This is a genomic window from Candidatus Neomarinimicrobiota bacterium (genome assembly GCA_016784545.1).
In the GTDB taxonomy this organism is placed as follows: Bacteria; Fidelibacterota; UBA8477; order UBA8477; family JABMPR01; genus JABMPR01.
The window spans coordinates 1-51,530 of sequence record JADHUM010000023.1 but is presented as its reverse complement, the minus strand read 5'-3'; the positions used below and the strand labels follow the sequence as shown (position 1 = coordinate 51,530).

Genomic DNA, 51,530 nt, shown 5'->3' with positions numbered 1-51,530 from the left:
CCTCAGTTCGGAAATTTGTCTTAAGCTTCCTTCAGATTCGCAGTCACCCACGACACCCTTGCTCTCGACTAGTGGTTGGAAACTACAATCCTCCACAGTGGACTTGCACCACCTAGTTATTAACCATGCACGGCACACGCAAAAAAAGAGGCCACCCCTCAGGATGGCCTCTTAAAAACAAACAGTGAATCATTTATCTCATAGAGATTCCAAAACCAGCAGTAACAACACTGTTGGTTGGTGTTTGGCTCACATGAACATTGAAGTAGGTCAATGGGATCAATTTCAGGTGTAAACCTGCACCAAATCTCATACCTGGATCGGGTTCCATGTCAAACTGAATACGATTGTCCTCAATACCAAATTCTGGATCCACATCATAACCAATACTCAACGAGCTCATCTCGTAAGCAGCATCAGCATAAATGCCAACACCAAAGATGAGGAGGTTTATTGATTTTCCTACCTGGAGACCGATAGAAGTATTTGAAGACTCTATCAGATCACCAATACTCATCTGTGAATAGAAAGCTCCAGCAGTAATGTCTACAGGGAAAAGTGGGATTGGAATAAACTGATCAACATTGACGCGGAGACCACCACCATACATGCTGAAAGTACCAATATCTTCAAGTTCCGCTTCTGGAAAGCCACGGACTGTCAATTCGATACCCATGGGGAGACCCAGGGCAATCTGCGGCATGACCAAGGGAAGGGCAGGCAAGCCAATTCCAGGAGGCAGTGGAAGATCTAGATTCATATTAGCTACTTCGGTATCCAGATTTGCATCAACAATTGCCTGGTTAACCAAACCAGGGATGAGTGCAGCATTTACACCCTGGTTTGTAAGCAGGGTTGTCATCTCTGTTCTCAGGTGATCTTCAAACAAACCTGCAAGGTGAACCGTGTTAGTTACCAGGAGGCCAGCACTATCAGCAGGACCAAAAAATGTTGGAGTCCGCGTATCAGTTCCATAGTAAATATCATCAAATGAAAGTAATAGTGGATTGACATCTTCACCGATAATACCATCCAGATCAAATTCCATGTTGGTCTGACTCAGAGCAAAGTTAAAAAACTCACTCTCCTCGGGAACAGCAGAAACCATTGCTTTTACACTAATATCAAAACCAAGCATTTTGTGAACCCTTGATCTGTGATACCATCCAGAGTTCATTGATGCACCAAATGCATCTCCCAGTGGCATCAAATACATCTCAGCATTATCACTAAGCATGGTGCCCAGATTCTCTTCCAACGACTGGCCAAAAGCACCGACAGCCAGTGAGAGAGCTAAAATCGAAACAAGTAACCTTTTAATCATAAATTCCTCCTTAAGAATATTATTGTGATTGAATATCGTTTAATATATGGATCAATATAACACAGTTCAAAGCTTGATTAACCCCCTGTGAGCCATGTCAATTCGTGAAAAAGTAAGCCCCCACTTAAAAATTGCTAGTATTAATTATTGTTAGGGGTCTCACCAACATTATTTGTATTTACTCAGTCAGGGTTGATGTTTCACATCCCATTGACGTCTCAATTCATAGAGCATGATTCCAAAAGCCACGGCTACATTCATGGAGCTTTTCATGCCGTTCTGAGGGAGTTCGACTGCAAAATCACATTCTTTTAAAATCTCGTCCTGAACACCCACCCCTTCATTCCCCACCACGAAAACCAGGGGGAATTTATACTCCACACTGGTGTAGGATTGGCTCCTTGTGGTGTGTTCAAGTGCGATTGCTGTATAGCCTCTCTGCTTCAAAGCGCGAATGGCATCAACGGGGTCAGGAATACTTCTCCAGGGAACTGAATACTCTGCTCCCAAAGCTGTCTTGGCGATTTCTTTTCGAGGAGGTGAGGCGGTATAGCCAGTGATAATAATCTCTTCCAGCCAGGCTCCATCGGCTGTCCGAAACATGGAACCCACATTGAACATACTACGGATATTGTCTAGGAGAGCCACCACTGGCATTCTGGGTCTGCGCTCTAATTCATCGTAATCAGGATTGTTATCCCTGAACACATTATGGGGGATTGTTCGAAGGGGTTCCTCGTAAATATTGATATCACCTTTAGCTTTTGTCATTTTATCCTTGAGGATTTTCTTCTGCAGCTCCTCGCAAAGCACACAGAGACACAGACTATCTGATAACTCTTCAAGTCTTTTACTCTAAAAAACTTTGCGTTCTTCGCGTTCTCTGCGGTTCAGCATTTATTCTCATGAAAACAGCTTCTCGCAAAGCGCGCAGAAACGCAGCCCTAGCTGATAACTCTTCCAGTCTTTTACTCTAAAAACTTTGCGTTCTTCGCGTTCTCTGCGGTTCAGCGTTTTTTGTCATGAAATCTGGTATTCCTTGATCAAGACTTTACGCAATGAATATCCAGCATAACCAGCCACCAGGGCAACCAGAAAGCCCACCAAACCCGTGGCCAGGGCCAGCACAAAACCTGATCCCACCCCCATGACTTCAGCAATTCGGGTGACAATGATTTCCCCACCACTCTTCCATTGGTATACTGCCATTCCAAACCAGAGCAGGAAAACGCCCAGTCCAGTACCCACAGAGGCTTTTAATGCTGAATCTTTTTCAAAGAACCCCAAAACCAGGGGCACCACAATAATCCACCACCAGGAATAGAAGATGAGTTGTAGGAGAAATACAATTACGAGAGGGACAAAAATATTGATCATTGATAATTCCTTAAGCGAGTCAATGAGAGTTTTGAATTAGAGTCTATAACAGGGGAGTCCAGAAAATGAATATCATAATATTTACCTGCAACCCAGTCATTCACTGCATTGTCATAATAAGGGGATCCAGGGTTCCCTGACTGGCCTCCAGGGAATATTCCTTTGGCTGTGGGGTGATCACCTATTTCCACCAACATGCGCCAGGAAGGACCGTGGTCTTTCTTGGTGGCATTCACAATTCCAACGCCACCGCCTGTGTAAAGCCCGGTTCGTCCCAGACCTTTGACAGAGAGGAGGTGATTGATATCCGTTCCTCTGGCTCTACCCAGTTCCCAGGCTTCGCCATAAGGTCCCAACGCCTCTGTCAGTTCCACTATGGTTTGTTTAAAGGCGTGATTGATGATCTCGGCTCGACTCTCCTTCTCAGGCGTATTGATGTCATCATAGTAAACCAATCTTGCCCTGTTTAAAAGGAGTCTGGCCGTCACCGACCGGGTGGGGATTTTTCTAATCTCACCCAAAATATTCAATTCATCGTTCCAGATAGCTTTTTCTAAACGCAACCACCATTGCTTGTAAACCCAGGCTGATTTTTCATGAGGGGCTGAGACATAATTCCAACTTTGAAGATCTTTTAAGATGATCTTCATATCACCAGAAAGATTTTTCTGGTCAATCTGTTTGAGTAGAAATGGCAACATAAGCTCAGCCTGCTTATTAAAATTGTCCATATGCAGATCCTGCATGTCTCCGAATTTGATTTTGCTCAATGCCTTAAGGCGATCATTGATGCGAGAACCCCGCTCGTAATCATCGTAATCCCAACCCAGGTAGTAAGGATACTTTTTGCCAACTGGATTCTGGTTGGCGGAACTGACATAGCCACTCCAGGGGTTTGAAATAGCAGGGAGTTGCTCGTAGGGAATCCAATCCTGCCACTCACCAATGGTATCCCGTCCGGCCCTGACAAACTTGCCTTGATCCTGACCACGCAATGGATATTTGCCATTGTGGCGGATGGAAATATCGCCACCCCTGGCTATCATGGCGAAATTTTGTCCTGGTGCTTCAAAATCTTCGATGGCTGTATAAAAAGTCTCTCTATCTGTGGCCAGATTCATGTTTCGAACGGCAAGCATTTCATTAGAGGGATCATGGGCAGACCAACGCATGGCCAGGCCAGTGGGATGCCCATTTTCCAGCACGCTTTCACCGAAATAAACCAGCGGTCCAAAGCGAGTAATGGCAAAACTATCCAGAACCGTATCCTCATCCCTGATAAAGATTTCTTCAATTCGCATATCTGATTTTATCCATTCACCCATGTAGAGATATTCAGAATACGTACTATCTTTAAATTCAATTTCAAACCAATCCAGAACGTCGCTTGCTGCATTGGTGACACCCCAGGCAACATCCCTGTTAAATCCGACGATAACAGCAGGAGCACCTGGCATGGAAACACCATAAACATTCATGTCAGGCGTGGTCAGTTGGATCTCGTACCATATGGATGGCAGCTTTAATCCAAGATGTGGGTCATTGGCTAACATGGGAAATCCTGAAGCAGTTTTATCACCTGAAACCGCCCAGTTATTGCTCCCATTGTCTTCGTCTGGCTCACCTTTTCGAAGATCCTTAACAAACTGCGGTACAAAGGCGGGTGGTAGGGAATCTGGCTCCATGGCTTCAAAGCGCCACGGTTTGCCTGCTGGAATCACTGGATCAGTGCGAGGGGTGTGCCGGGGATAATAGGTGTTCACAAATTCCTCACCCAATGTCGCCTGAATAATGCTCATGTCCATTTCTGAATTGCGTCCGGTTAAATCCCAGGCCATGAACTTCAAGAGCAGGGCTGTTTTCAGGGTTGACCACACCTCAGGCTCATAGTTTAGAAGCTTGTATTCCAGGGGCAGTGTTGCTGGAGAGAGAGACTCAATCCAGGCATTGACACCATTGGCATAGGCCTGCAGAATAAGATGTGTTTCAGCATCTTCATCCATGTGCTGTATGGTGTTTTCGGCAGCCATTAACAAACCACGACGACGCTGCATTCTATCGAATTCCAGCGCTTTGTCACCTATGATTTCTGAAACGCGTCCTGCTGCCACGTGGGTTTGGAATTCCATTTGCCACAGGCGATGCCGAGCTGTTAAAAAACCCTGTGCGAAATAAATATCATAAGTGTTTTCAGCGAAAATATGCGGGACTTGACGCTCATCCCAAACCACCTGTACTTCATCCCGCAACCCCTTTACATCAAGCACTTCATCTATCTGGTCCAGATTCTCACCATTCTGCCAGAATCCTGCGAAGGGATTTAAAAATTTTCCCAGAGGTGGTATACTGCCCTGACTATTGTTCAATAGGTTGAAGAGGATGAGCAGGAGTACAAAGGCCAGGATGGTTTTAGAAAGTCTCATAGCAAATACTCCAATTCTGGAAAACGTTGACTCACTTCTTTACCAAAGCTGGAATAATCCACATAATGGATAATATGAATGCCCTGGTCCTGTGCCGCTTGAACATTTTCCTCTAAATCATCAATAAACAAGATTTCTTCTGGTCGAAAACCGCTTTTTCGAATGGCTATTTCATAGATCAGTGGATCCGGCTTCATACTGCCTACCATAAAACTATAGGTCCCCCCATCCACCCATTTCATAAAGGGAAAGTCCTGCATGAGCAGGTCATAATGAAAATCATTGGTGTTACTCAGGAGCCAGACAGGGAAATCTTCAGTCGCTCGCTTGAGAAAAGCTACACTATCTTCACAGGGGAAGAGAACATCCAACCAGTAGCCCTTGAAAATCTCCATATTCATGGTCTTGCTGCTACCGTAATTAATGAGGAGTTGTTCATAAAACTGGTTTGAAGTCAAAAGCCCCTTTTCATACTCATTAAGTAGGTCCCTGGTCATCCCTCGGCGAATTTTTTCAGGGCTCACCTCTAATTTCTGGGACAGCTTTTCGATGGACTCACTGGAGTCAACCTTTACCAGTACGCCACCAATATCAAAGAAAATGGCTTTTATTTTTCCATGGGAATTCATTACGAAACCAAAAATCCTAGAGTGTTTCTCGGGAAGCCGTGCGCTGCCCTTTAAAAAGAAGTAGGACCAGCAAGCGGGGAATGAGTGAGAGATAAAGTAAAATGCCCACAATGAAGTTCAGGGGCTGCTGATACATGTGGGTAAAATGTTTTTCAAAATATCTGAAAAATGAAATATGGGAACTTATGGTCATCTTCATCTTGACCTGTTTGACGCTGGCTCCTCCCAAATGTTGAATGGTGTATTCCGGCAAATACCAGATGGTATAACCTTTATCCCTGATGCGCTTGCAAAGATCAACATCATTAAAGAACATGGGGAAGTTTTCATCAAAACCGTTCAGGGATCTTAAAAGATCACCACGTACCATCAAGGCGGCTCCAGCAGGTTGATCAACCTTTTGAGCCGATTTATGATCGAAATCGCCCATCTTCCAGCCATTGAATCGACGACTCTCAGGAAAAAGAGCAGCCAGACCAAAGACATTGTAAATCACATCCATATGGGTGGGAAAGCGTCGGCAGGTTTTCTGGAGGCGGCCATCGGGGAACTGTAATTGGGGCGCAACAGCACCCGTTTTTTCATCCTTCTCAAGCTCTCTGAGCAAATTCTTCAGGATGCCATTCTGGAGAATGGTATCGGGGTTCAGGATGAGGATATGTTGACCTCGAGCCATTTCAAGTGCCTGGTTATTGCCAACTGCGAACCCTCGGTTTGTGCGATTTAATTTTACCTTGAGTTTAGAATTTTGAGCCAAAAGTTCGTCTAGAATTGAAATTGTATTATCGGTAGATTGATTATCTACAACAATAACCTCTCCCTCAGTTGATGTCAGCTCTTGAAAAACACTCTCCAGACACACTCTGATTGTTGAACTGGAATGATAGGTCACGATGAGGATTGATAGTTGAATCGGGGGTTCCATATCCGCGAGAGCTTCCCCCGGTTGAGATTCAGGCATTATTTTTTGTAGCTAACCTATTTATTACCGTTTCCAGCCAGGAGTTCTCGAATTTCTTTTTCCTCCTGGTCGATACGTTCTGTATCACTGGATTTCTCACGGAGAAACGTCAGGACTTCCAGGGCATTCTCATACATCCCCTGATCTTTAAAAATCTCCATCAGGGTAAAGGTTGCCATGGAACGATTAATATTGTGCTTGATTGCCGGCTTTTTAGGGGGCGGGGGTGTTTCCCTGGGTGCCGCCGCTGCCTGTGGTGGTGGCTGTGGAGCCGGCGGGACCACTGGTTCAGGTGGTGGCTGTGGAGCTGGCTGAGCTACTGGCTCAGGGGCAGGCGCTGGTGCTGCCTGTTGTGGTGGAGCTTGTTCCTGAAGAGGCGCTTGTGTCTGGACAGGTTCCGCCTCTGGCATGGGCATTTCATCAAAGTCTGTCATGGAATCAGTCTGTTTAATCACCTCTTCCAATGTGGGAGTAGTTATGGGAATTTCGTATTCAGGGACAGGCGGATCAGACTTGGTGCCCAATTCAGGGTCAATAACATATTCACCCTCTGGTACTTGATCAGATACAGGTGCCTGAGTTGGGGCCTGTGGTGCAGTCTGTTGCGCTGGTGCCGGTGGCACATATTCCATCTCAGGTGGTACTGAATCAGGCAGAGCCAATGGATTTTCCTCATCCTCATCAAGAGGCATGGTCTCTATCAATGCTGAACGCTCCAGTCCCAGGGCTAGATCTTCCAGAAACTGGTATTCACCAGGTTGTACGACATAGTTACGGGAGTTTGGAAATTTTTTGTAAAATTGAATTGCATCGGGATGTCCGGGAAGCGCTTTATTGAGAAGATAAATTAAAAATGCCACCTGTTGGGGTTCCATGGTGTCCCCCAGATTTTTGATCACTTCAATGATGACGCCAGGGAAGGGTTCTTTGGTCAAGATACATTCAATCATCTGCTTCATGGAGTTTGTAACTTCACCTTTAGCCAGATAAATCTCACCCATGAGTTTATGTAAGACGCCCCGGCTTTCAGCATTCTGAAGCCCGAGCAGACAAATACTCAAGGCACGGTTGAGCTCTCCAGCCTCCATATTCTGTCTTGCATACCAGGCGAATAGTGTCGACTGGGGGTTCTTTAGCAAGTAGGCTTCCAGGCTTTCCTGCTTTTTTAATAACTCATCACGATTTCTTGTATCCACTTGAAACCCTTCTCCCTGATTTATAGCGGGATATTTCCGTGTTTTTTTTGTGGGTTTGAATCAACTTTATTTTCAAGCATTTCAAAAGCCCTGATCACCTTTAAGCGTGTCTGGTTTGGTTCAATCACTTCATCCACATACCCACGTTCAGCCGCAGAATAGGGATTGGCAAATCGCTCAGAAAATTCATTTGTGAGGCGCTCCAGAACTTCCTCTGGATTATCCGCTTTGGCAATTTCTTTTCTGAAGATGATTTCAGTCGCCCCCTTGGCACCCATGACAGCAATTTCAGCACAAGGCCAGGCAAAGTTGATATCACCTCGAATGTGTTTGGAATTCATCACATCATAGGCACCGCCATAGGCTTTGCGCGTAATCACAGTAACCCTGGGGACTGTCGCTTCTGCGAAAGCATAAAGGAGTTTTGCGCCGTGACGGATAATGCCACCCCACTCTTGATCAGTCCCAGGCAGAAAACCAGGGACATCCTCAAAAGTCAGTAGTGGAATATTGAAAGCATCGCAGAAGCGTACAAACCTGGCGCCTTTAACTGCAGAATCAATATCCAGAACTCCAGCGAGGTGGGCAGGTTGATTTGCAATCACCCCAACTGACTTCCCGTTCAGACGCACAAATCCAACCACCATATTCATGGCAAACTCATCATGAACTTCGAAGAATTCACCATTATCCACAACGCTATGTATGACATCTTTCATGTCATAAGGCTTGTTGGGGTTCTCTGGTACAATCGTATCCAGCATTTCATCTGATCTGTCAATGGGGTCATCACATCGAATGGCTGGAGGATCCTCAAGATTATTTTGAGGGATAAAGCTTAACAGTCTTTTGATGCCTTCGATGACTTCAATTTCATTGTTACAGGTAAAGTGACTGACACCCGATTTACTACCATGGGCTGTAGCACCACCCAGATCCTCTTTGGTGACTTCTTCATGGGTAACCGTCTTGACTACCTCAGGACCTGTGACAAACATGTAGCTTGTGCCCTTGGTCATGAAAATAAAATCTGTGATGGCAGGAGAATAGACCGCACCGCCTGCACAAGGTCCCAGGATTGCTGATATTTGGGGTACTACACCGCTCATGAGTGTATTTCTCAGAAAAATGTCGGCGTAACCAGCCAGACTGACCACACCTTCCTGAATTCGTGCCCCACCACTATCATTCAAACCAATAACAGGGGCGCCAACTTTGGCAGCCAGATCCATGACTTTAACAATTTTTTCTGCGTATGCTTCAGAAAGGGAGCCGCCCATCACCGTGAAATCCTGACTGAAAACGAAGACGATACGACCATCGATAGTTCCGTGACCCGTGACGACCCCATCTCCTAAAAATTTTTGCTTTTCCAGACCAAAGTTGGTGGAGCGATGGGTTACTAACATGCCCATTTCTTCAAACGAACCGGGATCCAGAAGCAGGTCTAGTCTTTCTCTTGCTGATAATTTTTGTTTGGCGTGTTGGGCATCCAGTCGATCCTGTCCTCCGCCGAGGAGGGCTTCTGCTTTCAGCTTATTGAGCTGTTCCAGGCGATCATGACGATTCATTTAACGGTTTTCCTGAACCCAATTGGTGATATAGTCATTGATTTCCATGAGGCTGGCACCGGGACCAAACAGGCGTCCCACACCCAATTTCTGCAGTTCTTCCATATCTGAATCTGGTATTATTCCACCACCAGTAAGTAGTACATCATTTATCCCTTCAGCTTTCATCAGTTCCATTACTCGGGGAAATATGGTCATATGGGCACCTGATAAAATGCTCAATGCCACAATATCGGCATCTTCCTGAACTGCAGCTGCTACAATCATTTCAGGGGTTTGTCTGAGACCGAGATAGATGACTTCCATGCCAGCGTCCCTGAAAGAATTCGCCAGAACTTTGGCTCCGCGATCATGGCCATCCAAACCAGGTTTTGCCAGAATGACTCTTATTTTCCGTTCCATAGGGTATTTCCTTCACACAGTCCAATATAGATAATTTGTGTAGCGTTTAATCTAATCTGAAAGATTGGTGACAAAACACGGTTTTTGACCCCTCTCCCATATCAGATTGTGAGTCGATATGCTTTTTGAAGGCAACCATTACCCAAAAATGTTTTCAATCTCATCCAGTTCTGTTGGGGTAAAATCCAAATTGTTCAGAGCGCCTGCAGCATCCTCAATCTGGGCAACTTTTGAAGCACCGATCAACGCTGAAGTCACCTCCTCCTTACGTAACACCCAGGCAATGGCTAATTGAGCCACATTCTGACCACGATTATCCGCGATCTTTTTCAGGGCATGCACCTTGTCGAGTTGTTCTTCCTTGATAAAATCAGGCTTCAGATAGCGACCATCCCGAACTGCTCGTGAATCTTCAGGGAATCCAGACAGATAGCGGTCCGTTAAAACACCTTGTGCCAGGGGCGAGAATACTATGGAACCCATTCCATTCTTCTTCAGCTCTTCAAACAGACCTTGTTCTGGCTGACGGTAAAACATATTGTATTTGGGCTGATGGATGAGGCAAGGGGTTCCGAGATCTCTTAATATTTTTGCAGCTTGCCTTGTTTGCTCTGGATTGTAGGACGAGATGCCCACATAGAGTGCTTTTCCTGATCGTACAATCTGATCCAAAGCCCCCATGCTCTCTTCCAGGGGCGTTTGTGTATCGGGACGATGGTGATAGAAAATATCCACATAGTCCAGGCCCATGCGTTTGAGACTCTGATCAAGACTGGCAATTAAATACTTCCTGCTCCCATGATCTCCATATGGACCTGGCCACATATCCCAACCAGCTTTGGTGGAAATAAGCAGCTCGTCACGATATCCAGCAAAGTCTTCTTTGAATATTTTTCCAAAGGTGGTCTCGGCCGCTCCATAGGGTGGACCATAATTATTGGCTAAATCAAAATGGGTGATACCCAGATCGAAGGCCCTTCGGAGCATGGCACGGGCTGTTTCATAATCATCGGGTTCACCAAAGTTGTGCCATAACCCAAGGGATATCCTGGGCAGAAGAATGCCACTGGCTCCACATCTCTGATAACTCATTTTATCATATCGTGTCTCTGCAGCTTGATACATATTTTAGATTCTCCCATTCAACCTATAAAGCATATAATCCACCAGTAACCTCCATCCATTCAGCAATTTCATCCGCCTGAGCTCCAATTGTTTTTGAAGTGATATCCAACTCATAAACTGGAAGGATTGACTCCTTTGCAAGTTGAATATATTGATCCTGTTCAGTGTGAAAAACATCAAGATTATCGTACTGGGAAGGATTCCCAGAAATTTTAAGACGCTCCTCCCTGGCAGCCTCGAAGGATTCAATGGAACGGAGACACAGGACAAGATGAAACCCCAGCTCTTGTAATCCTTCCTCAAGCCATCCAAAATCATAAGTTCGACCGAATACTTCTCTCTGGTAAAGCTGGGTTGAGAGATGAAACCGGTCGATCATCCATGAATAGTATCTTTGAAGCTGAAATAGCTTAAGCCATGTACGATAGGTCTCCAGAGCTTGTTCCTCCTCATGGGCTTCAAAATTGATGGGACCTCTACCCCAGGGGACATTGGTAAATGAACACCATTCTACTGATATCAGGGGCGAATGGTAGCGATAATTCCTTGGTCCAACCAATTGGGGGTGCTCATTCAAAGCAAAGGCCAGATCCGTCTTTCCCGTTAGACGCGTACCTTCCAATATAATTTTAGGGCAGAGCTTATCTCCCAACTGGCATTTCCTTCTTTATTCCAGGTTGTGATTACTATCGATCAATAGTTTATACAAAAAACCCCATGCAGCAACACGGGGTTTTAATAATTGGTGGTAAAAATAATTACCAGTCCAGGGGTTTACCATCCTTGAAGAATCCACCGGTAGGTCCATCTGGTGGAAGTTTGGCGGCCCAGAGAATACCTTCGATACCCTCTTCAATGGAGCGATCTGCATTGGGACCACCCATATCCGTTCTCACCCAACCTGGATCTACAGAATTGACCTTGATCCGGGTGTCTACCAATTCTTTTGCCAGAATGGCAGTCAGTGCATTCAGTGCAGCTTTGGACATGCGGTAGGCTGGCCACCCAGCTTCCATGTGGTTCAAAGAGCCCATGCCACTGGAAACATTTACGATACGTGGTTGTCGTGCCTTTTTCAGCAGATCATAAAAAGCCTGGACCAAACGAAGAGCGCCAACAGTGTTAACTGAATAGGCTTCTTCAACAAGCTCAGGATTAATAGTGAAACAGGTCACCTGACTCTCCAGGCCACCGGGTTCAATGATCACACCAGCATTATTAATGAGGAGATCCAGGTGGTCAAACTGTGACTGGACATATGATGACAGAGCTGTAACGTGACGCGCTTTACTTACATCTGCTTCAAAACCCTCAATATCCAGACCGGCTTCTTGTAGTTTGGCAGAGGCATTGTCGATTTCAATCTTATTGCGTCCTACCATAAACACTTTATAATCATCTTCGGCCAAAGCTTTGGTCAAGGCATGACCCAAACCCCTGTTTGCTCCGGTTACGATGGCTACTTTTCTATACATATCTCGAGACTTCTCCTCGTTTATTCTTCAAAAATCAGCAAAAAATTATTCCATGCTGTTTCGCGCTTTCTATAACAGAAAGAATGGACTTACACAAGTAATTTACGTGTTTTTTGTCATTGTTATAAATTTGGTCAAATTGGCCATGGCCTGCTTGCGGATGTTTACCTTTACAATTGAATTCCAACCCATGATGAAACCCAGTGGCCCTAAAGCCATCCTACTCCAGCTCCAGAAATCAAAATTGTCAGTATGTTTTATTATTTTTCCATCCTCGAATGTGAATTCTGCATGGATTTTATTGTGAACCTTTCGTTTAGCTCTACCAAAGGTGTATTTTGCCGACCAGTCGGCTCGTCCCCTTTTGTCATCAGCCTGGACATTCTCATAGGCAATCTCAAGTGATGCCGATTGGAGACACAACATGGTCCACATCATACCTATCTCTGAACCATGGAGCTTTTGAAATACTGGATCACTAAAATCAGCTTCCGCATGATAGCTATCCACCATTGTCTGGCTGTCCTTTTCAGAAAAAGCCTTATAAAACTTATTTATCAGTAATTCGTTTGACTGTGTCATTTTCCCGGTCTTGCGCTGTTAGGTTCAGTGTGGGCTCAAATAAATCTAAATCAATGTCTTTCGCCACAAAAAAGTGGATTGGAATATTCTTAAGCAGACCTCGCCATTTAGAGGGAAAAGTGAAAATGGCTGGGGTATTTATTTAGAGGGTCTCTTGAAACCGTTCCGGACATAAGTCAAGAGGGGCAACTCAACATACTGATACGCCAGTAGCGCAAAGAGAATGCACAATCCAAGCATTCCAGTTATTAATATGAAATTGGAGAGCAGCTCATTTAATCCGATTGCTTGATACAATTTTCCTGAAGCGGAGATTACCAGTATATGTGAAAGATATAGCGTATAGGAAGCATCACCTATCCTGATAAACAGATCAGGATAAGCTATTTCATATTTCATATCCAAACTGACGATACCAAGCACTAGTAGAAACGCTGGTATACCAAAATTCACCAATCTCTCAAAATGATTCCCCGCGGGAATTATCTGAGTGAGTTCAAATCCTGTTTGGTAAAGAATAAACAGTAAAATCGCAACTGGAATGGCCAACAAAGAACCTGGTATTTGCCTGGACATCAAAACATGTCCAAGTAGAACGCCTGCAGAAAATTCCAGTAGAAGTGTATGGGTTAGTCGTTCCAGAAGGAGTGATTCAGGTTGGTATATCGCCCCGACAAGCACAAGTGCGATGAAGGTGCCAACTAAAAGAGGCGCCAGATGTTGACGAGAAATCCACAGAAAGAGGGTGAATACCAGATAAAAAAAGATTTCAAACTCCAAAGTCCACGCTACTGAAATAACAGGAGGACCAGAAGAAGGAAATAGCAGGAAGGAATTCAGAAAGTCAGGTGTTCCCGGCAGAGAGCTATTCACCCAACCTGGTTGGACCAACCATACCAGAACAACAAGAAGAAAATAAAACCAATAGTTGGGATAAATGCGGGAAAGTCTGTTTTTCAGAAACAATACTGGGCTGGGCTGTTTGTTTTTTACAACCAGCATCATAACGAATCCACTGATGACAAAAAAGATATCTACACCAGCTGCCCCAACCCGGAAGCCTTCCAGGAATCGCCATCCGTCAGATCCATACCTTGCTTCAGCAACCCCGAGGTGGAGAAACACAATCATAAGTGCTGCCAGTCCTCGCAGCAGTTGAAGACCCGGGCTATAGGAAAAGCCCTCAGAACTGATTGGTTTAACTTTCAACATGATGACCTTGGATTTCCAAAATAACTCATGAATAAAATAAAAAGCGCCGGCACTCACTTTGAGACCGGCGCTTTAATTGATTTCTTAGATAAGAATCAAACAGGAGTAACGTTATCTGCCTGTGGACCTTTTTCGCCCTGAGAAACGCTAAAAGTGACGCTTTGTCCTTCTTTTAAAGAACGACGTCCCTCTGAGTTAATTGCACGGTAGTGAACGAACACATCCGGACCATCTTCCTGCTGAATAAATCCGTAACCCTTTTCGTCATTGAACCACTTTACCACACCGTTGACTAATTCTTCAGCCATTTGTACATATACCTCATTCTTAAAACATACCGCCTGAGGCGGCTTCCTACTCGTCAGGCTCTTACACGGTTTCCTGTGTTTAGCACTTTTGTTCCAATTGGACTTTCCTGACTATTGCGTGGAATATTGGACCATCAAATCTAAAAGCAAACAATCATTTTCTGCTGTATCTCAACTTTTTCCCCACCTCGTTTCATTGAATTCTGCCTGAGCTTCACCGAATAATCCAACCATTTCTGTCAGGGGCCCCCGCAGGCATCACTTCGATGGGTCTTTGGTTCGCAAGTTTGCGAAGGCGGATAAAATCAAAGGCAACATCCACTTTTTCAAAAGCAATAATCCCAATGTTTTGGTCTATTGCTTTCAGTTGAATTCACTTAGTTTAAGCGCTGATGAAAAAAGCAGTCTATATATTACTCTCTATTCTCATTTCCTTTTGTGTGTCCTATGGTCAGACTGAAGATCTTGATCAAAGCATTAACTCTCAGTCCAAAAAACTCAAAGAGATTCGTAAAGAAATCGATCGTCTGAATTCAAAAATAAATAAAACCCAAAAAGATGAAAAGGCGACGCTGAAGCAAATTCAAAACCTGGATAAGCAAATCGCCATGGTTACTCAGTTAAAACGAGAGCTGCAAAAAGAACGACGACTCAAAGAGGATCAAATAAGTCTTCTCAACGAGACCATTCAAACTACTGATCAAAAAATCAAGGTAATGAAAGAGCGTGCAGCCAGGAGAGCTGTCCGAGCGTATAAATTAGGGCAAAATCGTGATATCGACCTCTTGTTAACCTCTGGAGATATTCATCAGGCGCTGCGACGCTCTACTTATCTGTCTGCTATCAATGATGCTGAAAAAATCACGTTAAGTGAGCTCCAGATTATGATTAGAACCAACAGAATTGATCAGAATAATCTTGAACGTCGACTGGGAGAGGTCAAACGCAACATTCGTGAGGAAGACCAGGCAAGTCGCCAAATCTCCGCTCAACAAAAGAAAAAAGAATCCAAGCTCAACACCTTGAAGCGCGATCGTAAAAGCATGCAGCAGCAGGTAAAAACCAAGCGGGCTGCGGCCAAACAGGTTGAGGGCATGATCCAGGATTTTGAGAAGCAAAAACAACAAATACTTCGTGATTTAGCCAATAGCTTGGGAATAACCCCAGAGCGGGCAGCCAGGCTATTCGCAGAGGCCAAAGGCAAGCTAAGCTGGCCCGTCCAGGGAAAACTCGTGGGTCGTTTTGGACCCCATAAAAATGAAAAACTGGGAACCGTTACAACCAATCCTGGCATAGATATACAGGCTCCCAAGGGGACCAATGTCAAAGCGGTTATGCCTGGTAAAGTGATAGCTATAACCTGGATTCCAGGCTATGGTAACACGATTATTGTTGGGCATGGCTCCAGTTACTATACTGTTTATGCTCACATAGATAATATTCTGGTTAATATGAACGGATATGTGCTCCGGGATCAGGTCATTGCCCAGGTCAGCGACACGGGTAGTCTTGATGGAGCACGGTTGCATTTTGAAGTCTGGCGCGGAAAAGATAAGGTAGATCCCCTGAAGTGGCTGAAACGCTAAATCTATACCATCTAATAGGACAGGACCAGACGCTCAGGTATTGGGAGTCTCTTATACGCTCTGGTCGTTTGGGTCATGCCCACATTCTTAGTGGACATTCTGGCGTTGGCAAAGACGCCATGGCCATGACCATTGCCACCACCCTCAATTGCAAGGCAGAAAACAATAAACCCTGTGGCGTATGTTCAGCCTGTCGCCAGATGCAGAACTTTGAGCATCCCGCTTTATATCTCATCTTTGCCCTGCCACGACGTTCCCCCAGCCACACCGACCCCTTTTCCGGTATCAAGGAGGGGGAGATGGCTTTGATAAACGAAGAGTTGGCAAAAAAAGTCAAATGGCCCTACTATCATCTTCAGATTGATGGCGCTAATGACATCAGAATCGCAGCTATTCGTAAATTGAGAAAAGATATTTATCTGGCTCATGATACTGGAAGTATCCGAGTTGTTATTATTCTCCGTGCTCATCTGATGAATGTGGAAGCAGCCAACGCCCTGTTAAAGATTTTAGAAGAACCACCAGAAGGAACGGTATTTCTCCTCACCACCGAATTCCCAGATCGCTTACCTGATACAATTCGCTCCCGCTGTGCCATGCATCATATTCCTGAATTGAGCTGGATGCTCATCCGGGATGACCTGGTGACCAAGAAGGGCGTTGATGCTGTACAAGCTGAGATCAGTGCTCGTATGGCCATGGGAGACCTGGCAGCAGCTCATACCTATGCAGAGCAGGATAACACCTTTTGGCTGGATCGTATACGTGCAACCCTGAACACACTGGCCCGCGAAGATTTTGTTTCGGTACACAAACAAACGCTACTCCTTAAGGATAAGGATCTGGAGAATGATGATTCGAGACAGCAATTTCTATCCCTCCTCATCCTCTTTTTCAGAGATGTAGCCCTTGATATCAAACCAGGTGAAACGGCTCTATGGGTGACCCAGGTACAACAAATGCAAAAGTTGTTTCCCGAATGTGATAGCCATGCTGCTATCAAAGCGATCGAGAGCACAAAGGACGCATTAGCTCGTAAAGTTCATTTGCAGCTCGCAATTACTGCCTTATTTTTCGAACTACGCAAACACCTGCGCGGACAAGCAACGCAGGATTGAGGGTAAAAGAATAGAACCAGCGGTCCCCGGACCCATGGTCAGGATATAAATATATGACGCAATATGCACAGCAAAACCCCATGCCCTCTCAGGAGGGTGAACCCAAACCACCAGGATTGATAAAGGTAAGTTTCAAGGGCAATCGCCGTGATACTTTTACCAATACCCTAAGTCTCGCTCTTAAATCTGGCGACTATGTTGTTGTTGAAACCGAGCTTGGTGAAGACATTGGCATCGTTACGCCTATCTGCAATAAGGTTGAGGGCTGTAACCGATGCCCCAGCACTGAGCCTGAGTTTAATAACCGCAAAAATGGCGAGTCTATTCACAATCTCCTCCGCAAGGCCAATGATACCGAAATAGGTACACATCACGATAATCGACGTGATGAACCACAGGCTTTCAGTCGGGGTCTGGATCTCATAGCGAAAAATGGACTGAAAATGAAGCTGGTTGATGTTGAATATCAGCTTGATCGTCGCAAAATGACCTTTTTTTATACAGCAGAAGAACGGGTGGATTTTCGGCAGCTCGTCAAAGATCTGGCTTATGAATTTCGAACACGCATAGAAATGCGGCAAATTGGCGTTCGTGATTATGCCCGTCGCTTAGATGGTCAGGGTCCTTGCGGTCAACAGATCTGTTGTTCCCGATTTATGGATGGATTTGAGCCTGTAACTACCCAGTATGCCAAAGATCAAAACCTGCCCATTAATCCCAGCAAGCTCAGTGGCGCATGCGGAAAACTGAAATGCTGTCTACGTTTTGAATGGGATTTTTATCATGAAGCCATGAAAGATTTTCCTTCTGTCGGTCTTCCTTTGGAGACCAAAGAAGGGCTTGGTACCATTATTTCAAATGATGTTCTCAATGGACGGTGTACCGTTTCGTATGAGCAGGGTGGTATCGAAGTGCATGACCTGGAAACCATCAAAAAAGCCCTCAAGCATATGGATGCTGATTATAAAGAGAGAAAGAACTAAGACCCCATGTCCCGCTTTTACGTTACGACCCCTATTTACTATGTAAATGATGAACCCCATATTGGTCACGCTTACACGACGATTCTGGCAGATGTGGTGGCTCGTTTTCATCGAGCTCTGGGGGACGAAACCTATTTCTTAACCGGGACCGATGAGCATGGCCAGAAAGTCCAACAGGCCGCCGAAAAGAGAGGCGTGACACCCCAGGAGCATGTTGATGAATATGTGGTTCGCTTCCAGGAGAAGTGGGACGCCCTGAACATTCAATATGATCAATTTATTCGTACGACTCAGGACAATCACAAATCTGTGGTCAGCTTTTTACTTCAGAAGTTATGGGATAAAGGTCTGATCTATAAGGACACCTACGAGGGCTGGTATTCTGTTGCTGAAGAACGGTTCTTGACTGATAAAGAGTACGAAGAAGGAGAGTGGCGAGATGTAAAACGTCTATCCGAAACCAATTACTGGTTCAAAATGTCAGCCTACCAGGAAAATTTGATCAATTACATCCATGATAATCCTGATTTCATTCAACCGGCCTTTCGTAAAAATGAAGTTTTGGGGTTTTTGCGTCAAGAACTGGGTGATCTGTGTATCTCACGCCCTAAAGCGCGACTCAACTGGGGAATTGAACTGCCCTTTGATGATGAGTATGTCACCTATGTCTGGTTTGATGCTTTGACCAATTACATCTCTGCCATAGGTTATCCAAATCATGAAGAAACTTTCAAAAAGTGGTGGCCAGTAGATTTCCACCTTATTGGAAAAGATATCCTGACCACACATGCGGTATATTGGCCAACCATGCTCATGGCTGCAGACCTGCCCCTCCCTAAAACTATTTTTGCTCATGGTTGGTGGCTTATGGGCGATGCCAAAATGTCCAAATCGCTAGGCAATGTTGTTCGTCCGCTGGATCTTGCCAATGAATATGGCGTTGATGCCTTAAGATATTTCCTCATGCGGGAAATGACCCCTGGTCAAGATGCCAGCTTTACCATGGATGGTTTTATCAGCCGCTATAACTCTGACCTGGCGAATGATCTGGGGAATATGGTCAATCGTATTACCAAGCTGCTGGGACGTAATTTTGATTTCATCCTACCCGACCCCGGTGAAACCATGCCTGAGGATTCAGATCTGGCACAGCATGTGGCTGCTTTACGTGAAAAGGTTAGCTCCGAGCTGGATCAAATGAGAGTGAATTACGCTATCACCCATGTTTTCGATGTGTTGCGTGAAATCAATCGTTATCTGGAAGAGACCGCTCCCTGGAAATTGATGAAGACCGAGAAAGAACGGGCTGGCGCCGTGCTCTACAATGCTGCTGAAGCTTTACGTCTTAGTGCAGTTCATCTTTATCCTGTTATGCCGGAGAAAATATCACGCCTGCTGGAGGTCATGGGTACTTCTGCTCAGGCTCGTCTCAGTGAACCAGGCTGGTTTGATTGGGGACACATTAAACCAGGTGTAAAACTGGGTAAAACCGATGGCCTTTTTCCCCGTATCGAAGTCAAGGAAACGCCTGAAGAAGAGCCAGAGAAATTGGTTCTTAAAGATGAAGTGAGCTTTGACGATTTCATGAAAATGGATATCCGGGTTGCCAAAATCATCAAGGCTGAAAAACATCCAAATGCTGATAAACTCTTGAAGCTGCAGGTTGATCTAGGTGCTGAACAACGCCAGGTTATTGCTGGTATCGCAGAACACTATGCTCCTGAAGATTTGATCGGCAAGTCTGTCTCCATCATAGCCAATTTGAAACCGGCCACAATTCGTGGGGAACTTTCTCAGGGAATGATTCTGGCTGCTGACGATGGCAAAACCGTTTCTCCGCTGATTCCATTAAAAAATGTTGAGCCGGGATCCAAGGTCCGTTAAAAGTTAGATGTTAGAGGTTAGGTGGTACTCAATCTTCTTTTCTCTCTCGTACCTACGCTCGTTTTCGACACAACCTGGATTTCAACAACTCCTAACTCCTAACTCCTAACTCCTAACATGAACTTCATTGATACCCATTGCCACTTGAACATTGAGCCTCTTCTGGATAGAACGAATGAGGTTCTGGATGCTGCAGCGGAGCAGGGCATTAATAAAATGGTTGTGGTCGGTATCGATCTCCCAACATCAGAAATCGCCATTCGTCTGGCCGAGGATCACCCTCAACTTTTTGCTGCTGCAGGTATTCACCCCAACGATTGTTCCACGGCACCCAAAAACTGGGAAAAAGAAATTGTTGATATGCTCTCACATCCCAAAGTGGTGGCTGTGGGTGAAACGGGTCTGGATTATTACTGGGATGACTCACCTGTGGATTTACAAAAAAGATTTTTCCGGGATCATCTTGATCTGGCTTTGGCAACAGGCAAGCCGGCGATCATTCATAATCGGGAAGCAGATCAGGACATTGTTCAACAAATTCTTGAGCATGGAAACACCAGGGGTGTTTTTCACTGCTGGCCCTCACCCTGGAATATCGCGAAACCCCTTTTAGATAAGGGCTATCATATTTCATTTACTGGAACTGTGACTTTTAAGAAAAATGAAGCCGTTCAGGATGTTGCTACAAGAATGCCCCTGGAGCGTCTCATGCTGGAAACTGACAGTCCATTCCTAACGCCTGTGCCCCATCGGGGCAAACGCCCAAATGAACCTAAATATATCCCATATATTGCTGAGAAAATTGCTGCCTTACGAGATATAAATATTGAGCTGCTAGCTCAAACAACCACCCAAAATGCTGAAATATTCTTCGGGTTGAATGATTTATCATAGCCCCCTTTTTCCCAATGTTTTCGTAAAGGCGCAATGCATTGCGCCCCCCACAAGCCATCGCATAAAATTGAATATATCATAATGGGTTTAAGACCAGATCTCCGGGCCTTTAAAAAATGGGGCCAAAATTTTATTACTGACCCATCCATGCTGGAAAAATTGGTTCGAACTGTCAACCCCCAGCCAGATGACACCATGGTTGAAATTGGTCCTGGATCTGGCGCCCTCACGCGCCTTTTTGCTTCCCGGGTTAAGCGACTTCATGCCATTGAACTCGATCCTCGAATGGCAGAATATTTAGAACCCATTCGAGATGACATCCACTCCTTTTCATTTGAATACAAAGATTTCTTAAAATGGACACCGCCTCCAGAACTGGGCAAATTTAGACTCATGGGCAACATTCCGTATTACATCACCTCTCAATTGATACTCCAGGCCTTTGAATACCACGAACGCATCGGGGATGTCCACTTTCTCATGCAAAAAGAAGTGGGCAAGCGACTGGTTGCTCCCCATGGTTCCAAACAGTATGGAATTCTATCTGTCTATGCAGCCCTGTTTGCTAAAACTGAATACTTATTCGATATAAGTCGCCATGTTTTTCACCCCGTGCCTGATGTGGATTCCTGCTTTGTACGCTTCTCCTTCGATGAAGAGAATCCCGTTTCAGCCGAGCTTGAGCCCCACCTGCGCCAGGTGGTAAGAACATCCTTCAATCAACGCCGAAAAACCTTGCGTAACAGCCTGAAAGCCGTCCTGAAGGACAAGGCCAGCATTGAGAATCAATTCGATTTGAATTTAAGACCTGAGCAACTCAGCCCTTTGGAGTTTTTTAGACTTACAGAACTAATCGTTGCCCTGAACTAGGAGCTAAAACAGGCAGTGGCTTTCTTAGAAGGCCAGGGGAAGTTTTTACAGTCGGGTGATACCCACAACCAAGACCAGCGTGGCAATAAGAATAAACAGCTGAAAACCGTAATGTTTGTTATCATCCATTTCTCCATCCTCCAGGTTTGCCCCGCCTGAGAACAATATGAGAAGAAAGACAACCTCATGTTGTGTTTGTGCTCACACTTAAATCCAGGTTGTGCTCTGGATCAATTTTTATGGAAGAGTTCTTTACCTGTCCAGATTGAAGTTCCTGAACCCCCGGTGGATATGAGTTCACGTATTTTAGCCGCAACTGTACTGGCCTGTATGGGTTTATAATTCCAGGGAATGAGGAAGGACAGGGGCGTCATAATGAGTTTACCAATAAATTCACCAGGACGACTTTCCTGTCTATTTCCAAGCAACATACTTGGTCTCAGGATGTGTAATTGCTTAAATCCTACCTCCTTCAGAGCCACCTCAAGTTGACCCTTAACACGGGAGTAAAAGATTTTGGAGTTGGCGTTTGCCCCCAGGGATGACACCAGGATAAACGTTTGACATCCTTCTTCCCGAGCCATTTTCGCCAGGGCCAGGGGAATATTGTGATCAATCTCGAAAAAGCGTTCCTGGGAACCTGCTGTCTTAATTGTGGTGCCCAGCGTGCAGACCAGTACATCTGTTTTTAAATCGGCTCGCATGCTTTCCAGGTCGGAGAAGTCATGGATGGCCTGATGAATAAATGGTTTGTCAGACAAGGTGGGGATTTCTCGGCGTGTGATAGCAGTGACACCCTTGTACTCGCCCTCAGAGATGTTGCTTAGAAATTGTAATCCAATGAGACCCGTAGAGCCAATGACGGTGATAGTTTGGGACATAAATATTCCTTAAGGTTTGCGGACATACATGAAATCATATTCCACATTCCAGTTTTTTCCATAATCTGAACTAAGTTGTGAAAATTGTCTCACACTGTCAGGTGATATATTGAAAAAGGTGAGTCGTCGTAAGGGCTCCTGAGAATCCTTGTCCACTTGCTCAAAGTACACCATGGCGTTCTGTTCGGGATCAAAATTGCCTTCGAAATAAATCCTATCAGCGTTTTGATCAACCCAATATTGAATCCAACGGCCTGTTTCCATGTGGTAATGATTAAAACTTTTGCCTTCAATACCACCAGCCCCACTCCAATTTTCCAAGATGACATTACCCTTGAGAATCTTTTGAATACTACTTTGACCGACTTTTACACCTGTCTGGCCAAAAACATTCCATTCCCCCACCCAGAAATCAAACTTTTTAGCTTCAGGTTCATTTTCGATGGATTTCACCGACCTGGATATAGCTTCAAAATCCTCACTATCTCTGATACTGGCCAGATCAGGATCCGTTTTCATGAGTCCCAGTTGCGTAAACCCCTTCTCAACTGCTGATTCCAGAACTGCCAGAGCCTTCCTCTCCTTGCCATGCATGGCATAGGAACAAGCTAGGTTATATAACACGTTTGGGTTATCATTTGGTGCCAGTTGCTCATAATATTTTATGGCTTTTTTATAGTTTCCCTCGCTGTGGGCCATAGACCCAAGTTTATAAGTGATGGCGTTATTGTCTGGTGTGCTTTTGTGGATTTCCTCATACAGCTTGAAAGCTTCCTTGGTCTTTTTTTCTGTCTCTAGCTGTTGAGCCTGCTTAATGCGGGGATCCGGTGAGGCCTGACCGACAGCCACGCCAATTGATAAAATGCTGATTAAAAACAGTACGATGATTTGCTTCATGAATATCTCCTGTTTGTGCCCCCAGTGTAAATCTCCAATATGAAATAGATTCGGGTTAAGAGAAACCAATTTCCGACCCCGCAGGGGGCTAAATTGGTTTATCAACCCCAGCCTAAAGCCAAGTAACTCTACCCTTTCTGGAAACCAATTATCTAGAAACCAATTTGGCTCACTCCGTTCGCTGAAAATTGGTTTCTTTTAGCTGACTTTCAACAAACAGTTTGTACTCAACAAATCCGCCGTAAATCTCGCTGTAAAATGAGCTACCCAGATCTATTTCATAGTTAATTAACTGTTTATAGTTTGACCACTTCCAATTCTCTGGTCTTGTGATCAATCCGGCTGATACTGGATTCATGTGAATATAACGGGCTATTTCTGTCACATGGTGCTCATCCCTAAACACATCTGTTTTGAAAGGTCCCCCGAAAACATGGCCTGAATGTGAGTATTTCCGATTAAAATACTTTGCATAGGCTAGTTGAAGGCGGTGAAAAAACTTACTTAGGCTGTCTTCTGTCTTAGTATTCAGCAAAAAGTGAAAGTGATTTGGCATTAAGCAAAATGCGATTACGTCAAAGTGATCATTTATTCTTAAATACTCAGCCTTATTCAAAAACCATTTATAATCAGCATTCGATTTATAGATGATCATTTTATTGTTTCCTCGATTGTAAACATGAATGAGACATCCAGGCGTCAAGTCACGTTTATCAAAGCTTAAAGCCATGATAATTTCCTTTGTCATATGATATTGGGGTTTAGCGAATATAGAACAAATCCGTCAAACAAAAACTTATTTGCAGCAGATTAAAACTGATTAAACCAATTTCCGACCCCGAAGGGGGCTAAATTGGTTTAACCACAACCACTACTAAAAGCCAATATTTTCACACTGCCTGGAAACCCATTCTCTGGAAACCGATTTCCGACCCCGCAGGGGGCTAAATTGGTTTAATCAACCCCAGCCTAAAGCCAAGTAACTCTACCCTTTCTGGAAACCAATTATCTAGAAACCAATTTGGCTCACGCTGTTCGCTGAAAATTGGTTTCCAAGGTGTCCCGGGTTAAGCAAAATATTTGGGTTTATCCTCTAGGGACTCTTCCTCTTCCCATTCATCCAGTTTCTTTTTACCTTTTCTTTTTTTGAGATACCAGGCCAATACAACAATTAAAGGCGAAATTGCCCAGAGAGCCCCAGGGATTCTGGAAATTTTAAAGAACCAGAAGCGTGCTTCCAGATCCTCACGCCAGGCGATTTCAAAATCGACCAGGTCTTCTCCTGTCTCAGCCTTGAATCGTTCTCTAAACCCTAGGTCGTCCGCCCGGAGGAGATAAGGCAGGATGGATTCTCCCTGACGCTTGATTAAAAATCGAGTGGCATCCAAAGCCTGTCCATAAGCCAGGCTTGCCCGCTTATGGTTAAAACTTAAAATCACATCTAGATCCACGAGGGGAATTAGGTTTCCCCTGGCCGTTGCTCCTCCCAGTTCCATAAAGCCGCCCCAGTCCATCTGACCCGCATGCCATTGAGCCAGACCCTCATTCAACCAGACCGGTATATTCACCTCGTTCTGGCCGAGTAGCGCGTGAAAGAGTTCGTGTTTCAAAATTGTGAGCCATTGGTTTCGATCCCTGCCAAAAATTGCTATCTCTGAACCAGATCTGGCCATTCCGGCACTCCAATACGGCGTGGCATGCAATCGTGCACCCACTTTGTCCGGGTTGTAATAGAACCTGATTTCCAGTTCATCCTCAAGCCGTAAACCAAACAATGCTTTGTAGTACTGCTGTTCCAAACGAATCAATTCTACCGCTCGAAGCAGAAGCGTTGAGTCTCCCTTGTCGCTCATCATTGAAAGATTACCTGACTTCAGAAATAGAGCCTGGCCTGATAGAGGTGCACTTGAAAAAAGCAGCACCATTGCCAGGAAAAATATCCTGGTATATTGACTAGAGAATTTGATAGGGGTCCACATCTACAGTTACCCGAACATATTTGTCCTTGGTGGTTTGCAATACATGTCCTGCAGCCTGCCGGAGCGCACCGCCTGTGGGATCATCTGCTTTTGAGGTTTTCAAAACCAGCTTCCAATGAAAACCCATGTGACTTTTCTCAATCATGGCAGGTGCTGGTCCCAATAATTGAACTACCTTTTGATTTTTAAATCCCTCTGAGGCATGTTCTGCGAGGCGAATTACCGCCTCACGTGAACGACCCATAAATCCAAAAGAAATCATTCTGGAAAAGGGTGGGTACTGGAGTTGATCGCGATCGTTTAACTCGCCATTATAGAAAAGTTTGACATCACTTTTGGTAGCGCACTGGATGGAAATATCGTCTGGCATCCAACTCTGAACAACTACACGACCGGGGAACTCTCCACGACCTGAGCGACCAGATACCTGATACACCAGTTGAAAGGTTTTCTCCCGAGACCTGAAGTCTGGAAAATGCAAGCCTGAATCAGCATTAATGACTCCCACCAGGGTGACATTCTCAAAATCAAGACCTTTGGCGATCATCTGAGTTCCCAGTAAAATTTTATACTCCCCGCGGGCGAAATCACCCAGCAATTTTGTGTGTGCACCCTTGCCACGGGTTGTATCCATATCCATACGACAAACAGGCACATCTGGAAATTGGGCTTCCAGGGCTTCTTCCACCATTTGCGTTCCCATGCCACCAAATTTCAGGTCCAGGGAACGACATTCGGGACAACTGATGGGAGTCGGCGCTTCAAAATCGCAAAAATGGCAGCGCATCTTGTTGCCAATCTTATGATAAGTCAGGGAAATATTATCATGGGGACAAACCATGGTCCAATTGCAGTCCCGGCAGGTAATAACAGGAGCGTAGCCCCTTCGATTCTGGAACAAAATGATCTGCTTCCCATTCTCCAGGGTCTCTCTGATGGCAGCAACCAGCTTTCTTGAAAAGGGGCTGGTATAATCACGGGTCTCTTCCCGTTCGGCACCCATATCCACCAGATCCACTAGGGGTGGTTTGGCTTTTTCCCAGCGCTTGGTGAGATGGAGTCCCTTGTAACGGTTGGTTGTCAGGTTGTAATAGGTTTCCAGAGAGGGTGTCGCCGATCCAAGCAGCACCACTGCTTTTTCTTCCTGTCCACGCACCAGGGCTACATCACGAGCATGATAGCGAGGTTCGTTATCCTGCTGCTTGTAGCTGTTTTCCTGTTCCTCATCCACAATGATGAGACCCAGGTCTTTAAGGGGCGTTAATACAGCTGAGCGCGCCCCCACCACAATGGTAAATCTGTTTTTCTGAATCTGTTGCCAGGTCCATAGTCGCTCTGCCCCTTTGAGGCCTGAATGCCAGAGCGCTACAATATTTCCAAAACGTGATTGGAAGCGATAGGCAATTTGAGGAGCCAGGGCAATCTCAGGAACCAGGACAATGACAGAGCGACCTTGTTCCAGAGCGTGGGCTGTGGCATTCAAATACACTTCGGTCTTGCCGCTACCGGCGACCCCAAAAAGCATGTAGGGTGTAAACTCATGATCATCCAGAGATCGTGTCACCTCTTTCAGGGCAATGGTTTGTTCATGATTGAGTTCGACAACTTTAGGCGGTGGTCGGTGATAGTCTTTCAGGGGGTCAATATCAGGTTCAATTTCCTGCAGCCTGACCAGGCCGCGATCAGCCAGTTTATGGATAATCGGGCGATATACCTCATACTCATCTCTCAGCTTGTCCAGGGGGATACCCTCAGGGAAATCGTTGAGAATATCAAAAGCTTTTTGTTGAGCTCTGGCATTGGTGGGAATTTCTGAATCCCGCCCCAGATCCGGAATAACAAGGTAACTTGAGGCTCTTTTTCCTTTGAACTCGAATTCATTTTCCAGCTCCAGAAGACCCTGTCTTTGCAGGCGCGCTACCTGGTTCACGGCAAAGTCTGCCCCGAATTTTCGTTTCAGCGTTGATAAGCGCACCAGACCCTTTGACTCTAGAAAGTTGCTGAACTCATCTGCCCCATGTAAAAGGGCGGTAGCCTGGATGATGATCTCTTTCTTCATGCGGGCATCAGAAGGAATGGCTGATTGGATCACCTTCCCCAGGGGGGTGAAATAGTAACGACTCATCCATTTTAGAAGATTGATAAGATGATCATCAAAGACTGGAACGGGATCAACGATATTTTCAAAACTTTTTAATTTGCCGGTAAAATCTGCAGGTGGATCTGACTTGACGCCAATGATCATGCCCTGTTGCTTGCGTCGACCCAGGGAAGCAATGACACGTTGTCCTATCTGAACAACATCGTTCAGTTCTTCTGGAACTGAATAGGTAAAGGCCTGGTCAAGACTCAGGGGGAAAACAATTTCAACATACATGGCTTTTTCCATCTTATAAAATGAGGCTTCTGGGGATTAAAAGAAACGCTTATTCATGAAATGTGGTTAGCGGGTTGATAATAATCTATATCAGAAGATATAAAAAGACCTGTATCCAGGTTTAATGGTCCAAATTTATCTCAGCGGACTATTTTTTAATGATCTGTGACAGCCATGCACCCAGACTGATGGCCAGTCCCTGGATAATCATAACCTTCCCAAAATGTGGGTCAGAAGCCCCGGCACTAAAGGTGGCTACCTGCAAGCTTAAACCAAAGGGAAGGAACCAAAAAATGCCTACAGCCCTGACCAGGGTGCGTTCATCAAAATCTACTTTGCGACCCTCTATTTCAACACCCTTGCGAAAGAGCTTTTGCAGGCTGCGGTACAGGGTGAGCATAAAGGTGAAAGTCACAGTAGAGAATCCCAGCATGAACATCATTTTTGTATCAGACAATTCTGCAGTGATGCCACTTTTAAACCAGGGGTGCAATACGCCAGCCAGAATACCGATAAAAACCAGAAAAAGTCTGAATCGGATCGGATTATTTATAAACCATTTTGTGATAAATTTTTTCAGAAATCATCCCAATCATATAATTCACGAACTGATGCTACAAAACTAGGCTATGAATGGCTCTCAACAAGGAGTACTTCCTTCTATCCTGTTAAGTTGGTCTCAACAGTATAAAATCTATGAAAATATCCTGTTTTACCCTGGGTCAGTCCTGCCTCAGGTCGTTTCATGGCCTTTAAAGGGGTGTTTTGGGCGAAAAATTGCGGTTGCCGGCTAAAATATACAGGTTCAAGCTTTGAATTGGCCAGATCGAAGTTTAGTTTGGTTTGCTTGAAACAGGACAGTGAATAACCCGACATTCGGAGATCAAAATCATGCAATTTACCGTTGACTCGTCAACCCTTTTACACGGCTTGCAAAAGGTGGCTCGCGTAAGCCCCACCCGCTCAACCATGCCCATTCTCAACCACATTCTCTTCACCGTGAAGGGGAATGTTCTTTCCATGCGTAGTACGGATATCGAAATCACCTACACACTTGACCTGAATGTCCTGGGTGAAGATGAAGGTGCCGTAGCTTTGCCGGTCCGTCTGCTCCAGGAAATCACCAGCGAGTTACCAGATACAGAACTCACCTTTGCCTGGTCTGATGACAGCCGTGTGACACTCTCCACCACTGGAGGTACATACAAAATTGTTGGACGCCCCGCCATGGATTTCCCTGAAGCTCCAGAATTGGGTCCAGCTCAAAGTCTTGAAATCAAATCCAAGGTTTTAAAACGCACGGTAGAAAAAACCGTCTTTGCTGTTTCAAAGGATGAGTTGAAGCCTGCCTTACTTGGTGTGCTGTTTGAACTGAAGAACAATGAAATTCGCGCAGTTGCCACGGACGGACACCGTCTGGTAAAATATACCAACCGGGATTTTGTCTCCGCCGATTTTGAAGCCAATATCATTGTTCCACCCAAATTTTTATCACTGATCCAGTCCTTTCTGGATGATGGTGATACCATCAATCTGTCTGTTGGGGAAAAACACATCTCTGTTGCTACAGAGACCGCCACCATTTTCAGCCGTCTGATCGATGAGCAATACCCGGATTATGGAAGTGTCATTCCTTCCACCAACGACAAGACGGTCACCCTTTCCAGTAAGGATCTGGTCACCACCGTCCGTCGGGTTTCCATCTTTTCGAATCGTACAACTCACCAGGTAGCCTTGAAACTTCACCCCGGTTATATAGAAGTATTTACTGAAGATCCTGAAGCCAGCACAAGTGCTAAAGAACAGGTCCTGGCTGACTATGATGGAGAAGAATTGACCCTGGGATACAATTCAATTTATCTTAAAGATATGCTCAAAAACGTTGAAACGGATCGTGTAGTATTCAGGCTGGGTTCTGAAATTGGTCCTGGATTGATTTTGCCTGAAGTACAGGCAGAAAAAGAAGAATTAGTCATGCTCCTAATGCCTATACGGCTTCAGGGATAGACAGCTATCTTTGCAGGACAGCCGGTCGTCAAACTGATTCTAAAACATGGGGAAAACTGACCGGTTTGATTACTGGCAGAGATAAGGTATTGAATCGATACGTGATGATTAACCATAAAGCCACATCCAAAACCCAGGTATGCTGATTAAGTCGCTTACGATGATTGACTTTCGTAAATACGAGCAGGTTTCCATGGAATTTGGTGCTTTCACGAATATTCTCCATGGGGAAAACGGTGTTGGTAAAACCACTATTCTAGAAGCTATCCACAGCCTTGCCTATACCCGTAGTTTTAAAACCCGATTGGATGCTGACCTGTCCCGACATGGTCGGGTAGGCTATCAATTGAAGGGTGTCTTTGCGGATCGTCATGCCAATGATCATGAAGTCCGTCTTAAAGTGGAATCTGCCCGCAAAAAATTAGTGAGTGTTAACAGCAAGAACCTCACGAGTCGTGCGCAGATAATTGGTCGATTCCCGCTGGTCTCCCTGACTCCTGAAGACAGTGAATTAACCTTTGGACCCCCTGAAATCAGGCGCTTGTTTTTTAACAAGCTTCTGTCCCAGGTTGATGCTGGGTATCTTGAAAACCTGCAGATCTATGCCCGCATTCTCAAGCAGCGTAACGCCTTGCTGCAGAGTTATGCCAACGATGGCACTTCCATTGACCGAATTCAAATGTCTTCCCTGGATGATCAGCGTGCCAAAATTTCTGCACAACTCCATGAGGCCCGCAGCAAGCATATCGCTGAGTTTAAAAAACTACTCTATGCGGCCTATGCTGAGCTTGAAGATGAGAAATCCGTGAAAATGGCTTTCATCTCCAACGTGAGAACAACTGCTGGTGAGCTTGAAGGTCTATATCGACGCGCCTATCAGGATTCCCTGGCTGAAGACATGCGCAAGGGCACTACAACCCGGGGACCTCACCGTGATATGTTCACCTTCTACCTCAACACCAAAGATCTTAGAAAATTTGGCTCACAGGGAGAACACAAACTCGTATTGGTGGCCATCAAATTTGCCGAGGGCCGCTTTCTGGAGACTTTTCTAGGTGAACCTCCTGTGTTTTTACTGGATGATCTATTTGCAGAACTCGACGTAAAACGCAGTGTAATGATTGTGGAGAGCCTCCGTGGAGGCCATCAAATATTTATCACAGCCACAGACCTGGCAGACTTGAGACATCATGGTCTCGAGCTCGAGGGAGATACCCTGCAAATTATTGATGCAGGAAAGATGCAGGCCAATGGCTAAGGCACAACGTATTGGAAATGTATTTACCCAACTCTTTAATGATCTGGGTATTAATAAAGCGATCCAGCAGAATATGGCCGTCTCTCGCTGGGCTGAGATCGTTGGTGAGAGAATCGCCCAAATTAGTGAAGCTGAACGCATAGAAAACGGTGTTCTATTTGTGAAAGTCAGCTCTCCGGTTTGGCGCAACGAACTCGTATTTATGAAAAGCAATTTAATAAACAGTGTTAATGAAGCATTAGCAAAAACCGTAGTTAAGGATATCAAGTTTACATGAGTGATAATCAAACAAATCCTGCAGCAAAAAGTTATAGTGCGGAATCTATTACCGTCCTCAAAGGTCTTGAAGCCGTTCGTAAACGCCCTGCCATGTACATTGGTGATGTGGGCAAGCGTGGTCTTCATCATTTAGTATATGAGGTGATTGACAACTCCATTGATGAGGCCATGGGTGGTTATTGTGACACCATCAATGTGATTATAGGTGAGGGTGAGACCATTACGGTTGAGGATAACGGGCGTGGTATCCCTGTTGGTATGCACAAAGAAGAGGGTCGCCCAGCACTAGAGGTTGTTATGACCTCACTGCATGCCGGCGGAAAATTTGACAAGGATTCCTATAAGGTTTCCGGTGGGCTCCATGGCGTGGGCGTTTCAGTGGTAAATGCACTGGCAGAATGGCTCCGTGCAGAAGTGTACCTTGAGGGTTCCGTTTATGAGGCTGACTTTAAAAGGGGTCTTTTATCCGAAGGCATGAGAATAACTGGCAAAACCAAAAAACGTGGAACTAAAGTCACATTCAAGGCAGATGATTCCATTTTTACTCATCATGTTTTCGATTGGGATGTACTGGAAGATCGTATTCGTGAGCTGGCCTTTCTCAATAAAGGACTTACTATCCATCTTAAGGATGAGCGGGATGAAGAAGAACGATCAGAAACCTATCTTTACAAGGGTGGGTTGAAGCAGTTTATCGACTATCTCAATGAAAACAAGCACCCCATTCACCCTCAGGTCATTGCCTTTGAAGGGGAAAAAGACGATGTACCCATCGATGTGGCCTTTCAATACAATGATAGCTACAATGAGAATATCTTAAGCTATGTCAATAATATCAATACGATTGAGGGGGGCACTCACCTCTCAGGGTTAAGAACTGCTCTGACCAGAACGCTGAACAATTACGCCACCAAGAACAATATGTTCAAAAAGACAAATACAACCTTAAGTGGTGATGATGTTCGTGAAGGTCTAACCTGCGTTATTTCCATTAAAGTGGCTGAACCACAGTTCGAAGGTCAAACCAAAACCAAGCTGGGTAATGGAGATATTAAGGGTGTTGTTGATTCATTCGTAAGCGATCAACTGAATGAATTTATGGAACGGAATCCGGCCATCGCCAAAAGGGTTATCGAGAAAAGTCTTCTGGCGGCTCAAGCCAGGGATGCTGCCCGCAAGGCCCGGGAATTAACCCGTCGAAAAAGTGCCCTGGAAAGTGGCGACTTACCGGGAAAACTGGCTGATTGCTCAAACAAAGATCCTGCCATGTGTGAAATTTATCTGGTTGAGGGAGATTCTGCTGGAGGCTCTGCCAAGCAGGGTCGCGATCGACGGTTCCAGGCAATTCTGCCTTTGCGTGGAAAAATCATCAATTCTGAAAAAGCACGAATTGATAAGATTCTGGGCAACAACGAAATCAGGATGATGATCACTGCCTTTGGCGCCGGATTCAAGGATGAATTCGACATCGAAAAATTACGCTACCACAAAATTGTCATCATGACTGATGCTGATGTCGATGGTGCACACATTCGTACCTTGCTGTTGACATTCCTGTTTAGATATCTCCCAGAATTGATCATCGGAGGGTACGTCTACATTGCCATGCCTCCTCTTTATCGGGTGAGTGTTGGCAAAAAAGACAAATACTGCTATGACGATGATGAGCGGGATATCGCCATCAAAAAGATGACAGACGGAGGCGATCCTTCCCGAGCTAAGATTCAACGGTATAAAGGTTTAGGAGAGATGAACCCGGATCAGTTATGGAATACCACCATGGATCCAGAAGTTCGGACCATGATGCGGGTGAACCTGGACGATGCAGCTGCAGCAGACAGGATTTTCTCAACCCTCATGGGTGATGTGGTCGAACCACGTCGGGCGTTTATTCAGTCCCATGCAAAATATGTGACCAATATTGATGTTTAAATAGTGGCGTGATGCTTCGACAGGCTCAGCATAACACCTGGTGTGTCTCCCTGAGGCTCTCGAAGGGGCACTTAAACTGATAAAAGAATTGATTAAGACAGAAATAAAGAGGTATTGAGTTGGAGATTCAGAGACAGAACATACTGAACACATCGATCGAAGAGGAAATGAAAAAATCCTATATGGATTATTCCATGTCGGTGATTGTTTCACGTGCCCTACCCGATGTCCGGGATGGTTTAAAACCCGTTCACCGTCGTATCCTTTACGGAATGATGGAGTTGGGGGTTGGATATAATCGAGCGTATCGTAAAAGTGCTCGTATTGTTGGAGACGTCATGGGTAAGTATCACCCCCACGGTGATTCTGCTGTATACGATTCCATGGTACGCATGACCCAGGAATTTTCCCTGCGTTATCCCCTGGTAGATGGTCAAGGTAACTTCGGATCAATTGACGGTGATAGTGCTGCGGCCATGCGTTATACAGAAGCTCGTATGAAGCGGATTTCCAGTGAGATGATGAAGGATCTTGAAAAAGAGACCGTAAAATTTATTCCCAACTTTGATGAAAGCCTTAAAGAGCCCACCGTACTGGCTGCAGTCATTCCCAACCTGCTTTTGAATGGTTCAAGTGGTATTGCTGTCGGTATGGCCACCAATATCCCCCCTCATAATATGAATGAGGTGGTGGATGCCATCGTCGCTCAAATCGACAATCCCGAAATCACTGTTCAAGAACTTATGGAACATATCAAGGGTCCTGATTTCCCAACAGCCGCAATTATTTATGGTGCTTCAGGTATTCGTGAAGCATACGAAACAGGTCGCGGAAAGATTACCGTCCGTGCCCGCGCTAATATCGAAGAGCATAAGAATGGGCGCTATAGCCTGGTCATTGCTGAAATCCCTTATCAGGTCAACAAGTCTTCGCTTATTGAAAAAATTGTCATGCTGGTTCGAACCAAAAAGGTTGAGGGTATCTCAGATATCCGTGATGAATCAGATAAAGACGGTATCCGGCTTGTGATCGAGCTAAAACGCGATGTGGTTCCAGAAGTTGTCCTGAATCTGCTTTACAAGCATACTCAAATGCAGGAGACCTTTGGTGTCATCATGCTGGCACTGGTGAATGGTTTACCCCGGGTGCTAACCTTGAAAGAGGTAATCGCTGAGTTTGTCAAATTTCGCCACGAAGTCATTGTAAAGCGTACTCAGTTTGAACTCAGAGAAGCCGAAGCCAGAGCTCACATCTTAGAAGGTTTAAAAATCGCGCTGGATAACCTTGATGCCATCATCAAGACCATTCGAGGTTCAAAAAACCCACCCGAAGCCAAAGTGGCCCTCGTCTCAAAATTTGGTTTGTCAGAGATTCAAGCTCAAGCCATTCTGGACATGCGTTTGCAGAAACTCACCGGTCTGGAACGCCAGAAAATTATTGATGAGTATACAGAAGTACTCAAGTTGATTGCCCGCTTGAACGAGATCCTCAACAATGTAGGTCTCCGGATGGAAATCATTAAAACGGAACTTCGTGATGTTCAGGAGCGTTATGGTGATCCACGACGAACAGAAATCGTTTTTGACGCCAAGGATTTCACTATTGAAGATATGATTGCTGAAGAAGAGATGGTGATCACCATTACTCATAACGGTTTTATCAAACGTTATCCCGTGAGTGGTTATCGTCGTCAAAACCGTGGTGGTCGAGGTTCAGCGGGGGCTAAGGCCAGAGATGAAGATTTTATCGAGCATCTCTTTACGGCCTCTACCCATGACTACATCCTGTTCTTTACAGATCGTGGAAAATGTCATTGGTTACGCGTCCACGAAATTCCACAGGCTGGCAAAGCAACCCGCGGACGTGCGTTGATCAACCTGCTGCGTGTGGATCAGGGCGAAAATGTCCAGGCCTATATTGCCGTAAGAGAATACTCAGAAGATCTATTTATCACCATGGCAACATCCAAGGGTCTGGTAAAGAAAACCGCCTTAACAGCATATAGCCGTCCAATGAAGGGTGGTATCTTTGCCATAGACATTCGTGAAGATGATCACCTCATTGATGCACAGATCACCTCTGGTGAAAATGACATTATTCTGGGAACCAGAAATGGCATGTCGATTCGCTTTAGCGAGACCAATATTCGTCCCACCGGTCGTAAAACCATGGGAGTTAAGGGTATTGAACTCAAAGGCGATAATGATAGCGTCGTGGGCATGATTGTCGTCCGTCGCGAAGGAACCGTCCTGGCCGTTTCTGAGCATGGTTTTGGCAAACGCACCGAAGTGATCAACTATCGTGTCCAGAATCGCGCAGGAAAAGGTATCATCACCATCAAGACCACACCCAAGGTTGGTAGTATGGTTTCTCTCCTGGAAGTTGTGGACAATGATGACCTCATGATTATTACCAGTCGTGGCGTGCTCATTCGCCAGCCGGTTTCCTCCATTCGCAGTATTGGTCGGAATACACAGGGAGTCAAATTGATTCGCCTGGACGACGGTGACTCCATTGCTGCAGTGACTCGGGTTCAGGAAGAGAAAGACCCTGCAGAAATTGATTCTGTTGAGGGAGAAACCCCTGAAGTTGAGCAAAAAGATATCTTTGACGGTGAGGGAGAAGCACCGCCAGCCGAATAAGGGAGTTGTTCCGTGGGACCTTCAACCTTTGCTGAACGGCTGAGCCAGATCCAAGATGAAGTAGCAGAAGCTGCTCATGGGGTTGGTCGGGCCAGTGAGGACATCACCCTGATTGGTGTCAGCAAGCGGAAGCCCGTGGAAGACATGCAACAAGCCTACAAGGCCGGGTTGCGTGATTTTGGGGAGAATAGAGCCCAGGAAGTTCGTGATAAATTTCCCGGGTTTAATCCCCCAGACATCGTCAGACACTTTATCGGGCATCTCCAGAGCAATAAGGTAAAGTACCTGCCTGGCAGGGTTGATATCATCCACACGATTGATTCCACACGTATTGCGGATGCTATTGATCAACGCTTTGGTGCTCAAGAACTGACAATACCTGTTCTTGTGGAGATCAATATCTCTGGCGAATCCAATAAAGAGGGGGTTGAGCCTGTTCAAGCCATGGAGCTGGCCGCGTATTGTGCTGAGAAGCCTCATCTTGAATTTCAAGGCTTGATGACCATTGGTCCACTCACTACGGATATTGGACGTATCAGACAGGCTTTTAGAGAGATGACACTTATTCATGAACAGGTGGCAAGACAGGTCGGAACCAGTGGCAAGACGGCTATTTTATCCATGGGCATGTCCAGCGATTTTAAAATCGCTATTGAAGAGGGTGCAACCCATATTCGTGTGGGAACCGCACTATTTGGAGACAGGGAATATTAAATGAGGAGGCAATTATGGGACGTTTAACCCCACAGGATATAAAAGACCAGGAATTTAAACAGTCTCCTCTGGGCTACAGTAAGGATCAGGTCAACGATTTCCTTGAAAATATTGCCGATGAGCTCGAAACCCTTATTCGTGAATCCAATGAAATCCATTTAGAAAATAAAGAGGCCCGCCTTGCGTTGACCACCTATAGGAATGTCGAGGACAGGTTGAAGGAGACTTTGCTCCTGGCACAGAAGACCGCCCAGGAGACCTTGAAAAACGCCCAAAACGAAGCCGATATCATCATCCGAAAAGCCAATACGGAAAAAGAGGCTTTACTTTTTGCTGCCAACCAGGATATTACTCAAATTCAGAATGAAATTCGCAGGCTGATGGCTCAGCGGGACTCGATTCTTATCAAGTTAAAGAGTAGTCTCAGGACTAATCTGGAAGTCCTTGAAGAAGAATTCTCCAGCCAGGATGACCCGGAGTCTTTTGAGGGAGATAGTAGTTCAGGTGACGAGCGTATAGTGGATTTTTCCAAAAACGATCTCATCATAGATGATTTGCCACAGGATCATGACGAGCCTGAAATCAATGTGATGGATTCTGAGGACTCAACTCGGGAATGAACCAAAACAGCATTATTCTTTGTGCACCAGAATTTCATGGCAGGCTTGAGCAAGCCTTTCCCCGGGGAACAATTGTCTCGTATTCAAAGGACATCGCTATTGGCCGGGAGCGGGTTGCTGAGCTGGATGACCAAGATCTTCGATATGTCACTCTCCTTTTTAAGGGAGTGCACTATATGATCTCAAACCAGCCGGTGAAGGATCATATAAATCTGTCGACGCAAAATCCCTTGATTGGTCCAGTTGATCTGACCAAAGGTCCCCGGTTTCCAGATATGTCTTCGGTTTATGAGGGGGACGATGGAATTGTAGCTGTATTGGGCGAGGATGAAGACCTTAAAAATTTTGATGAGCCCTGTGCCGCGGTTACAGGTGGTATTTGGGAAGCGATAGCCTTAAAACATAGGGGCTACAAAATTGAAGCCTGGATTATTGCCGATATTGAAAAATGGATCAGCGAAACATCAATAATTAATTAGATTAATCGAGATATTTGAACGACCCTCCGGGGTCAAGTGGAGGAAGCATGCAAAAGAATAGTGTTAATAAAGCAATCATCGTGGGGAGAATGGGTCAAAAACCTGAGTTGAAATATACTCCTGCACAGACTGCCGTCACAAATATTACCCTGGCCACCAATGAGACACGCAAAGATGCCAGTGGCAACAATATTGATTCAACTGAATGGCATCGCATTGTCGTTTTTGGCAAAACTGCAGAGTTTGTGGCAAACTATCTTGACAAAGGTTCCCTGATTTATGTTGAGGGTCGTCTTCAGACACGCTCCTGGGAAGATCGAGATGGCGTTAAAAAGTATACAACGGAAATAGTGGCCCTGACCGTAACTCCTCTTGGAGGTGGCAGTGGTGCTGGCTCACAAGGTGGTGGACGCAGCCAGGAAAATAGTGGCGGCTATAGCGGTGGAGCACCTTCAGGTGGTTCAGCTCCCAGTGGCAACCCCTTTGGTGGTGAAGACGACGAGCCTTTGCCATTCTAATTTCCGCAACCCATAATGTTTTATAATGAACAGGCCAGGATTCGAATCCTGGCCTGATTTTTTATTGATGACTGTAAATACTCCCCAACCCTGCCCCCTTTGCTTCCACTCTACACCAGGGCATTTTCACCGAGATTCCAAGCGCGAATATCTGCACTGTCCGGTCTGTGAGTTGGTATTTGCACATCCAGACTCCCACCTGAGTCGGGATGAGGAATTTAAGCGTTATGAGTTTCACCAGAATGATTTCGAAGACCTACGTTACCGTAAATTTCTCACCAAGATGAGTGAGCCCATGTTCAATCGAATTGCTGTGAACTCCGCGGGTCTTGATTTTGGTTCTGGTCCAGGTCCTTTGTTAAAGCGTATGTTCGAAGAACAGGGACATACCATGTCCCACTATGATAGCTTTTATACTCCTGAACAGGAGGTCTTCAATGAGAAGTATGCCTTTATCACCGCGACTGAGGTTGTTGAGCATCTCCATAAGCCCCTTGTAGAACTTGACCGTCTCTGGTCCTGCCTCCAACCCCAGGGATATCTCGGGATCATGACCAGCCTGCGTTTACCAGATCTTGATTTTGCAACCTGGCATTATATCAAAGATGAAACCCATGTTATTTTCTTCTCCCCAGATACCATGACATGGCTGGCCACTCATTGGGGTGCTTCTTTGGAGATCATTGGTGATTCTGTGATTATACTGCAGAAGCAGAATGATTCAGTGCGAAAGGCTGGGAATCGAATCCCCGCTTTGAAATAGCAAGGGTCTCATCCACAATGATAAAATATATCGATGTATTCCCCTTCACCCGTAGCGATAATGGCTTGTGTTTCCTGTTGCTGAGGCGTGCTCCTGACAATAGTTATCCTGGAATTTGGCAACCTGTTGCCGGAAAAATCAAATCTGGTGAAGCAGCCTGGAAAGCAGGTTTACGTGAACTTGAAGAAGAGACCGGGTTTACTCCCCAGCAATTCTATGCCCTGGATCATGTCTCATCTTACTATCTACACGCTACAGATGAGATCATTCATGTCCCGGCATTTATTGCTGAGGTCGAGTTTAAAGATCCTGAACTCAATCATGAGCATGATGCCTTCAAATGGCTGTTTTTTGAGGACACTCTCAAGAGCGCTTCCTGGACACCCTATCGAAAGGCGCTTGAGGCGATACCCCCACTGCTGGAAACTGCTCCTGCCCTGGCCCTGGCTCAGATCGACATCTCGACGGCTGTGAATGGACCCCTGATTAAAACCCCTAACATGAGGAATAAATAGCGTGGTACGATTAATACAGAGCCTTTTAACACAACTTACTGATTATTTCGATCCAGATCGACTTGGCCCCCTTTTGGGTAAATATTTGATGAACATTGTGGTTGGCGGGGTGGTGCTACTCCTGTTCTGGATTTTCTGGCGCATTATAAGAAGCTGGGTGCTTCCGCGATGGAATACCCGTCTGGATAAAACCAGTGCTGCTTTTGTTGAAACCGTTTTGAAGGCCTGTATTCTGACCGTTGCCGTGCTGGTGGCCCTTGGAACAGCCGGGGTTAGAACAACGGCTTTGCTTGCATCATTAGGCGTGTTCGGACTGACAATTGGATTTGCTGCCCGGGATATGCTATCGAATATCATCTCAGGTATTCTGATTTTTCTTGACCGTCCTTTCACTATTGATGACCTGGTTGAGATCGAAGGTCGCTATGGCCGTGTCCAGCGAATTTCACTGCGTTCTACACGAATCATCACCAACGATGGCAAAATGTTAGCGGTTCCCAATACCGAAATCATGACAAAGACGGTGATCTCCTACACAAACTTTCCCCACCTCAGGCTGGATATTGGCTTTACCGTTGGACTGAATGAAGATATTGATGAGGTGCGGGAAATCTTACTGTCCATGATTGCAAGCCAACCACAGTTTTTAAACTCCCCACCGCCACAAGTGGTGGTTACATCCTTAAACGATTACAATAATGCTCTGGAATTGCGGGTTTGGCTGGATGACGAACGGGACAATGCCCAGCAGCGCCTGAATTTACGTGAACTCGTCTTTAAGGAGCTTACAAATGCTCAGATAGAAATGCCCTTTGAGACGTTTCAAATCGCACCCCAGCACCTGACTGTTGATTTAAAGAAAGATGTAACGGACCCAGCCTAATCGCTAAGAGGGTGCATCATACGCAAAGAAAGGGAGTAGAATAGTGATCCATATTTCAAAACAAAAACGAGGTGATTATGGAATGGCTTAATTGGCTGGGGATCATTTTTTGTTTATCGCAGTCAGCAATGTTCTCGGGTTTGAACCTTGCTTTTTTCAGTGTCCCACGGCTCCGACTGGAGATTGAAGCAGGCCATGGTAGCCGTGAGGCTCAAAAAGTGTTAAAAATGAGGGAAGATTCAAATTTTCTACTCAGTACCATTCTTTGGGGAAATGTTGGCATCAATGTACTATTAACCCTGCTATCCAATTCAGTGATGGCTGGCATGGCAGCCTTCCTCTTCTCCACAGTATTAATTACCTTTTTTGGTGAAATTATCCCTCAGGCATATTTTTCTCGACATGCACTGAAAATGGCTGCCATTCTTACCCCTGTTTTAAAGATCTATCAGTTCATCCTTTATATTGTGGCCAAACCATCTGCCAAACTCCTTGATGTATGGCTGGGTGCTGAGAGCATTCAGTATTTCAAGGAGAAAAGTCTGAAGCAACTCATTCGCAGGCATGTTGAAGAAAGCCATGACATTGATCAGGTTGAAGGAATCGGTGCCATCAATTTTTTGTCCATAGATGATCTGTTGATTGGAGAAGAAGGGGAACCCCTGCATCCGGAAAGCATTATCACCCTGCCTGTCAAATCCGGCCAACCCGAATATCCCCCCATTAAAAAATCTGTGGATGATCCTTTTCTACTCAAGTTGAACAAATCCAAACGGAAATGGGTCGTCATTATAGATGAGCTTCAAAAGCCACGCTTTGTGGTTGATGCCGATGGGTTTATCCGAGCCGCCCTCTTTGATCCGGAAACTTTCAATCCAGATGATTATACCCACCGTCCAATTGTGGTCTCCAATTCCAGCAGCCCCCTGGGTGAGGTTATCAAAAGATTTGAAACTGTAACAGCAGATCATGAGGATGATGTGATTGCCAATGATGTGATAGTCGTGTGGGGTAAGCAAAAACAAATCATTACCGGGGCTGATATCTTGGGTCGTCTGATGCGAGGTATAATCAAAGGACATGATCCTGATCATCTGGATCGCACCACAACCTGATTCCCAAGGTAACTGCTTTCTTCAGTCACTGAAGTTCTTCTGGTGGAGCTGTTATTTCACATCCAGATGATTTTGAGGGATTCGTCGCCTGCCCTCGCTCTGGTAAAAATTTTACTAAAAAATGAGAATTATCACTTAAACCCTTGATTTTTTTGTCCAAAACCTCTCTTTTAGCCCCTTTTATTCCACAAGATACGGAAACCCCCTCATTTAAAACCACAATATGTAGTATCACTTAAAGCATTTTCTTAAGTAGTCGCTATAAGTGCCTAAAAAACAGTTGTATTTTCTTGACAAGATTTTATTAGCTCGCTAAATTCTTTACGAATGCGGTGCAGGACAGGTTACACTCCGCATAAAATTGGAAGCGATGTTAAGTCGGAAGAGGCTGCGTATGAAGCGATACAGCTTACAAGTACTGTTATTGGCTCTAACCCTGACATTTGTACAGTGCTCAATGTTCGGTGGAAAATCCAAACCGGAAGAAGAGTCATGGGACAAATCGTCAGCACGACGTGATTCAACAACCCGTGCTGAATCTGCAGGTGTCGATGCTCAGGGGACTGATGAATCTGCCTGGCAGAGTGGTGAACAAGCTGATAACCTGATCTATAATCTTGATCAACTTAGAAATAAGAAACCAGAAGCTGGCGAATCCGCTGATTTTGTCACCAGCGAAATCAACTATGAAGTCAAACGTCTCGCTGCTGAATTAAAATATGTCAAAAAGAAATTGACCGAACTTCAAACTCAGAGTGAAGTCTGGACAAACCCCTTAAGTATATATAGTAAAGAAGTACATTTAGAAAATGGCACCAAGCTGTTTGGAGATGTCATCGATCAGGACAAAGATAATATCCAGGTCAAAACGCTTATTGGTGTGCTATCCGTCTCCCGGGATCAAGTCCTACGTATTGTAGATAACATTCCTACCTCCGATGATGCTCCTGCTGTTACGGCTGGAGATGCAGCTCGAGGTGGTGCTCCCATGAACATCAATGGTGATCGTGCAAATATGGCCGGAACCCAGGATGTCAAGGGCGAAACACGGGATAGCAAATATACAGGCAACGTCGTTTTATCCGGCAGCATCAAAGAACGCAAGGACCGCTCCGGGAATACCATCCTGTCAGGAGTGGTAAAAAATATTGGTGGTCGTCGAGCTGACTTTGTGAAAGTAAATTTTCTGTTCAGAATTAACTGGAGTGGTGATACACGCGAACTTACAGCATTTGTCAAAGGCTCTCATCATGTATTCTCCAGCGGTGTCAATACTGACACATCTCTATTTCCCGGTGCCAGTGGTGAATTTGAACTTTATGTCCCCAATTCATTTGGCTCCTTTATAGGATATAGCTATTCCATCGATTGGGAAGAGCATGATATCTAAACATTCACTTATCGTAACGCTTTCTCTGGTAACCCTTCTGGGACTCATGGCTTGTACGCCAAAAGAACCTGCCACACCTGCTCCAAGTATTGAGCAGATGAAATTGCAATCCCAGATGAAAGCACTTTCAGCCGAGGTTGTCAAATTACGGGAATCCCGGGAAGAGGTGGAACTCCTCAAAGCCAGTATCGCTGCCATGGATACACAGATTGCCATCTATCAAACCAAGTTGGAAGAAAAAGCTGAACAACCCGTTATTGAAGTGGTCGCAACTCCCCGTGATCCAGATATTATCAATCTTAGAGGCAATATTTATGTGCTGATTCGGGAAATAGATTCCTTGAAAGAAGGCATGAAGAATTTATTGCTCTTAAATGACTCTCTTGAAATTCAAATAGAGCAACTCGCCCTGGAAACCCATGCAGGTGTGGTTATGGAACCAATTGCCAAAAAGATGGTGCCTGTGGAGGCCAAGCCCGAACCGGTAAAAGTAAAAACCATACTTCAGGTGACAGAGACTGCTCCAGTTGAGAAGAAACCAGTTTCAGCCGTTATCCTTTCCTCCAAGGCTCGCGGTTATACTTTAAATACAGAGTATCGCATGGCGTACAATGATGCGCTCAATAATTATTTCAATAAAGATTTTCTGGAAGCCATTCAGGAGTTCCGGATTCTGATCGAAAGAGAACCTTCCGGTGCTTATGCAGATAATGCCCAATACTGGATCGGTGAATGTTACTATTCTTTGGAAGATTATGAATCTGCAGTTACCGAGTTTGAAAAAGTCTTCACTTTTGCGGAAAACAATAAGAGTGATCACGCACTTTTCAAAATCGCCATCAGTTATCAGCAACTCGGTCGTTATATGAAGGCCCGAGAAAGCATGGAGCATTTTCTCTCTGAATATCCTGATAGTGAACTGGCAAATCAGGCCCGAGACTTCCTAAAGGGAAATCGCTAGAACTAGAACTATGAAAATGCAGCCAACATATATCATCCTGACTATCCTGCTCTTTGGATTGACTGCTTTTGGTCAAACCAATCCTGGAAGTCTACTCTATGATATTGGCATAAGAATAGAAGATACTACCAAACTTGATCCTGACCTGAATCCCGATACCCTTGATTCCCCTGAATTGTTGGGGCAGCAGATGGAACTGGAAGAAGAGTTAAATCGATATCAGCATAAATTAGCTGAGACTGAAGTCCGTTTGAGATACCAGACCCAGGTAATTGACAGTTTGCAAACTGAGATTGCTCAGATTAGAGCTGCTGGAGAAACTGATCGTGCCTTATTAAGCACTCGAATCACCAGCTTGGTTGGTCAACAGGAAAATGCCCGAAAAACCCCAGATTTTACACCTGGCGAAAGCCAATCCTCAGATAGTGTCTTTGCTGAATTGCACACGCCCTGGAAGCATGCCAATGTAACAACTGCGCCTGCCATCCAGACATATTCTGGTCCAAGAATGAGTGAGCGTGAAGAACAGGCCGCATACAGAAGTGGACTCACAAAGTACCACCAGGAACTTTACTACCAGGCCATTGAAGATTTTAACAACATCGTTAGAAGTGGTGTTGATGTGACCATGCGCGCCAATGCTCAGTATTGGGTTGGTCGCTGTTATTTTGAAAAAGGACTTTATGATGAAGCGATTAGCGCGCTTGAACAAGTGCAACGCTTCGAGAATTCTGACAAGCTGGATGATGCTCTCGTTATGATCGGTCTGGCATTTAAAAACAAGAATCGTCTACCGGAAGCCAAGCTGGCATTTCAAGAGCTGGTTTCCCGTCATCCAGGAAGTGAATATTTGACCCTGGCCAGACGATTTGTGCAGGAATGATACGAGATGAGAGGCTGATCCTGGAGATCATCATATGAAAACATTAAAGCATATATTGATTTTAGTTATTCTTACTTCGGGCATGGCTGTTTATGCGCAGACAAGCTTGAATTACTCCCGGCCGGGACCCATGATGCATATTCCAACATCCAGCCTGTATAACGAGTCCTATTTATTACGTCTTGGGGTTGCTGCTCAGTCGACCCGCGGCGCCTTTGAAACCGAGTTCTGGAACAAGGGGTTCTTCCTGGAAACTGATATTACCCGTGATTTCCGTCTGGGGCTCTCTGCTATCCAGTCTGGATCCAGTGCCAACGAAAATGATATCGCCCTGCATATCCAAAACCGACTACTGACGTATGGTGAAACCGCTGTTGGGATTGGCGTAAATGATATTAGCGTTAGCAATACTTCAGCAGACACTTCTGGTATTGAAGAACGTGTTCGCAATCTCTCCTACTATATGCTGCTCAGTCGTGAGAACAGTTTTTCCGAGTACAATCTCAAAACTTATCTGGGTATTGGCTCTGGTCGTTATGGCTCCAATTTTGGAAAATTTGACATTGATACGACCACTAGCGCTACCGGTGATACCATTAAGACCCCAAAAGCTAACAGTATTGGCTTCTTTCTGGGGCTATTATTGAACACCAATATTATGGCTGATCGTGGTGGTCTAGATTTCATTATTGAATTTGATGGTGTGGGTATCAACGCTGGTGTGAAGATACCATTGACCCATGAATACCATATCAATCTGGGTTTCTCCAACATGCAAAATTTACCCTATCTGGGTGAGGATCGTGAGAACCCACCCGGTATAGGAATCGGACTTGATTATTTTCTACCCCGTGTCAAATCGGCTGCCAGTAAACAACGTGGTGGTATCAAGGTTTCAGGCGTTGTCACTGAAGACGGCTTGCCCATGCGGACGGTAATTGACTCCAGTTGGCACAAGGCCCAGGAACGTCAATTGCTGGTTCTTAGGGACTCCCTGAGAATGTCTAGCGCTGAAATTGAACAACTCAACCGTATGGTAGAACATCTAGAACAAAGAAATCAGGTCTTGGAAGATTCGGTGGCCTCTCTCCAGTTGGCACGCCATGTTTCCGATGCCCAGATCAACCAGGCTTTGAAACACCTCTCTCGCTCGTTGCGTCTCTTCTATAACGAGGAATATGATGATGCTCTGATTGAGATAAATGAAGCTTTGGAGTACAATCCAAACCTGGCTTTAGCCTATGCCAGACGGGGGTCAATCTATTACAAGCTAAATCAGATCGATAGAGCAACCATCAATTGGAACATTGCGCTTCAGATCGACCCCGGATATGACGAAGTACGTAATATCCTGCGTGCTTTAAACGAGAATCGGTTGCGTTCAGCCGTTTCCGCAAGGGATTAACAGGAAAAGGATTAGCATATGGATTTTGCAACCATTATTGGGTTATTATTCGGTTCAGGCTTGATTGGATACGCCGTATTTGAAGTATCTCAAGTTCTCCCAAACGGTGTGATGACCTTTGTGGACGTCCAGTCTCTCATGATTGTATTGGGTGGTACTATTGCCGCCACAGCCATGGCCTTCCCTGTTAAAGAAGTACTCTCGCTGTATACCAATCTCTGGGCCGTTTTTAAAGGTGACAATCACAATGATAGTGACACACTTCGTGAATTAGTTGAATTGGCTGCCGTTGCCAGAAAAGGTACAGCTGATCTTGAAAAAGCCACGGATGGTATAAAAGACTGGTTTATGAAAGACGGTGTACAGATGATTGTTGATGGTCTCCCTGAAGAAGATATCCGCAATATCATGGAGACACGGGTGGTCAATCGGGAACTTCGTGAAGATGCTGAAGCCAATGTGTTTAAGACCATGGGGGTATTCTCACCAGCCTTTGGTATGGTTGGAACCCTGGTAGGTCTGGTGGCCATGCTTTTTGCCATGGGTGCTCCATCTGATGGAAGTGGTGGAAATGACGATCCTGCAGCAAAATTGGGACAATCTATGGGTGTTGCCCTGATTACCACCTTTTATGGCGCTCTCTTTGCCAACCTGTTCTTTTTACCCGTCGCAGCAAAACTGCGCTCTCGCATAGATAAGCGAAATATTACTCAGAATATGATTATTGATGGGGTTGTAATGCTCAAGGTCAAAAAGCATCCCATCCTGGTGAGAGAATTCTTGAACTCATATCTTGCACCACGTGACAGGGTTTACGAGGACTAAATGGCAATTGAACCAAAAAAGAAGCAACAACAGGACGAAGGCGGCTGGCTTACCACCTATGCTGACATGATGACCCTGCTCATGACTTTTTTCGTGCTCCTTTTTGCAATGTCCACTTTGGATCCCGTCAAGCTGGAGCAATTTGGTGATTCAACTAAAAAGGACAAAGGATCCGCAAAGAAGTCCAAAAAGGTTTCCTTAAGTCAGATTAATAAAGAAGTAAAAAAATTAGTGGTGGAGCAGGAGCTTTCGAGTCAGGTCACAGTTTCTATGAATGCCCGGGGGGTTACCCTGGGAATTGCCAGCGATCTAGCTTTTGGCTCAGGAACTGCCATCCTTTCAGGACCAATTAAATCATTTCTTGTGAAATTGGTCAGCACCATGGAAAAGGCGACTTACGCCATTGCAGTTGAAGGACACACAGACAATGACCCAATACGGTCGAGTCAGTTTCCGTCCAACTGGGAGTTATCTGCCGCCAGATCCAGTGCCGTGATTCGGTATTTAACCGAACAGGGTATTGCTGCTGATAAATTCCGGGCTATCGGTTTTGGCGATACGGTACCATTGGTCGCAAACGATACTCGCGCGAATAAAGCGAAGAACAGACGCGTTGATATAACATTTCTAACGATCGGTTAATGATAACCAGCGCTAGAAACGAGGAGAAGCATATGAAGTATCCAGCATTTAAACACATCATAACAGGCGGTATTATTACCACACTGATTTTGATCTCTCAGGTGTTCGCACAACCGAGCGCCAATAAAGAGGTGCTTTCTCAAAAAATACTACTGGAGAATACTATTCATCAAAGAGTGAGTGATGCTGTTTACCGTATCCTGCGTCATGAAAATTTCATCGTCAATGTCAACGTGGTCATGGAAGCAACACCTACTCAGAAATATACAACTGTTTATGAAGCCCCTGGATCAAAAAAGGAAAAAGTTAGTCCTGAACAAGAAATTTTTAAGCAATCCCTGAGCAAGACACCGGGAATGAGCAAATCATCCAGTGTAAAAACTGAAGATGCTGGTGCCCAAAAAACCCGGACTGTTCTCAAAAAGCGTCCCATTAAAACTGATGTACCATCTGATATACCTGGATTTCCTGGAATACAGTCACCAGGTTTTGAATTATATGAAGAAGAGGTTCCTGTCGAAGTAGACAACAATGAAGATGTTGTTTTTGCGGCAGCCGAAGACCTGGACGAAATAGCAGAAATCCCCGATACCACAAACAGCGAAGTCGCAGCTGAGGCAAGCCTATCTCTGGAAGAGAATGAAGTCATCCTCGAAGAAGATATTAAAAGCGTCAGCGAAAACACCGATAACCAAACCATTGTGAGCTATTCACAAAGCACCAATCCACAATTATCCCGTCATACAGTAGCCAGTATAAGTGGTCCCAACCTGAGCGTAAAGAAAATGGAGTTAACCGTTATTCTGGAAGACCCCATCTCCCCTCAAATAATTGAAAACATTCGCACCGTCACTATGGTTGCTGCCCATTTCAACCGCCAGCGCGGTGACAAGCTGCAGGTTATGACGGCGGATTTCCAGGGTTCCAACAAGAGCAAACCTGATACAGAACAACTTTTACTAAAATCTATTGCTGAAAAAATGACAGCAATTGAAGCTCGTCAGAAAGAAGAAACTGAAAATAAGCGTATCAAGGATCTGGAATCTCAGCAAGAGCGGATGAAGCTTGACCAGGCCAATAAAGAAGCACGCGATGCTGAAATGGCTCGTATTCGTCTGGAAGAAGCCGAAAAACAGAAAGCCCATGAGGCTGAACTGGCTCAACTTCGGAAACAGGAAGAAGAGCGAATTCGTCAGAGAGAACGAGAATTAACCGACCTTCGCGAGCAAGAGCAAAACCGTCTCACGGAAGAACGGCGACAACTTTTTGAAGCACAACAGTCACAAGCCCAAGATCGGCTGCGTCAGGACTCCCTGAGGCTGGCGCTTCTCTCAGAACAACTTAATGACCTTAAAAAGCAACTGTCAGCAGTGGATCTGGAAGAAGAACAACGGTTGAAGCTTGAGCTGGAACAAAAACGTAGAGAAGCTGAAAAGTCAGCCATCAAAGATCGCGAGAACAAGCTTAAACAACAGATGGATGAACTTCAGAACCAGAGACTTCAGGCGACCATGATGCCTGAGGATGAAGATGATCTCCTCTGGCCATTTATTATTGGTGCTGCTGTTCTGGTTGGATTGGCTGTGATTATAGGTGCCCTCATGGGTGGCCGTCGTCAGGCTCCAGAATTACCTCCTTCACAGGACATGGCCCAGGCCCCTGTAGAGCCCGAACCAGCTCCTGAAGTAAAAGCTGAACCTGAAGAAGAGGAAATTCCCGAACCAGAGATTGATCCTGATTTGATTGATGAAGTTGATAGTATTAAAAAATCAGTCGTTTCTCTGGCTGTAAGCAAGCCGGGTTCGGCCTCCAGTATCGTCAAAGACTGGCTCCAGGACACTGGTGAGGCTGAAGAAGAGGATGCAGAAGAGGCTGAGGAAGAAGAAAAGTCTAATGGTAAAAAGAAAAAGAAGGGGCAAAAATAATGGCTACCCCAAAAAAATTAGCCGGCATTGATAAAGCCGCAATTCTTTTTGATATATTGGGAGCACGTCTTGCAGGACAACTGTTCCCCAATTTGAGCGATCAGGAGATCATAGCGGTTCGCCAGCGTGTGCCTCAAATAAAAAATGTCCCTTTCGAATTTAAGAAGCTGGTTCTTGAGGAATTTTACTTCTCCTTTATGTCCAAGAAATTTGCCGCAGAGGCCAAGGATGCGACCTCCCAGCCCTTTGCTTTTCTTGAAGGAATGTCTGAAGTTCATCTCGCTTATTTGATTCGATCAGAACCAACTCGTTCTATCTCCATACTCCTGGCCCAACTTCCCACAGAAATGCAGGGTCGTTTACTTCAGAGACTTCCCACTGAAGTCCGCACAGAAGCCATGGTTGATCTTGGAAAAATTAAGGATGTTCCCCTGGAAGCTGTTCTGGAAGTGGCCTCAGAATACCGTGATAAAGCCAAGCAGATTCCATCTCAAGCTGAATATTCAGAAGGTGGTGGCAAGGCAATGGCAGGTCTATTGGGAACCATGGACGCCAAAGAACAACGACAATTTCTTGATTATCTCTCCCAGGAAGATCCTGAGTTGGCCAAGGAGGTGAAAAAGCATCACTTCACCTTTGAAAATGTGCCCATGCTCCCGGAAAATATCCTCAGAGATATATTCAATAGTCTGGATTTAGATGATGTTGCTCTGGCATTAAAGGGGCAGGATCAGGAATTCAGTGATAGGGTTCTGGAAAACTTGCCTCAAAAGAAGCAGGCCATGTATGAACCCAAAGAAGGACCCGTTTCTCGCAAGCAGGTGGAGGGAGCACAAAAGAAGGTTGTGGAATTCATCCTACAAATGGACGCTGATCCTAACAATGATTTCAGTATCGAGGAGTTCGCCGAGGCCGACTTTATCGAGTAGCTAGCTGACAAAGATATCTCCGCTGTCCTGCACTAGCGAGATAGGAGGGGAGGCAGTCCGCCCGGACTGTCCTCCCTTCCGCTGTTTTTGGGCTGAACCTAGAGCTCAAGTCCCAAAATATCGATCACCGGCATCCCCTAGTCCAGGGACGATGTAGCCAACCTCATTTAATCGTTCATCTATAGAAGCAGTAAAAATGGATACATCAGGATGCTTTGTAAAGACTTCTTTTATGCCTTCTGGAGCGCAAATTAGAGTCAACAGTCTCACGTCTGAAGCACCTCTTGCTTTTAACAGGTCAATAGCAGCACACGCACTTCCCCCTGTTGCCAGCATAGGATCCATGAGAAAACAGCTATGTGCCGATGTTGAAAAATCCGGTAAGTTTTTGTAGTAATATTGGGGTTCTAGACTCTCTTCATCCCGATACAGCCCCACAAAACCTACCTGTGCATCTGGTAAAAGACTAAGACCGATATCAACCATTGCCAGGCCTGCTCGTAGAACAGGGATAAACCAGATGTCATCAGCGAAAACCATTTCAGTCGTTTTTTGAAGGGGTGTTTCTACACTTTTCTCAACTGTGTTTAATGATTCAGTCGCTGCCATGAGAACCATGCTGCTGAGTCGCTGGGCTGCTTCTCTAAATCGCTGACTGTCAGTGTCTTTACTTCTCAGGATGGCTAAGTTGTGTGAGACGAGTGGATGAGATTTCAACTCAATGACTTGGGACAACAGACACTCCGAATTTATGGTTTTAAAATGCTTGTACTAAAAGTAATCCCGGATAA

The 51,530-nt window shown here is 45.2% G+C and carries 48 protein-coding genes and 1 pseudogene; 27 read left to right on the top strand and 22 right to left on the bottom strand.

All coding sequences use genetic code 11. The features are described 5' to 3' along the window. Positions 1-193 precede the first annotated feature (193 nt). The 15 genes from ISR87_06885 to ISR87_06815 form a co-directional block, all read right to left on the bottom strand. On the bottom strand, positions 194-1,324 hold the full coding sequence (locus ISR87_06885) for a hypothetical protein (GenBank protein ID MBL7025167.1): 1,131 nt from the start codon (positions 1,322-1,324) through the stop codon (positions 194-196). A gap of 186 nt (positions 1,325-1,510) precedes the next feature. After that, the gene (locus ISR87_06880) at positions 1,511-1,981 is read right to left on the bottom strand and encodes an RNA methyltransferase (protein MBL7025166.1); all 471 of its coding nucleotides are present in this window, start codon (positions 1,979-1,981) and stop codon (positions 1,511-1,513) included. 363 nt (positions 1,982-2,344) lie between these two features. Continuing rightward, a complete protein-coding gene (locus tag ISR87_06875; GenBank protein ID MBL7025165.1) occupies positions 2,345-2,701 on the bottom strand; it encodes a hypothetical protein in 357 nt (118 codons plus the stop codon). Further along, the gene (locus ISR87_06870; GenBank protein MBL7025164.1) at positions 2,698-5,124 is read right to left on the bottom strand and encodes a penicillin acylase family protein; all 2,427 of its coding nucleotides are present in this window, start codon (positions 5,122-5,124) and stop codon (positions 2,698-2,700) included. The genes ISR87_06875 and ISR87_06870 overlap by 4 nt, the downstream gene beginning before the upstream one ends. Further along, complete coding sequence (locus tag ISR87_06865) at positions 5,121-5,753, bottom strand: HAD family phosphatase (GenBank protein MBL7025163.1); 633 nt, start codon at positions 5,751-5,753, stop codon at positions 5,121-5,123. Before ISR87_06865 ends, ISR87_06870 begins: the two co-directional genes overlap by 4 nt. A 16-nt stretch (positions 5,754-5,769) precedes the next feature. After that, positions 5,770-6,678, bottom strand: coding sequence for a glycosyltransferase family 2 protein (locus ISR87_06860; GenBank protein ID MBL7025162.1), 909 nt, complete (start codon positions 6,676-6,678; stop codon positions 5,770-5,772). Positions 6,679-6,731: 53 nt separating this feature from the next. Then, the gene (locus ISR87_06855; GenBank protein MBL7025161.1) at positions 6,732-7,910 is read right to left on the bottom strand and encodes a hypothetical protein; all 1,179 of its coding nucleotides are present in this window, start codon (positions 7,908-7,910) and stop codon (positions 6,732-6,734) included. A gap of 20 nt (positions 7,911-7,930) precedes the next feature. Then, positions 7,931-9,481: an acyl-CoA carboxylase subunit beta gene (locus tag ISR87_06850; GenBank protein ID MBL7025160.1), complete on the bottom strand. Its 1,551-nt coding sequence runs from the start codon at positions 9,479-9,481 to the stop codon at positions 7,931-7,933. Beyond that, positions 9,482-9,883, bottom strand: a complete 402-nt coding sequence (locus ISR87_06845; protein MBL7025159.1) for a cobalamin B12-binding domain-containing protein — start codon at positions 9,881-9,883, stop codon at positions 9,482-9,484. A gap of 138 nt (positions 9,884-10,021) precedes the next feature. Beyond that, a complete protein-coding gene (locus tag ISR87_06840) occupies positions 10,022-11,008 on the bottom strand; it encodes an aldo/keto reductase (protein ID MBL7025158.1) in 987 nt (328 codons plus the stop codon). A gap of 22 nt (positions 11,009-11,030) precedes the next feature. Next, positions 11,031-11,660 carry a hypothetical protein gene (locus tag ISR87_06835; GenBank protein ID MBL7025157.1) on the bottom strand — a complete coding sequence of 210 codons (630 nt, stop codon included), beginning with the start codon at positions 11,658-11,660 and terminating at the stop codon, positions 11,031-11,033. A gap of 106 nt (positions 11,661-11,766) precedes the next feature. Continuing rightward, a complete protein-coding gene (locus ISR87_06830) occupies positions 11,767-12,483 on the bottom strand; it encodes an SDR family NAD(P)-dependent oxidoreductase (GenBank protein MBL7025156.1) in 717 nt (238 codons plus the stop codon). A 102-nt stretch (positions 12,484-12,585) separates the two neighbouring features. Continuing rightward, on the bottom strand, positions 12,586-13,065 hold the full coding sequence (locus ISR87_06825) for a nuclear transport factor 2 family protein (GenBank protein ID MBL7025155.1): 480 nt from the start codon (positions 13,063-13,065) through the stop codon (positions 12,586-12,588). Positions 13,066-13,203: 138 nt separating this feature from the next. Next, positions 13,204-14,277, bottom strand: a complete 1,074-nt coding sequence (locus ISR87_06820) for an acyltransferase (GenBank protein MBL7025154.1) — start codon at positions 14,275-14,277, stop codon at positions 13,204-13,206. Between the two features lie 95 nt (positions 14,278-14,372). Beyond that, positions 14,373-14,585 carry a cold shock domain-containing protein gene (locus tag ISR87_06815; protein MBL7025153.1) on the bottom strand — a complete coding sequence of 71 codons (213 nt, stop codon included), beginning with the start codon at positions 14,583-14,585 and terminating at the stop codon, positions 14,373-14,375. Positions 14,586-14,977: 392 nt separating this feature from the next. Here ISR87_06815 and ISR87_06810 point away from each other — a divergent pair, with 392 nt between their 5' ends. The 6 genes from ISR87_06810 (at position 14,978) to rsmA (ending at position 21,920) form a co-directional block, all read left to right on the top strand. Next, the gene (locus ISR87_06810; protein MBL7025152.1) at positions 14,978-16,171 is read left to right on the top strand and encodes a peptidoglycan DD-metalloendopeptidase family protein; all 1,194 of its coding nucleotides are present in this window, start codon (positions 14,978-14,980) and stop codon (positions 16,169-16,171) included. Next, positions 16,156-17,289, top strand: coding sequence for a hypothetical protein (locus tag ISR87_06805; GenBank protein MBL7025151.1), 1,134 nt, complete (start codon positions 16,156-16,158; stop codon positions 17,287-17,289). The genes ISR87_06810 and ISR87_06805 overlap by 16 nt, the downstream gene beginning before the upstream one ends. A gap of 53 nt (positions 17,290-17,342) precedes the next feature. Beyond that, entirely contained in the window at positions 17,343-18,272 is a 930-nt protein-coding gene (locus tag ISR87_06800) for a hypothetical protein (GenBank protein ID MBL7025150.1), read from the top strand. A gap of 6 nt (positions 18,273-18,278) precedes the next feature. Continuing rightward, entirely contained in the window at positions 18,279-20,156 is a 1,878-nt protein-coding gene (gene metG / locus ISR87_06795) for a methionine--tRNA ligase (protein ID MBL7025149.1), read from the top strand. Between the two features lie 144 nt (positions 20,157-20,300). Next, positions 20,301-21,050: a TatD family hydrolase gene (locus ISR87_06790; GenBank protein MBL7025148.1), complete on the top strand. Its 750-nt coding sequence runs from the start codon at positions 20,301-20,303 to the stop codon at positions 21,048-21,050. 81 nt (positions 21,051-21,131) lie between these two features. Further along, positions 21,132-21,920, top strand: coding sequence for a ribosomal RNA small subunit methyltransferase A (rsmA, locus tag ISR87_06785; protein ID MBL7025147.1), 789 nt, complete (start codon positions 21,132-21,134; stop codon positions 21,918-21,920). A gap of 230 nt (positions 21,921-22,150) precedes the next feature. Here the strand turns inward: rsmA and ISR87_06780 are convergent, their stop codons facing one another. From ISR87_06780 to ISR87_06755, 6 genes are all read right to left on the bottom strand, one after another. Then, entirely contained in the window at positions 22,151-22,801 is a 651-nt protein-coding gene (locus ISR87_06780) for an NAD-dependent epimerase/dehydratase family protein (GenBank protein ID MBL7025146.1), read from the bottom strand. Positions 22,802-22,810: 9 nt separating this feature from the next. Continuing rightward, on the bottom strand, positions 22,811-23,698 hold the full coding sequence (locus ISR87_06775; protein ID MBL7025145.1) for a tetratricopeptide repeat protein: 888 nt from the start codon (positions 23,696-23,698) through the stop codon (positions 22,811-22,813). A 169-nt stretch (positions 23,699-23,867) separates the two neighbouring features. Then, the gene (locus ISR87_06770; protein ID MBL7025144.1) at positions 23,868-24,428 is read right to left on the bottom strand and encodes a transposase; all 561 of its coding nucleotides are present in this window, start codon (positions 24,426-24,428) and stop codon (positions 23,868-23,870) included. Positions 24,429-24,765: 337 nt separating this feature from the next. Next, entirely contained in the window at positions 24,766-25,623 is an 858-nt protein-coding gene (locus tag ISR87_06765) for a hypothetical protein (protein MBL7025143.1), read from the bottom strand. Between the two features lie 28 nt (positions 25,624-25,651). Beyond that, positions 25,652-28,054 (bottom strand): primosomal protein N', encoded by a 2,403-nt coding sequence (gene priA, locus ISR87_06760; protein ID MBL7025142.1) that lies wholly within the window; start codon positions 28,052-28,054, stop codon positions 25,652-25,654. Positions 28,055-28,202: 148 nt separating this feature from the next. Further along, entirely contained in the window at positions 28,203-28,547 is a 345-nt protein-coding gene (locus ISR87_06755; GenBank protein ID MBL7025141.1) for a hypothetical protein, read from the bottom strand. A gap of 398 nt (positions 28,548-28,945) precedes the next feature. Here ISR87_06755 and dnaN point away from each other — a divergent pair, with 398 nt between their 5' ends. The 21 genes and pseudogenes from dnaN to ISR87_06650 all read left to right on the top strand — a co-directional run bounded on the left by dnaN (position 28,946) and on the right by ISR87_06650 (position 50,739). Next, complete coding sequence (dnaN, locus tag ISR87_06750) at positions 28,946-30,061, top strand: DNA polymerase III subunit beta (GenBank protein MBL7025140.1); 1,116 nt, start codon at positions 28,946-28,948, stop codon at positions 30,059-30,061. Between the two features lie 160 nt (positions 30,062-30,221). After that, positions 30,222-31,319 carry a DNA replication and repair protein RecF gene (gene recF / locus ISR87_06745; GenBank protein ID MBL7025139.1) on the top strand — a complete coding sequence of 366 codons (1,098 nt, stop codon included), beginning with the start codon at positions 30,222-30,224 and terminating at the stop codon, positions 31,317-31,319. Continuing rightward, positions 31,312-31,596, top strand: coding sequence for a DUF721 domain-containing protein (locus ISR87_06740; protein ID MBL7025138.1), 285 nt, complete (start codon positions 31,312-31,314; stop codon positions 31,594-31,596). Before recF ends, ISR87_06740 begins: the two co-directional genes overlap by 8 nt. Then, positions 31,593-33,530, top strand: coding sequence for a DNA topoisomerase (ATP-hydrolyzing) subunit B (gene gyrB, locus ISR87_06735; GenBank protein MBL7025137.1), 1,938 nt, complete (start codon positions 31,593-31,595; stop codon positions 33,528-33,530). The genes ISR87_06740 and gyrB overlap by 4 nt, the downstream gene beginning before the upstream one ends. A gap of 125 nt (positions 33,531-33,655) precedes the next feature. Continuing rightward, entirely contained in the window at positions 33,656-36,172 is a 2,517-nt protein-coding gene (gene gyrA, locus ISR87_06730; GenBank protein MBL7025136.1) for a DNA gyrase subunit A, read from the top strand. 12 nt (positions 36,173-36,184) lie between these two features. Next, entirely contained in the window at positions 36,185-36,886 is a 702-nt protein-coding gene (locus tag ISR87_06725; GenBank protein ID MBL7025135.1) for a YggS family pyridoxal phosphate-dependent enzyme, read from the top strand. A gap of 14 nt (positions 36,887-36,900) precedes the next feature. Further along, the gene (locus tag ISR87_06720) at positions 36,901-37,506 is read left to right on the top strand and encodes a DivIVA domain-containing protein (protein MBL7025134.1); all 606 of its coding nucleotides are present in this window, start codon (positions 36,901-36,903) and stop codon (positions 37,504-37,506) included. A gap of 194 nt (positions 37,507-37,700) precedes the next feature. After that, positions 37,701-37,787, top strand: a pseudogene (locus ISR87_06715) (purine-nucleoside phosphorylase). A gap of 245 nt (positions 37,788-38,032) precedes the next feature. Continuing rightward, a complete protein-coding gene (locus ISR87_06710; protein MBL7025133.1) occupies positions 38,033-38,503 on the top strand; it encodes a single-stranded DNA-binding protein in 471 nt (156 codons plus the stop codon). A gap of 67 nt (positions 38,504-38,570) precedes the next feature. After that, a complete protein-coding gene (locus ISR87_06705) occupies positions 38,571-39,266 on the top strand; it encodes a class I SAM-dependent methyltransferase (GenBank protein MBL7025132.1) in 696 nt (231 codons plus the stop codon). A 17-nt stretch (positions 39,267-39,283) separates the two neighbouring features. After that, positions 39,284-39,781 (top strand): NUDIX pyrophosphatase, encoded by a 498-nt coding sequence (locus ISR87_06700; protein MBL7025131.1) that lies wholly within the window; start codon positions 39,284-39,286, stop codon positions 39,779-39,781. A gap of 88 nt (positions 39,782-39,869) precedes the next feature. Further along, positions 39,870-40,664, top strand: coding sequence for a mechanosensitive ion channel family protein (locus tag ISR87_06695; protein ID MBL7025130.1), 795 nt, complete (start codon positions 39,870-39,872; stop codon positions 40,662-40,664). A gap of 77 nt (positions 40,665-40,741) precedes the next feature. Further along, positions 40,742-41,779 (top strand): DUF21 domain-containing protein, encoded by a 1,038-nt coding sequence (locus ISR87_06690; GenBank protein MBL7025129.1) that lies wholly within the window; start codon positions 40,742-40,744, stop codon positions 41,777-41,779. 394 nt (positions 41,780-42,173) lie between these two features. Beyond that, positions 42,174-43,169, top strand: a complete 996-nt coding sequence (locus tag ISR87_06685) for a hypothetical protein (GenBank protein MBL7025128.1) — start codon at positions 42,174-42,176, stop codon at positions 43,167-43,169. Beyond that, on the top strand, positions 43,159-44,130 hold the full coding sequence (locus ISR87_06680; protein MBL7025127.1) for a tetratricopeptide repeat protein: 972 nt from the start codon (positions 43,159-43,161) through the stop codon (positions 44,128-44,130). Before ISR87_06685 ends, ISR87_06680 begins: the two co-directional genes overlap by 11 nt. A 16-nt stretch (positions 44,131-44,146) precedes the next feature. Continuing rightward, positions 44,147-45,013 (top strand): tetratricopeptide repeat protein, encoded by an 867-nt coding sequence (locus ISR87_06675; protein ID MBL7025126.1) that lies wholly within the window; start codon positions 44,147-44,149, stop codon positions 45,011-45,013. A gap of 34 nt (positions 45,014-45,047) precedes the next feature. Next, a complete protein-coding gene (locus ISR87_06670) occupies positions 45,048-46,418 on the top strand; it encodes a hypothetical protein (protein ID MBL7025125.1) in 1,371 nt (456 codons plus the stop codon). A gap of 18 nt (positions 46,419-46,436) precedes the next feature. Beyond that, on the top strand, positions 46,437-47,243 hold the full coding sequence (locus ISR87_06665) for a MotA/TolQ/ExbB proton channel family protein (GenBank protein MBL7025124.1): 807 nt from the start codon (positions 46,437-46,439) through the stop codon (positions 47,241-47,243). Beyond that, positions 47,244-47,885: a flagellar motor protein MotB gene (locus ISR87_06660; GenBank protein ID MBL7025123.1), complete on the top strand. Its 642-nt coding sequence runs from the start codon at positions 47,244-47,246 to the stop codon at positions 47,883-47,885. A gap of 32 nt (positions 47,886-47,917) precedes the next feature. Continuing rightward, positions 47,918-49,810, top strand: a complete 1,893-nt coding sequence (locus ISR87_06655) for a hypothetical protein (GenBank protein MBL7025122.1) — start codon at positions 47,918-47,920, stop codon at positions 49,808-49,810. Continuing rightward, complete coding sequence (locus ISR87_06650; protein MBL7025121.1) at positions 49,810-50,739, top strand: hypothetical protein; 930 nt, start codon at positions 49,810-49,812, stop codon at positions 50,737-50,739. The genes ISR87_06655 and ISR87_06650 overlap by 1 nt, the downstream gene beginning before the upstream one ends. A 105-nt stretch (positions 50,740-50,844) precedes the next feature. On the opposite strand, the gene upp is transcribed toward ISR87_06650, so the two are convergent. Continuing rightward, entirely contained in the window at positions 50,845-51,474 is a 630-nt protein-coding gene (upp, locus tag ISR87_06645) for a uracil phosphoribosyltransferase (protein MBL7025120.1), read from the bottom strand. Between the last annotated feature and the right edge of the window lie 56 nt (positions 51,475-51,530).

Excerpts from the sequence above, each read along its gene's own strand:
- dnaN (MBL7025140.1), top strand. The coding sequence starts at position 28,946 with ATGCAATTTACCGTTGACTCGTCAACCCTTTTACACGGCTTGCAAAAG.
- ISR87_06705 (MBL7025132.1), top strand. The coding sequence starts at position 38,571 with ATGACTGTAAATACTCCCCAACCCTGCCCCCTTTGCTTCCACTCTACA.
- ISR87_06700 (MBL7025131.1), top strand. The coding sequence starts at position 39,284 with ATGATAAAATATATCGATGTATTCCCCTTCACCCGTAGCGATAATGGC.
- ISR87_06690 (MBL7025129.1), top strand. The coding sequence starts at position 40,742 with ATGGAATGGCTTAATTGGCTGGGGATCATTTTTTGTTTATCGCAGTCA.
- ISR87_06665 (MBL7025124.1), top strand. The coding sequence starts at position 46,437 with ATGGATTTTGCAACCATTATTGGGTTATTATTCGGTTCAGGCTTGATT.
- ISR87_06655 (MBL7025122.1), top strand. The coding sequence starts at position 47,918 with ATGAAGTATCCAGCATTTAAACACATCATAACAGGCGGTATTATTACC.
- ISR87_06680 (MBL7025127.1), top strand. The coding sequence starts at position 43,159 with ATGATATCTAAACATTCACTTATCGTAACGCTTTCTCTGGTAACCCTT.
- ISR87_06825 (MBL7025155.1), bottom strand. The coding sequence starts at position 13,065 with ATGACACAGTCAAACGAATTACTGATAAATAAGTTTTATAAGGCTTTT.
- ISR87_06675 (MBL7025126.1), top strand. The coding sequence starts at position 44,147 with ATGCAGCCAACATATATCATCCTGACTATCCTGCTCTTTGGATTGACT.
- ISR87_06695 (MBL7025130.1), top strand. The coding sequence starts at position 39,870 with ATGAACATTGTGGTTGGCGGGGTGGTGCTACTCCTGTTCTGGATTTTC.
- gyrB (MBL7025137.1), top strand. The coding sequence starts at position 31,593 with ATGAGTGATAATCAAACAAATCCTGCAGCAAAAAGTTATAGTGCGGAA.
- ISR87_06875 (MBL7025165.1), bottom strand. The coding sequence starts at position 2,701 with ATGATCAATATTTTTGTCCCTCTCGTAATTGTATTTCTCCTACAACTC.
- ISR87_06870 (MBL7025164.1), bottom strand. The coding sequence starts at position 5,124 with ATGAGACTTTCTAAAACCATCCTGGCCTTTGTACTCCTGCTCATCCTC.
- ISR87_06770 (MBL7025144.1), bottom strand. The coding sequence starts at position 24,428 with ATGGCTTTAAGCTTTGATAAACGTGACTTGACGCCTGGATGTCTCATT.
- ISR87_06810 (MBL7025152.1), top strand. The coding sequence starts at position 14,978 with ATGAAAAAAGCAGTCTATATATTACTCTCTATTCTCATTTCCTTTTGT.
- ISR87_06820 (MBL7025154.1), bottom strand. The coding sequence starts at position 14,277 with ATGTTGAAAGTTAAACCAATCAGTTCTGAGGGCTTTTCCTATAGCCCG.
- priA (MBL7025142.1), bottom strand. The coding sequence starts at position 28,054 with ATGTATGTTGAAATTGTTTTCCCCCTGAGTCTTGACCAGGCCTTTACC.
- ISR87_06840 (MBL7025158.1), bottom strand. The coding sequence starts at position 11,008 with ATGTATCAAGCTGCAGAGACACGATATGATAAAATGAGTTATCAGAGA.
- ISR87_06775 (MBL7025145.1), bottom strand. The coding sequence starts at position 23,698 with ATGAAGCAAATCATCGTACTGTTTTTAATCAGCATTTTATCAATTGGC.
- ISR87_06710 (MBL7025133.1), top strand. The coding sequence starts at position 38,033 with ATGCAAAAGAATAGTGTTAATAAAGCAATCATCGTGGGGAGAATGGGT.
- ISR87_06845 (MBL7025159.1), bottom strand. The coding sequence starts at position 9,883 with ATGGAACGGAAAATAAGAGTCATTCTGGCAAAACCTGGTTTGGATGGC.
- ISR87_06830 (MBL7025156.1), bottom strand. The coding sequence starts at position 12,483 with ATGTATAGAAAAGTAGCCATCGTAACCGGAGCAAACAGGGGTTTGGGT.
- ISR87_06720 (MBL7025134.1), top strand. The coding sequence starts at position 36,901 with ATGGGACGTTTAACCCCACAGGATATAAAAGACCAGGAATTTAAACAG.
- ISR87_06865 (MBL7025163.1), bottom strand. The coding sequence starts at position 5,753 with ATGAATTCCCATGGAAAAATAAAAGCCATTTTCTTTGATATTGGTGGC.
- ISR87_06815 (MBL7025153.1), bottom strand. The coding sequence starts at position 14,585 with ATGGCTGAAGAATTAGTCAACGGTGTGGTAAAGTGGTTCAATGACGAA.
- ISR87_06780 (MBL7025146.1), bottom strand. The coding sequence starts at position 22,801 with ATGTCCCAAACTATCACCGTCATTGGCTCTACGGGTCTCATTGGATTA.
- rsmA (MBL7025147.1), top strand. The coding sequence starts at position 21,132 with ATGGGTTTAAGACCAGATCTCCGGGCCTTTAAAAAATGGGGCCAAAAT.
- ISR87_06650 (MBL7025121.1), top strand. The coding sequence starts at position 49,810 with ATGGCTACCCCAAAAAAATTAGCCGGCATTGATAAAGCCGCAATTCTT.
- recF (MBL7025139.1), top strand. The coding sequence starts at position 30,222 with ATGATTGACTTTCGTAAATACGAGCAGGTTTCCATGGAATTTGGTGCT.
- ISR87_06880 (MBL7025166.1), bottom strand. The coding sequence starts at position 1,981 with ATGCCAGTGGTGGCTCTCCTAGACAATATCCGTAGTATGTTCAATGTG.
- ISR87_06850 (MBL7025160.1), bottom strand. The coding sequence starts at position 9,481 with ATGAATCGTCATGATCGCCTGGAACAGCTCAATAAGCTGAAAGCAGAA.
- ISR87_06860 (MBL7025162.1), bottom strand. The coding sequence starts at position 6,678 with ATGGAACCCCCGATTCAACTATCAATCCTCATCGTGACCTATCATTCC.
- ISR87_06740 (MBL7025138.1), top strand. The coding sequence starts at position 31,312 with ATGGCTAAGGCACAACGTATTGGAAATGTATTTACCCAACTCTTTAAT.
- ISR87_06765 (MBL7025143.1), bottom strand. The coding sequence starts at position 25,623 with ATGGTGCTGCTTTTTTCAAGTGCACCTCTATCAGGCCAGGCTCTATTT.
- ISR87_06670 (MBL7025125.1), top strand. The coding sequence starts at position 45,048 with ATGAAAACATTAAAGCATATATTGATTTTAGTTATTCTTACTTCGGGC.
- ISR87_06800 (MBL7025150.1), top strand. The coding sequence starts at position 17,343 with ATGACGCAATATGCACAGCAAAACCCCATGCCCTCTCAGGAGGGTGAA.
- metG (MBL7025149.1), top strand. The coding sequence starts at position 18,279 with ATGTCCCGCTTTTACGTTACGACCCCTATTTACTATGTAAATGATGAA.
- ISR87_06660 (MBL7025123.1), top strand. The coding sequence starts at position 47,244 with ATGGCAATTGAACCAAAAAAGAAGCAACAACAGGACGAAGGCGGCTGG.
- ISR87_06685 (MBL7025128.1), top strand. The coding sequence starts at position 42,174 with ATGAAGCGATACAGCTTACAAGTACTGTTATTGGCTCTAACCCTGACA.
- ISR87_06885 (MBL7025167.1), bottom strand. The coding sequence starts at position 1,324 with ATGATTAAAAGGTTACTTGTTTCGATTTTAGCTCTCTCACTGGCTGTC.